Raw genomic sequence first — 57671 nt, forward strand, 5'->3', positions numbered from 1 at the left:
AAGGTATCAACCAGTATCTGATGGACAACTTTAAAAGTAACCCTGAAAAAACGATGGATGCCGTTGTCAAAGGGATAGGCCACTATTTCTTTACTGATGGCGGGCTGTCTTTTGGGCGTATCTCAGAGCAGAATATTAAAACCCATTCTAATAAGTACGTATGGGATAAAATTCTGGATACGCTTGATAATGGTTCTTTGGACCAGAAGATCTCAATTCACGATGCTGTAGGCCGAAAAGTGCTGCCTAAACTCGGTGGCGAGCAACTCACAAAGTATGAGGCTCTTGGTCAGACAGTAAGACAAGATTGGTTTGATTCAAAAAATATCCGCGGAAGAGTTAACCGGGCAGAAAAACCAAAAGCATCACACACTATAGGTATCGCTAGCGATAAAAATGCGAACATTGTGGGAAGCTTTGAGCAACCGAGAAACCGTGGTGTCGATATGTTTGAGCGTGACGTTAACCGAACCAACCACCCAGAAGCCAATAAATTTTTTGATGATATTGACTCAAGAAACCTTCTTTTTGGTGCGGGAATATCAGGAACAACGGGCACTTTACTGCAAGCTGCTGAGGCTTTTGGTCCTCTCACTGAAATGGAAGATAAAAAGCAGTATATGATGGCTATCGTTGGTTATCTGGTTGGTGGCGGTATGCACTCCTATCATGAATGTATGACCATTGGTGAGAAAGTCGGTATTCCCTATCGCCCGGGCTCTTATGTAGAATCGCTACCTGAATCATTCACAAGCAGTGAGGATTTTCAGCGATGGAATCATGACTATTACGACATCAGTGTTCTAGGTGCTACCCACTGGCAATTTAATGAAGGAAAGCTTCCTGCTCACCTAGAACTACAAAAGAAAATGGAAAAATTAGACGAGGATGACTCGATTAAAAACTCATTAATTGTAGGTTAATTAGCTATGCCTTGATGTTTAACGATTTCAAAGAATCTACACTAAAGAACTGAAGAGGAACAGATCAGCTACGCTGCAATTGGGCACGTGATGGGTTTAGGCGTATAATCAGGTTCTCCATTCGCTTCGATGATGCTCTGTTTCCGTACTCGACCCCACGTACTGGGGAAGACAAACCAATGTTTATACTTGAGTTATAGCGTAGAAGCCATCAGCGATGATCTTTTTGCCATTTGCATTGGGGCTTGTTGCAAACCCCTCACAACCCGCCGATTTTTAACTATGATTCAACACTGAATAATGTTTTATGGCCAAATCTGGATTAAAATAGCTATATTTCCCCCCGAACTTATTTAATGGTGCGCCCTTTGGTATGACTCTAAAGTTCATATCCTAGGCATAAAATGAGGTACTCAGGTAAGCACCTCAGAAAATCTTTAGTTTTCTCAACAAGACCTTTAATTAGACCATCTTTAATTTATTTTTTAAAACTGGGGTCAAAGGGTACTCATGCTCTTTAGGGAGCAACCTATTTACAACATCCATCTGATTATCATCAACTTTATATTTAATTTCTCGTGCTAAGTCTGTAACATCGGAAATGTTTTCAATCCATTCATTTACATAAAGATCCACGGCTTCATCAGTGAGCCCTATTTGAATCGCACGATGAGCCAGAGGCTCTGAATACAAATCTCGCTCAGGATCCCATTGAATCCTTACCGGGGTCGCATTTTTTATTTTTAGCCACTCTTCTTTTTCTGCATAATTTTGAGCATCATGGCTCAGCAAGCTATGTTCTAATGCCCATTCAAAACCTTCTCTGGTGATATCTATAGCTAAGATACGGTTCTGTCCTTTATCTTTTTCTCCCCAACCTGAGCGATACATCATCCATAGAAAAGAGGGTTTAATCCAAGTCATGCGTTTCATCTTAAAAGGCGGAGAAACGAACGTACCATGCTCCAATGCTGAATTAGCGATTGCATGATTATATGCTTGATAGACACGAATAGTTCTATCGTCATAAACTGCTCTAATCTGTCGAATCGGAATATCCATATTGCTTAAATCTTTAGTCACTCTAAGCTCCTATTGTTGCTTGCTATTTCTAGTTAAAATAAGATGACCGAACGACTGCTCTAGTATTTTTTGCAACAAGCTCGGGTTTAACGTATGGTTTCGAGAATAACTTCTGAGGGAAAGTGACAGCCTCTAAACATGAGAGTTAGTCTTTAGTATTGATTTTACGATTAATTATGCCCGAGTATCCAAAAGTTTGCGACAAAGCCGTTTTTTTCAATAAGTACCTTGTCGTTAAGAAAGTGAAAGAAAGCGTGAGGGTTAATTATAAATAATTCTTGGACAAAAGTTTGTAGAAATTAGTTCCTTAAACTACACGCTTCGCATAAGCTGAGTTGGCATTTAAGCATGCAAATTTAATTAGTTTTTTACAACAGCCCCGAGGGAGTAGCACAGATTTCTTATCGGGTAAAGAATTCCCAGGACGATCGTTATGAATATCTCTGAATTAAATGTATCTGATGGGCAGATTACTGAATTTACGGTTCAAAAAAGTGTTGTGACAATATAGCAATTCCCATTTATTGCTGCATATTGCTTTGGGATAACTCAGTGCTACATATTGGGTTACCAAGATTCGGTACTGATGCTGATGATCCAGTTTGGGTAGATCATCTGATTGCTCCGATACTGTTCTTTATGGGCCTCCCTTTAAGCGTTATTATTGGCGCTACATATACCGCATGTGCAAGGCTATGGTGGTGGTTTAGTGCATATATGGTTCTTGGATTTGGTTTTATCTTGGTTATTAAGTGGAACACGAAGCCCCAGAAGCTGTTCTGAAATTCATACACCATCACCTAGGATATTGGCCAGACGTCACTTGGGTATATACCAACCGTCAGAAAGCAAAGAGCTATTTGACCATTTTTTAAGAAAATCAGGAAAAACAAGAAATACCTCTGTGACTTATATGAAAAATGGCGATAACGTCCGAAATCTTCCCTTCAGTTGAATGTCACCATTTGTTAGTGAAGAACTTGCGATTGAACTCATCAGGTTGAAGAAAAAGCATGATGCTATTAGCTCTGTTCAAGATGAACCTGAGTTGCACCCCAACGCTTTCAAATGGCCGACTACTTTTGCAAATCATGGTACCAAGACCACTGGAAGTGGCCGAAAATATAAAACTCAAGCGAGTTGCCACTCGCTATTGTCCAAAAGCGAATTACATTTTTGCAACAAGCACATATTTCCGACACTTAATTGAATTATTTTCGAAGTGATATTATTGTATATAGACAATACTCCCCACTAATAATTCTTGAGCTATTGATAATAAATCTGACTGAAGTTAGAATAAAAGGAGAAGTGAATTTACACGTAGCAGTTAAGGTTGAGATTATACTCATCTTGAGGTTACTTGGGTATAAGTAGTTAAAAGGAAGCATTTAGAGTAATAAATGAAACGGAGTGAGCTAAATATTATCATAATGTCATTGTTTTTTTGCCTATCAATAACATCCCATATAATTGCATACAAAATCATAGACATCTTCGGCATACACATAATTCCCTCATCCTTAACCTATATGTTCTGTTTTGTCCTTATTGATATTTTTGCATTAATTAATGACAAAAGGACAGTGTTGCTCATCATCGTAATGGAGTCATTTGTTAATATAATAATGATAATAATAACATATATTGTTTCATTACTTCCTTCTCCAGACTATGTAATTCATGCAAATTCATATAAGGACGTTTTTAGCCCTATCTTTACATTATACTTCGCTAATATACTGGGTTCAATAATTGCTTTTGTTTTGGATTATGCACTATTCAAAAGACTGTATTTTCAATATGGGTATCTAACAGCATCCCTAGTTTCATCAACGGCTATAATCATATTTTACACAGTAATTACTGACATGTTAGCATTTTCAGGTGTATATGGTGATAACTATATAGATCTTACTGTGACAAACATAATTACAAATATAACCTTCCTATTTATAATAACAATCATGTTATTACCAATGGTGAAGAAAATAAAGGATGTAAAAATATGATATCAGGTTTAGGACATATAAATATTGTTGTTGATAATATTGATTTAGCATCTGATTATTATGCTGATCTACTTTCAGCTGTACCTGTTCAAAGGTTTAATAACTTTAAAAACGAAGGGTTTTCTAAGTCTGCTGGATTTATTGATAATTGCAATGAAGTTGATGTTTCAATAGAATTCTTGAAAATAGGAAATACCAACATCTATCTTGAATTGATGGAGTATCATAGTCCGGTATCGGAAGAAGTACATTTCCATAAAACCCCCAATATGATAGGGACTTTGGGTCATATATGTCTAAGTGTGTCTGACATTGATTCTGAATTTGAAAGAATTAAGGCACACAAAGACGTCAGGATGATTTCTGAAAACTCGGCATATAGACCTTTTAAAATATCGCAAATTAAGACTGATGAATTTTTCTTCCATGATGAAGTTAATGAGAAAAATGTAGAAGAAAAGAAAAAGGTAGCGAATATTGTGAGCAATACTAGATACTTCTATTTTGTCGATAAATACAATATTCAGTGGGAGTTTGAAGAAGGTCATATTGATATCGGCGATTAATCTGTTTTTATCAAGAGCTATGTCATCTCAAGATGTTCTATTCAAAGCGGCGGCTATACGGTCGCCTCTTTGATAGCCAATTAACCTTAACTAAGAAAATTTTAACTGTAAACGCCCCATGAACCCACGGGGTTATGTTGTTAATGTTTTAAGTTCCAAGGTAGGAGTATTCTGCTCAAGTTTTTCAGGACACTTTTCTAGGGCTTGGTTGCAAAAACCTCACAGAAAGCCAGACTTTAACTATGATTCACCACTTATACCCTAGTGACCTCAAGATGCTTGATTCAGAGCGAGGTCACTGAGTCGAATTCAAGGAAGACAACGAAGCGGGATAGTATTCTATCTCCAAGTTGTCTGACGCAAGAAGTCGGCTCAGTGACACGCTCCCAAAGGGCGAGTGACCTTAACTCTCAGACTTTGTTAACGATTCTCAATGTAGGCTACTAAATCTTCGAATCGTTGCCGTGCCTGAGAGCTAAGGTCATCTCGCTGAACGCAGCATCTTGAGGTTACTTGGGTATAGCAATGCGTTATGGCCAAGTCTGAATTCAAATGGCGGCATTTCACCCCTGAACTTATCTTATAGTGTGTGCGGTGGTATGGCACTACCGCAATGAGCTACGCTGTTATTAATTCACCCGTATTGATTCTTTTTGGCAGCTTGATGAAACTTAAGTCGCGACAAAACCTCCTTTCATCCCAACGCATTGAATACTGAAAAATATTCGTCTTATGGTAATACCATTGCTCGTCTCAAGCTTGAAGGCAGCCTACGCCAAGATGTTTAACATCGACAAGTGAAATATCTCAACAATGGCATTGAATCTGACCACGCTCCTATCAAAAGCTTATCGAAGCCACCAGTGGCTTCAGAGTGCGAAAGCGGGCTGGTCAAACATTCAAGGGTTTGAGGGGATAAGGATGTTGAATAAAGGTAAGCGTCTTTCTATCGACTCATTGACTTTCCAGTATCAGCACAGAGACCGCCAACTAAGGCAGCTGCTATAGGAATTAAATAACAATAATAACAGAAGATAAAAAGTCCCCATGGACAAGGAACATGGGGAAACCTGAATTAGCTATATTAAGCAAAGCTATATTTTATAAAGGCTCTGTATATATGCTTTTTTCATTCATAAAAATAGGGAGTCTTAAAAATAAAGATAACCAGACGTTGATTATCGTTATTTTTTTAAGTTTGTATAGGGACAGAATGACCCTATACAAACTTAAAAATAAAATATATCATATAAGGTTTTAAATTAATAAATAGGAAGATTTAAATGCATTATAATCAATTAGATACACCATGCTTAATTATCGACATGGATAATATGGATTTCAACATCAAGACAATGATGAAAAAAACACATGATCTTGGTTTAAATTTAAGACCTCATACCAAGGCACATAAGAACCCCGATATAGCCAAAGCTCAAATCCTAGGCGGTGCAAAAGGGATCTGTGTTGCAAAGTTGGGAGAAGCTGAAGTCATGGCTGACGCTGGAATCGATGATATTTTGATTACCACTCCGATTGCTGGAGAAGTGAAAACAAAACGTCTAATTTCACTTTATAAAAAACATCCAAATGCTCGGTTTATCCAGGTTATCGATAATAAAGCTCATGCGATAGAAATAAACAAAGAAGCTGAACAGGAAAATGTCTGCGTTCAGTTATTAATTGAAGTAGAAAGCGGACAAAAGCGCTGTGGAGTTGAAGTTGGTGATGAACTACTCGATCTTATTAAGTTAATTAATTCCCTTAGTAACGTTAGTTATGTCGGTTTGCAAGCTTACAGCGGCCATTTGCAGCACATCAAAGGATTTGAGAGTAGAAACAAGCAAGCAAGAGAAGCCGTTCTACCTTTATTTAATTATCTAAAAGAAAAGTTAATTCCAAACGGTTTTAAACCTGAGATTATAAGTGGTGGCGGTACTGGTACTTATCAGGCTTATTCAGATTTGGAATATACAGAAATACAAGCAGGCTCATATGTTTTCATGGATTCGTCATACCTATCTATTGGAGATGAGACCAATCAAGATTCAAACAATGAATTCAAAAGCGCGTTAAGTGTCATCGCAACGGTGATCAGCACTCCTACACGAGAGCGCGCAGTCATTGATGCTGGAATGAAATCCTTATCTATTGACTCAGGGATGGCAACGGTGCTTGACAACACCAATCTAATTTATCAAACAGGCGGAGACGAGCACGGCATCATTCACGCAAAGAACAAAGAGCACAATTTAACTATTGGTGATCGAATTGTGTTAGTTCCGAGTCACTGCGATACAACATTAAACAATTTTGATTTCGCATACTGTGTTAGGGACAATAAAGTTATTAATAAAATTTGCATTGAAGGCAGAGGACGCTCTGATTAACCAACTAACTGATGCCTAATGATATATTTCGAAGGAATGTATGTAGAAATATTGTACGCTATACAATAATCGATTAACGATTTTCTTGTATTTGTACATGATTTATACATCATTCTTTCTATTGTTTTTCTGACTGATAAAACCGTCACACCCATACGAAGACTTATTTCTTTTGTACTGTGAAACTGCATTAAAAGATACAAAACTTCCCATTCCATTTCAGTAAAAATGTCACTAGGTGGTGAAAGTGCAATAGATGAAGATTCTTTTTCTTTTTGGATCACAAGACTATCGATGTTTTTCGCAGGTTCTGCCCAAAAATACACCCCAACGCACTCATTACCCACATAGAATGGCCTTTTATGAAAAATCCACGCTTCCAGTTTTTTCTCTTTCCAAAACGGATGAATTTCAATTGATGATTTTGTTTTTAATGTTTTGGCTACCAACTGATCGTGAGCTTGAAACTCTTTTTCGAATTCATAGGTGGGGCAAGGCAGTTCGCCATCAAGCCGTCCTTCGATATTAAAACTCTCAGGTAAACACTGCATCATTTTATACGCTCGATTTACAAACACAAATCGAGATTGCAAATCTTTCACACCACACGGCCACTCATCAGCCTCCCAGTGATCAATCAAAATTCGAGAGATGTCCATATAAACTCTTATTCGAAGTAAAATTAGGTTTTATTATTATGTATTAGCTGTAAAAATGCACTTTCTATTTCTAAAAATTTTGGAAAAGCTTAATTAGATCTCAATTTAAAATTAAATCATTCCTTCTAAGAGCTCTAAAGTCTCACTATACAATCGATTACATTAATATTAATGGTATTGTATAAAATATACAGAATACTGCTTTATAGCCACAGCCAAGAGTAGAATTTTGTAGACTGGCTGGATGATTTTTATATTCCAACTCTCTCAACTAGTCTCTCGAAACTAAATCTTATAAGCCCATTTTGATTAAACGTTTGTTTTATCCAGTTTTCCATTATTTGACCTCCACAGGGATACACATCAAGCCGGTAACTTGGTTTGCATCCAGTATATCTTTAACTTTTTGGTTGATTACAATGCCTCTAGGAAATTCTTTTACCCGAAATACATCATGACGAATAATCAATTTTGATAGTTTATCTTTACAGAATGTCAATTTACTAATGGAGCTATAGGCATTACGAAAATCATCAAAATAAGATGCTCCCGATGCCTTTTCGTTTAGTAATGAGTAAGTCGTAAACACATTCATGAAGCTATACTCATCATATTGAACGCCATCAACATCCACGGTAACTGGAATAAATTGAATTCCAGAGATATATTGCTTCAAAAACTCATCGACAACTCTGCGGTGTGGAATAAAACCTATCGCTTTAAGTACATCTGACATCGCTCGCTGTTTATACACTTGGTCAACTCTGACCATAGGCGGAATGTCGTAATATTTAATCCCTAGTTCAATTGTACTAACAATTTTCTTCACATCTTGATCAAATGAAAATGAAGCTTCATCGTCGATAAATGCGCATTTTAATTGGTAATAATTCACTTAACCTCCTAGTTTTGCAGTACTAGTTTGAAATGTTTATTATTGAATCATTAATGTGTTTTATTGGCGTCGAACCAATAAACTTCCACGGGGAGTTTTTTGCTCACTATCAACGCCATCACCTGAGAAAGTGCCAAAATCATTAAAAAAGCCACCATGAAACAAAGTGGCTTGTAGTCTCGTATAGTACTATAACTGTCGGTGTAGGCGTGGTAGAGGCTCGCTGCTGGTGATCTTCTCTGCTAAGAGAGGGTGGAAATAAAGCCCTGTTTTATCATACGCCAGCATGATTTGTTCACCTTGCCCAAGACATGACTCAACTTGGTGAACTGCAACAGCATGTAAAAATTCATACTCCCATTCATCCTCTCCGTTAAGCCAAACCATTGCTGGTGTTGTCTGTAGGTCATCGGAAATGTCTAGATCATCATGAATATACAGCCCAGGAAACAAAGTAAAATCAAGAATAAGTCCTGGCAAAATACCAAAGCGACTCTTATCATCAGTCGCTTCAAAAGGCCCATTTTGATTAAACGCTTGTTTTATCCAGTTTTCCATTATTTGACCTCCACAGGGATACATATCAAGCCAGTAACTTGGTTTGCATCCAGTATATCTTTAACTTTTTGAGTAATTACAATTTCTCTAGGGAATTCTTTTACCCGGAATGCATCATGACGAATAGTCACTTTTGATAGTTTATCTTTACAGAAAGCCATCTTTCTAATGGAGTTATAGGCATTACGAAAAACATTAAAATCAGATGCTCCCGATGCCTTTTCGTTTAGTAATGAGTAAGTATTAAACACATTCATGAAGCTATACTCATCATATTGAACGCCATCAACATCCACGGTAACTGGAATAAACTGAATTCCAGAGATATATTGCTTCAAAAACTCATCGACAACTCTGCGGTGTGGAATAAAACCTATCGCTTTAAGTACATCTGACATCGCTCGCTGTTTATACACTTGGTCAACTCTGACAATAGGCGGAATGTCGTAATATTTAATCCCTAGTTCAATTGTACTAACAATTTTCTTCACATCTTGATCAAATGAAAACGAAGCCTCATCATCGATAAATGCGCATTCTAAATGATAATAGTTCACTTAACCTCCTAGTTTTGCAGTGCTAGTTTGAAATGTTTATTATTGAATCATTAATGTGTTTTATTGGCGTCGAACCAATAAACTTCCACGGGGAGTTTTTTGCTCACTATCAACGCCATCACCTGAGAAAGTGCCAAAATCATTAAAAAAGCCACCATGAAACAAAGTGGCTTGTAGTCTCGTATAGTACTATAACTGTCGGTGTAGGCGTGGTAGAGGCTCGCTGTTGGTAATCTTCTCTGCTAAGAGAGGGTGGAAATAAAGCCCTGTTTTATCATACGCCAGCATGATTTGTTCACCTTGCCCAAGACATGACTCAACTTGGTGAACAGCAACAGCATGTAAAAATTCAAACTCCCATTCATCCTCTCCGTTAAGCCGAACCATTGCTGGTGTTGTCTGTAGGTCATCGGAAATGTCTAGATCATCATGAATATACAGCCCAGGAAACAAAGTAAAATCAAGAATAAGTCCTGGCAAAATACCAAAGCGACTCTTATCATCAGTCGCTTCAAAAGGCCCATTTTGATTAAACGCTTGTTTTATCCAGTTTTCCATTACTTGACCTCCACAGGGATACATATCAAGCCAGTAACTTGGTTTGCATCCAGTATATCTTTAACTTTTTGGTTGATTACAATGCCTCTAGGAAATTCTTTTACCCGAAATACATCATGACGAATAGTCACTTTTGATAGTTTATCTTTACAGAATGTCAATTTACTAATGGAGCTATAGGCATTACGAAAATCATCAAAATAAGATGCTCCCGATGCTTTTTCGTTTAGTAATGAGTAAGCAGTAAACACATTCATGAAGTTATACTCATCATATTGAACACCATCAACATCCACGGTAACCGGAATAAACTGAACTCCAGTGATATATTGCTTCAAAAACTCATCGACAACTCTGCGGTGTGGAATAAAACCTATCGCTTTAAGTACATCTGACATCGCTCGCTGTTTATACACTTGTTTCACTCTAACCATAGGCGGAATGTCGTAATAATTAATCCCTAGTTCAATTGTACTAACAATTTTCTTCACATCTTTATCAAATAAAAATGAAGCTTCATCGTCGATAAATGCGCATTTTAATTGGTAATAATTCACTTAACCTCCTAGTATTGCAGTGCTAGCTTTAAATACTTTTTGTTAGCCATTGCCATATGAGTACCATCGATTGAACGACATAATCTGAAGTTATCCATACAGGATTACTGAGAGGTTTATTTTCGAATTCAACTTTCACTAGTGGCTCTTCTTAACCTAACAGTAAAATTCTATACCCATGATTTTACTGTTTTTTCAACAATAAAAATAATGTCACAATAACCAAGAAATCAGCCATTTTTACTTAAAAAAACACCTAAAAATTGTCTTTTTTATCCTTAACCTGACCTAAAAAAAGGAATAACCTTCATTTATAACTTCTTAATCCGTTAAGATAATTCAATAAATGTGATTTAGATCAAGTATTAAGATCTAGATGTGAAGGCTATTCTCCAAAAAATCGACACTACATAATGAGGGCTCAATATACAAACAAGGAGCGCAAAAAGTTGAAAGGCTTGATTCAATATCTGATAGATGGAAATCAGCAAACGCTGTCGCTGAAACCATAAGATGTCCAATCACATCTAAGAATTTCATCATTTTGGATTACGACTGTAGGCATAAGATGTCCCAAAGTAAAACCATAAAGTGTCCTTTTTCAGTATATTAAGAAAAAAACAAAAATTATTTGTAGTAAAATTACGTAATTGATGAAGTACTCTTTGTACTCTCAAAGAAATGATTAACACCCAAACCTAGAGTATCAATAAGCCCATTCATGCAACTTCATATCGCACGGACAATTATTCATTAGAATACGAATTCTAACGTTTGATGTTTGGATTAGAAATAGTATCTATGTTATGTGCGAGTCTAAAGATGATCTTTTAAAGCCTCGGTATCGTCAATTCTTTTCAGACAGATTAAAATGAAGCAACACAATGGTCGCTTCATTTGCAATATCACAATAAATAGAGGAGCAATCTCACTTCTTGAAATTGAAGTCTCCAAAACCCCAGATAATGTGGCTTTGATATTTGTCCAAAAATTCTTCCCCACCTTTTAGAGCGGCTTCAATACGCGCCTCTAAGTCTTCGGGCTTTTTACTGTCACGGAGGAAAAACTTTGTCTGAGGCCTTTCAAATGAATCTGCAGCAATCAACGCTTCCTTACCATTATCCATAAAAGCAAGGATCTGACCCAACGTGTAGATATAATCACTGGAGACATGGCCAACAAACTTATCTATATCAATCGCTGGCATTGCTTTGACCACATAACCATCACGCTTTTTCGTTTCAAAATTTAAAACGATACACAATCCCGTGTTGTTGGTCATCAAACCCACTTTATCAAAAGCAGCTGCACCTACTCTACCAGCTCGCCACGAATAGACAATTTGCTTCCGTCGATCAAAGTATACTTCTGCATCACGAGGTTTTAGTAGAAAGAAGGCCCAAAAAAAGAGAGTGACTCCATAGAGCCCTCCGAATACAGCTATATATAATATAAACTCCTTAAGTTTACCGTTGCCAAAAGTGGCTAACGCCTTCATATGAGTGAAAATTGTTATCGAGCCTTCTTTATCTGTATAAACTTTATATCCTTGAATTTTTTTTAAGTTCCTCTGAATAAAACTTTGATAATAATTGTACTCTTTAATATTCCCATTTTGCTGGGCTTCCTTTGCGTATTTGGTATAAGTAGCGACTCTTTCTTTATGATATTCTACCATATCAGCAGCATGCTCCTTACTGTAAGAGAAGCGGGGTGGAGCATTCACCATCATAATAGCCGAAAAAACGGTGAACATTATTAGTAAAGGAATAAGAACAAAGTTTCGACGCAAGTGAGAGCCCGTGCGTAGAGTAAGTACATCATCACTTACAGACGAAATCGGTTCCTTAGGGTCTTCTTTTTCGATAGCAATTTTTACTTCTTTTCGAAGAGCTGGCCAATAGTACGCAAAAGGGGTTCCTCGGAACATGGATAATTGCATTGAAAATATACTCATTTACAAGAACACCTCTAATGGATTCTCAAGTATTTCATATTTGTTATCATTCATTCCTATCGTACCATGACTTTTTATTTCAAAGAATTCCGTCAGAAAACGTTTAGGGACAGTTATATCGGGTGATGGTTGGTAACACCATTTCAAAAAGAATCCATGCTCAGCTTTGAGGCGAACCTTAAGTTCAAATCGCGATATATTACTTTCTTTTGATTGCTCCATACTCTCTTTCTTAGCTAGATTTAATGCAGTTATATGCTTTTCGATTTCCTGTTCAAGCTGTCGAGCTAACTCATTTGTGAGTACCTCATCGACTTCGGGCTCTGGTATTTCAGGGTTTATCCTTATTAATTCAGAAGGCATAGAATTTCTCATCATATTTTTAATCGAAAGTTTCTCTTTATTTGGGACGGTCATTATCTCGCCTTGCAACTGTGATATTCCCAACTTAAATGCTGCTAGACTAAAAGCATACTCTTTAATATACATTCTCCTGCCAGTTTGCTCATCATAAAAATCTTCTGCTACAACCTTAACATATGGGCGGTAAAAGTAGTTATGGAACTCCTGAGTTTCTATTTCCATAGCTCTTTTAAGGTATTCATTTTTTGTTTTCTTCAATACTGGGAGGAGTTTCAGCCTTTCTTCAGGATTTATTATTTTTTTAAGTTGATCTTCACTTGAGATAAAATCTTGCCAGAAAGGATAACGTTCAGACTTACCCCAGAATGAATTGAAAAGAAAGTTTTCAAAAGGACTTTTATCCAATCTATCTATATTTTTGCCGTTAATATAGAGGCCGGCAAAGCCTATAAAAAAGCACGCCAGACCTATTGCAGGAGCCATCCAAACCGTTGCAGCAAGAAATACCAAAAGCCCCGCTTGTACAATACGTGCTGTGAGCAGCCCATTCCTACCAGCTCTAAATGCAATGAAACCATTTCTTAATTCGAGACCAGCCATCGCAATATTTGCCGCAAAGAGTAATGGTTTGGTAATCACAAGATTACTAAGACTACTCTCTAGTCTGCTACTGTATGCTACAAGGCTGGTTACCCCCAACCTCTGTGCTGCTTGAACACTTATACTTGGCAGCATCCTAGCTAAGACGGCCTCAGTGCCATTCATAACTGCTTGTGCACCTCTAGCGAATATATTGACCGAATATGAACCAAAGTGTGCGATCGCTATGGTATCGGCAGTAATCGCCGTAAGAGCAGAGATTAACTCCGTAACTCTATACAACGCAGGTTCCTCTAAAGTCTCAAAGTCCGTTTGGGCAAGTACAGACTGTATAGTAGAGAGATTGAGGCTAAACGACCACTTAGCCATATATACCCCGAAACCTCTTGCAAGAGGTGCTGTCACCATATCTAATAAAGTAAGCCTCTTACTTTCAGGGTATTTACCTGCGTTCTTTTCAGGAGCATATTTAGGTTTTTCCTTATCATGAACTGGTTGAACAGGTTTAATTTCCATCAGCTTGATCATCATTGGGTCAACCTTCATTTGGGCCCTTATTTCTGTAAGCTTTAAAAGTCCTTTCGCCACCTTTTCAATGCCAGCATTTATTCCCCTGGAAGCAAAGTTTTTTCCGGGGTTGACGACTTTAGCCTCGATTTCACTGATAGGCACATCAATGGTTGAACCTGTGAACCTAATGCCCAGCATGTTCTCAAATACATAAGGTAAATACTCTCGATAGAAAAGCTCCACTCCTTTCGCTTTTGCTAATTTTTTTTGCCACGCTTTATTTTCTTTTTTATATGTATAGTTTACTTGAATTTTAATAAATAAATTCGCAAAATAGTAAAAGAAGGCGTTACTTAAAGTTGTGTAAGATGCATCCCATGGACTTGCGTCCTGAGGGTGAGTAAAGAGCTTTTTACATAAATCTGCTAAAGCCTCCCAAAACAAGGCAACAACACCAACGCTTTCTTCTCCTTTGAAAGCCTCGTTAATCCACATCATCTTAGCCTGCATCCCTTCTTCACAAGCTGTTATATTTCCCATTATCCCCAAGTAAAAATTCAATAATTTAGTAAATTCTGGCATTGATAGATAATCATCGTCTGGGTAACGCTCAATAAAATACTTACCATATCCATGTAGCGTACCTAATGAAACATCCCCTTTACCTGATCCCAAACCGTTAATGAAGTAATCCATATGCTTAATAAGATACTCTCGGCGGGCTTTATAGTTATTTACTTCTTTGTAAAAAACATTTTTAAAATCGTCATAGGTTTTTAAGTCTAAGTTTTCTTCCGCGATCTTCTTTAATCCCTCATCATTACTCTCAACAATACCATCCACAAATATGCCCATTTTGGCAGGATAATCATTCAAATATGCATATGCATGACTGTCGGTAATCGTAAGGGTAAGGGCATGCGTGATGTCGCGCTGGCGTCCAACAGGATCAAAGAGAGCTATAATCGTACCAGGTTTTGTCTGGCAAGTACTTTTCCTCATTTCTTCAATAAGCTCATCTGCACGAAGATGATAACTTAATGTGGACGTACTCAAATCCCAACCGTGCTTCTCTGGTTGACCATCTTCGAAGGCTGTCAACCAACGATGATCGCCTAGCCGATAATCTTCTACTAAACTCTCTAAATTTTCTTGAGTTACTCCAACGCTGTAATCGGTACTTTCACTGGTCAAATCTATCCGTTGCATGGCCTTTTCGCGAAAAGTTTCATCCTCGTTCATTTTATCAATGATACTGGCCGCCCACTCGTGTTCACAGTACGCAATCGAAATTGATTCTGTATTGGGGGTCACAAAAGCAAAGGGGTAAAAAGTCTGCCCTGATGATGTATCTAATTTCAAACCATCTTGTGCATTTTCTTCATTTAAAAATAAGTATCTTTCAAATTTTTCGAGCACCCCTGTGGGTGTCTCCACTTGTACATATTTAAAGATTTGAAATGGCCGTTTGCCTTCATCACCCTCTTCTTTAATGTATATCCAACCTTCGCGTAGAATACGTAAAATATATCCGCCTGTTTCTTTAAAACCCGATGCGGCTTGCATCTCTGGAAGTGTTGGGGGCAAACTTGGTTCTCTTTCCTCATCAAAAAGATCTGCATAAGCAAACCGAACCGGGTAAATGGGAATAACATGTTCTATAAGACCAGGGAATTCCTTCAAATACGGTTCAACGGTATCTAGGGTTGATGTTGTATCAACTACCGCAGTTATTGTATTACCCAATGTCGAAAAAGAGTACTCTTGGTCTCGAATGATATTATTATCTTCTAACTGAGCCAGCAGTTGTTTCACTTTGACGGACATTTTTTTAAACACGTCGAATATCAGGCTTCTCAAGACCTCGACATAGTCAACCATGACATCGATATGTTTTTGAAAAACCTCTTCAGATAAATAGGAATACTTCAAGCTAGCTGCTTGGTCACGAAGGAAGACTAAACGCCTGGTGAGTTTCTTAAATAACGGCTGCATAACGTCTTGTATCATCGTGCGTGACGCATTATTCCAGTCAAACCCTTTTAAATAAGCGACGGGATTACCTAAACCTAGATGGCGGAGATAACTGAGTAGTCGGTTTATTGTTTCATGGGGTGCTAAACGGAGTATCACAGAAAGGATTTGACCTTCCTCAAGGGCAGCAGGCATCACATAAGCAAGAAGGATTTCGGTGGTATGCGGCAAAGGTTCATCTAAACTACCGAGGATAACTTGACAGATTTTATCAAAATTGTATTCACTGTCTGGATGCAAGTAGGGAAAGTGCGTTTTTACCTCCGCTTCTAAGATATCATGGAAATATTTATCTTCGATGAGAGAGTGCCCCATACACCCCCATAAAAGGCCTGAATCCACACGAGTATGTTGCCAAAACCCTTGCTGCCCTTTTATTGCAATATCAAAGAATTCATAATCAGGTACGTCGTCATAGAGCGGGTCATCGCGAAAGTGGGGATTTTCTCGGCGGATAGGATTAAGTACATATTCATCGAAACTCTCTCTCACAATTAGTTGGGCCTCTCTGGTAGGCTCTAACTCTTTAACAGCACTTTTACCAGCACTATCGAGCATTCCAGAGTCAACGTATGCTCCGGATTCATCCACTAATTCAAAAGGAGCATTGGCAAGACGTTTACCGTTAGGGTAACGAACGATAATTTCTATTTCCTGCAATTCTTCAACCGTTTCATCTACACTAACCGATTCGCTTTGGACGCCTCCAAGGCACATGGTATTGCCCTTGTTCATCGTCATTTGGTCTGTCATCCGAGCGACGCCTTTCCCTTCAATTAAAACATTAGGGGAAGCCGAAATAAATTTAGCTTCTGCTTCAATGGTCCCTGAAGAAACACCTTTTTTATCCCCTCCAGCGTCTCCTGTACTTTTTGAAAAGGTACTGTCTTTTAATGCGATGCTGTTACCGCCATCTGCGGTAACCGTTGTGGTTCCCCCTGCTAAATCCGATGATTTCGCATTATTTCCATAAGGAATGGGAACAACAGGCTTACCAACTTTTGTTAAACAAACGTCAGGAAGTGTCGCATTCGCCTCTGCTCCTGAGCCTTTATGAACAATACTTAGCCCGTTTGCTGCAATCGTTATGGCCATACCTATTCTCTCTTCTTAATTAATTTAAACTGATTTTCTTGGCTTGAATCTTTTGAGTTCTTTCAGCCATGCTGTTGATGTGTTTTGCTTCGGTTTTAATTGATCCGGTTTTAGCCGTCATCGTGACATTGGCATCACCAGAGCGAAGCGTCAGTTTCTCATCACCTTGAATAACCATCTTTTTAGCACGCAGCACCAACACATCGCGTTCGAGTAAAGAGGTATAAATATCAACCACAATCGGTAAGTTGACGTCCCCCCCGAAAAAATCAATTTGGCAGTCCAATTTATTATCAATGGCTAATTCGATGTCTGATTGAGAGAAGGCTCTGCCTAATACTGCCCATGTTTGATGGCGTTTAGTATTGCCATGGAAGTCAACCTTTACCCGAGAGCCGTCCATTTCTTTTATCCATCCAATTCGAGGATGATTCACTGGAGATAACACCTGTTCTTCTGACATTTTACTGTTTCACAATCCAAATAAAAGTTATATATAATAACAACTTAAATGGGTTTTATCTTGTAGCACTACGAAGGGTAATAAGATGAAGTTGATAGTTAAAAAATCTATTTAGGTATTCATTTCATAAGTTATGAAAAGAAATAAGATGGGTAACTACGATAAAACGACGGCTCCTGATATTAAAGAATTCATTGTTTTTGTGATTAATACAGCAATTTACATTCAAATCATCATTTTGCTAATTTCATATAATCATTCTTAGATGCACCTGACGAAGAATTAGTTTTAATATGGGAAAAGCATATTAACAGAGTATTAATGAGTAAAAATCCAAACCATTTTGGGGTACTTCTGCGTTACGAAGTGCTACCTTGTGAAGCCTCTGGGCATAAATTATCTAACTAAGCTAAGCTGACAAAGTATGACTAAACCTTACCTTGTTGATTAGTATATACACGGCTCTGAGTTCGCACCAAAGCCTTATAATACATATCACAATGCCTCGAATTCTCAATTAAGGTTTAAAATACAATCAGTTGTACTCTCTAGCTAATGGATTGTTTTGCTAGCAGATTTAAAGAGAATTACATTCCTCACCGCCACAAGGTATTGTTATAAAAATAAAACCCCAAGAAATCCCAGGGTTTTTATATCGTATAAACTACCTTTTCGGCAGTCTTTTCTGGTGTTATTCCTGAGTGGTTTTTTAACATACTCTTAACTACCTATGCGGCAGTACAGTTCAATGTGACTATCATTATCAGCATCGTCATTTTCTTAGCTACCTATGCGGCAGTACAGGAAACTGCATATGATAGTGCCAATCGATCACTTTTCTTAGCTACCTATGCGGCAGTACAGTGATAACTGTAGTATCTAACTCTATGATTTCGTGTGTATAACATCACAAAACGCCAAAATACCCTTTTATTTAGTTCAAACATAACTCATTGATTTTATGATTATTAAAATACTCTTCAAAAAAGGGTTATAAATCTAGGTCTGGCACGGTACCCCTTCTCTCCTGTGCAGTTGCTAGTCCATAACTACTAAAGTTCGCCTCAGAACGTTCATTAACCACTTGTTTTTGAGTAAATAAAAAATAGGTTTGCCCTGATGAACCACTAGAAATGGGAACGCGGTGAAAATGTTCAATAGATCGCTCTTCTCTTGCCTGAGGTATTTTTAATGCATGCCCTAACGCTGAAGCTCTAGCAATACTTCGTTTCATTCGTCGCAGCTTTGAACCTCGAAAGCTTTTGCCAATACTTTGGTTACGGACAAACCTCAGTTCACGCACTGTTTTAGGAACTTCTAGTACACCAGACAATTCAAACAGCCCGTCACTTACCATTAAAGAAAAATAGTTCTGAAAAGATAGAGCGGTAAGCATTTCTTTGCTTTCCGCTACAAAAGCTATTCTTTGTCCCACAGATGTAAATCCCCAATCTGGGAAAGTTACTCCTATTTTGTTCATAGCTTGAGGGTTATTGATCATAAACAAGTGCATTTCGTGGATACAACGGCCAGCCAAGAGGTCATGGTCGGCACCTGCTGGCAAATATTTAACAGAGAAATAATATCTCTTTGTCATCATTTATCCTTCTTTGGAGACGAGCCATTAAACAAGCCACCTTTAACTAAGATCGACATAATGAAATGCACCTCATTAGGGATAGTTTGAGAAACCACCATATCTTCAACCCAAGCTTCTGTATTTTGTATTAAATGATAAAAATCGTTTTTAAACTTAGGATGTCGCCTAGCAATTACATACTCTCTATCTGCTCCATATTCATTAACCCTTAATGGTTTGTCTGCTTCTTCATGCCACCAATCATCGATTAGTTGTAATGCTGCTCCAACTTTTTGTCCATGTAGTGCAACTGTTTGTTGCCCACTTTCAAGTTCAATTGTTGCGAACTGCTTAGTAGGCATATCATGTTCTTTGGTGTCTAAAAACTTTTGACTTGGGTAGATCTCATCCCCCCAACCAACCGTTATTTCTGCTTTCACATCGAGATAAAAATACTCAGTCGGTTCAGAGAGTGCTCTGGCAAAATAATCTGTGAGCTTTTTCAAACATTCAGACGATTTATTGTCCCATTGACCATACCAAGAAAGTCTAAGAGCATTATCAATGACGAATAAATCTGAGTCGCTAGTCCTCACTTCGATCTTTATATTTCTGGGGCCTCGATTTCGCCAAAGCCATGTACCTAGCAGAATATTTTTCGCGTAACGATTTGCCAATTCAGAGTACCCACCGAGTTCCTTGTACACACGAGCAAGCTGAGATAACTGAGTACGAACGTCATCATCATTGCAAATTTGAGGAGTAAGTGAATTAGCACTGATTCTCAGAGAGAAGGCACAATAGATTTCATCGACACCTGGCCTCACGTAACACTCTTCGATAAATTGAGGGTTGGCATACGCCAAATCTTGAGGCGCAACGTTTTTGGGTGAAAAATTATTGCCTTGATAAGCTTCGGAATACCCTCCCTTGGGAGCACGTAATCGGGTTCTATCTAATCCTATTGGGTTTATAGTTCCATCCGAAGATAAGGAATAGAAATAAGCTTTGCCAGTAGAAAGTGAACGCAAATAATTGAGTTGATTACAAAGCCTCATAAGCCACTAGTCCCTCAGATTTTTTATAAGAATAGTTTCGTCGGTGAGTTCTAGCGACCAAAAGGCATGATTAAAAAAGTGATCACGGCCAGCAAAACGCACATCAATTGGACTCAAACGTTTTGCGATACCGAGAGCGTTTTCTGCATAAGCATGAAACTCGGTTAATGCGTTCTCACGTGCCTTTGGGGGCTCTAGTAAATGAAAACCAATCGAAATTGGCATATTATCCATATCTTGGTTTAAAAGTTGTTCAAGATCATCAAAACAATTTGGCTGCTCATCGCTTGGCAAAACCCACCGTCCATTTGCTGGCAAACCTTTTATCCGATTAAAAAAACTGCTCTTACTACTAAAAACCTTCAGCCATTCTATCTGTAACGACATCAGTGGTTGGTAGACTGCACCACCGGCAAAAACGAGAGGAAACGTAGCTTTTAGCTCTGACAAATAATCAGATAGTCTATTTTTGCTATCAACTCGTATCACCAAATCCATTTCTAAATCGGACTGTCGCTGTCCAAGTGTCGTAGGACGCTTAACGTTAGAAATCGTTCTCTTTGTAGCAACAGAGTTAGGCTCAGAAAGTTTTGCTGATGATTGAATATATTCACTACGAACAAACAGCGAAAAACCCGAAAATTCAACATGATTTTCACTGTCAATTCGTTTATTAAATTCTCTTTGGTATTGATGCACGAAGCCCCAGATAGCGGTCAGAGATGGAAAGCCAGATAAATATGGACAACTCATCGCTACCACGTCTTGCACTCTTAATGAGGAGAGGTAAATATATTGTTCAGTATGACTTGTGTCTTCCTGCTGCTCTGTTTTACTAAGCTGAGTAAGCACCCATTTAATCTGTGCTTTAGCTGCTTGCATAAGCTTAGGGTGATAAGCAAACTGAGTGGTGAATTTGTTTTCCTGAAAAGCCAAATGCAAGCGTTGATTAAAATCGTTGACTAGTGAGGTAAACTCTAATTCAGGCTTTGCTAGAAAAGCCTGTGCCAATGAATCTTGATACTCCATTTTTTGTTGATTGGGTTCTGCATCTTGAAGATCTCTCAACTCGATAAGAGGTAACATCCATAACGCAATTTGTTTGCGCAATAGCTTAGTTTGGATACGACGAGAGGCATTTCTTTGCTTGTGCGTTTTAAGTGGCTCAAATCCAATAAGACGATTAAGAGTCTGGCATATTTTGTTATTCGTCAGCTGATAGTCGTCAAAAAATCTCGATCTCTTCTGGTGATACCTTATTAGCGTTTGCTTTGAATCAGCTTTTATACCTAGGGAGTAATCCAATATTTTTATATACCCACCCAAGCTGCCACATAAGCCACCAATACTTGCTGGATTGGGCAAATATGAAGAAATAAAACGTAATTGGCTCTCTTTGTTGCGTGACCTGATTTCGAGCTCTCTTTGGATGGAATGACTCACCACAGGGGTAATAGTCAAATAATGCCCTTTCCGTGGGAGTCTAATTTGCTTGCTGTATTCGCTGACCCTGTTAGGAAACGATTCTTCAGGCATCTCAATATAAGATAGTTCCTTTATATCAGCAAGTTGCTCCACACCCAAACCAAAATCTTGGAGCAAAACCATCCAAGTATGGTTACTGCTCTTAATCATCGACAAGAGATTCACCGACTGTGACTGCCAACGAAAAGGGGTTAATAGCCAAAGAGTAAAGCGATAAACCGCAGAGTTATGTGACCAACCCCAGCTCTCCTCTAATGCTGCACTTGATATGAATGATTCTGACGTGATAAGAGGTTTGGCTATTATTCTTGAATCTTTAACACGACAATCTGGAAACTTAAGGTTATGAGTATGAAACCATTGAATTTCATCTAGAGAGGATTTGAGATTTTTAGAATCATTCAGATAATTCTTAGCACGTGCATCATCCAACCAATCCGCACATTTATCAGCTTGATGGTTTGAACTGAGATTAAGTAAGATCGTTAACGCTTCTTTTTCAAACCCTTCAACACAGACATCTTCCGTATAGGGCATGAACATCTTCTTTAACGTAGCCTGTTTTAATACTTCGTCTTCGATTGCCAATAAGTCACTTAACTTCGTCATAATTACCACTCTGGTAGATACACATTTAAGCCATCACTTTCAGAACTCATTCGGGTTAACTTTGTCTCAATAACACTTCTTAAAGTAAAGGCCGACTCGTGATTCGCTATTTTTGTATGGATTCGCGGCCTGATAGCGGCTTTAATTTCACCAAACTCATACAACCGATAGACCTCATCCGTTGTACAAGAAAGCAATGTAGAAGCTTCTAAGGGACTAAGCAGCAAATCACCGATATTTCCTTTCGCGCTTGAAGGTACTGTTGCTATAAGCCGAGTAAAGTAAGCTAACACCTGCTTAAGTACGATATTGTGGTTTAATTGACGACTGGGTAACTGGCGACAATCTTTAAGCAGAGAACCAAAAGCTTCATTGAAAAACATTTTCTTCCAATTCTTTACTCGAACAACTTCAGCCTTTTCTTTCAATCCATCAAGTTCTTGCCACAATACTGTTGGCCAATCACTACAGTATTCGATGAATGACTCAAAACTGAGTTCATCAAACTCACCATAACGATTTACATACCAAAGTAAAAAACCATAGCGCTCAGATATCGTCATTTCTGCCTTCAGTAACCACAAGGGTTTTGAATTATTGCCTGACAACCATTGAGCGACCAATAACTCGGCTTCTGGCGCATCCTCTATAGGCGAATTTCGGAGTTCATAACCACATTCACATTGGTTAATACTCTCGGCACTTTGGTATTCAAGTCTCGACTTACACTCTGGGCAGCGATGAATCAGCTTACAGCCATGGTATTGACAAACTTGGTCAGAGATAAATTGCCACTGCTGGCGAATGTAGGGTGCTTCGTCAATACACAGAGGGCAAATAGGCGTGAAGCGTTTACGAAGAAAAGCATAAGGGTAATCAACCCCGAATCTATGTACCGCTTTGTATTGCGGAGAGAATTGAGCTTTTGAATGTGATAACGCTAAGCGCAGTACGCCAAAGTTATTGAGCTTAAATTGGTTCTCAAGATGGATAAGAACCCGCACCCGCATTTGGCTTGTCGTCTGCGCGTGATAGATATTGACTCGGTTAAGCTCTAGAGGGAAAGCACCGGCAATCGCTTCATGCTGATCCATGGTGTCAAACCAGATATCTTCGGCGAAATGAGAGAATCGCTCGTAACCTTGCTCTTGCGATAAGCGCAGTAAGAAGCTTTCGAGCGATTCATCAGAGTAGAGTTGAATGTCCGTATTCACATGTCACCACACTAAAACTTAGGATTTCTAAGCTTTATTATGGTTTATTTTCAGAATATTACCAAAAAATCGTCAATTCATATCAGATAACGAAAAGGTCGATATAACTCTATCAAACATGATTCTTTAACCACACCAGATAAGTGGAGGTTATGGCTGCATAGAGAAGTGCTTAAAGCTCCATACGTGTGCCGATTTCATAGCGTTTTAACTCAATCACCACCAAGTTGCCCTTATGAGTAATTGCCAGTGAATCAATACGTCTCCAGCTATCTTCCAGTCGAAAGATTCTTTCGATAGCATCAAACAGTAAGGACAATGGAGTCAACTCAACCTTTAAGCGCTACTTATAGATCTTGCCCACTCTTACAGCCTTTCGGCTTCAAAAGTGGTATATTTTAAAAAAGTTATGTTCTTGTTTGAAATGTTACAGAGAGACTCAAAGGTTTACTATCCTGAGCTATTCGTTTGTTGAACCAATAAGCTTTTCAATCTCACGAACGTAAGACTCCCAATGCTCGACAAGATCACGGGTTACTTCAAATTCAGAGCGATTATAATCGTTAGACTTAAACCAAGCTCTTGTGTGCTCAGCAATGCGATCCTTATAGCCAGGTCCCTTTCCCCACTCGTTGTATGCTTTGCCCCAGAAATGACTATCAGCTTTAATTTTATCTTCGTAGATTGAGCGCCCTTTGTTTAATGCAAGTTGAGAGATATTATTAAGGCGGACATCAGTTGTATTCTTAAGCTGCTTTAACAGTGAAGCGCTTGGCTTCAACTCTTCTTGAGACAACATATTGTTAATCAATATGGTCAACTCGTCGCGTAACGGGGCAATTTTAGCCATACACTGAGCACGTGATGCAACTGCGAGCTCCTGATAGTAGTTCAGATTGTGCCAGTTACCATCACGATTCACGCTAGCACGCACACTCGCAGCATAGGTGCCTTTGGAACAGATAGAGGTAATTAATGGCACAAAATACTCACTCAACGTTGGCGTACATGCTTTCGACTTTTTTAGCCATGGCTCCAGAGTCAGCTTTACTTGATTAATTGCAAGAGAAGCTGACTGAGATTTGATTTCATCTTCCATCTCGCAGATTGATTGTTCGATCTCTAACAAACGCTGTTCATGTGCTTTTCGCAAAGAACGTACCTTGCCCACAAGCATCTCAAAAAGCTCTGCAGAGTCATCTTGCTTTGCATCAAAAAATTCCACATCGAGACCACGCACTGCGTACTTTTGACACAACTCGCTGTTCACTTGCTCTGCTTTAATATCACGACCATCTTCTTTATCTCCCACTGCTTCATCATAATCCATCACATCTTCCGCTTCACCAGCTCGATCAAGGATCAGAAGAACCGACTCATCTTTCAAGCGAGGCTTCAATCCGGCCTGAATAGCACTATCAATCATTTTTGAGCAGGTTTGATCGGGCGCATCATTGAAACGTGAGCAGAAAACACTGATAGTTTTATCACTTGTTAGACACTGGTCGAGATCCACACGATTGACTGTTTGATCGACACCTTTCGTATCTACAAAAGTGATTGAAAAAGAGTCTTCCTTGTGACGAAGTGAAGGTACATATAGTGTAATACGTTTAGCTAAGCCCACGTTAGGGTGCGTGGCACTGTTGATCAGCTTGAATGTCTCATGAAGCCAGGCCATGTGAGCTTGACCATCAACATTTTCAAACACAGTTTTAGTGCGTTGAGCAAGGTTTGCACGTTGGATAAACTCTTCACACAGCATATCCACCGACGACAGTTGCTCGGCAAACACTTTAGCATAATCAGTAGCTGTACGTTTTCCATCCACTTTTTTACGAACGACTTTCAGTTCGAGCATATTGCGAAGTGCTCGTTCAACTTCAGCACTCAACTTAAAACCTTCTTGGTCGTTATCAACATCATCTGATTTCAGATAGAGTGCAAAGTCTGTCAGATAACTACGCACTTCTTCTTCTGTATATGGAAGCACCTCGATCTTAGCCTCTGTCGCCTTTTTGATGTGTACTTCGCAAAGTGTAGTTCGTCCTGAACCAGTGCTAAGAACAGAATTTTGCTCGTTTACCAACCCTAATAAATGACAGATAGATGTCGTTTTACCAGCTCCTACATTTCCGATAAAGGCAATATGATGCTCTTTATCCGCAAGGTATGATTCACTGAGCTTGTACATTTCTTTGTGGTTTTCTAGTTGGGAGCGCAAAGGGCTTTGAGTTGACATACATGCCAGCAAATCTTCGATCGTCTTTGAGAATTCAGTTTTCATTTTCAGTTACTTACTCTAAGTCATGGGTTTAAAATAAGCACCACAATGCTAGATGTTCCTTTGAAAAAGGTGCTTAATTTCTACAAAAATCGGGGGACTGTATTTCAGCAAGTAAAACTGGACAATGATGTTGATCAACATTTGTTTTTATACGAAAAAAATATGCACGCGCACACACTGAGATCAATCACTCAAACAGCATCGGCCCCAACTTTGTCACACTGGCGACTCGCAACTTGGGCACTTAATGTTAATCGAACACATCGGCATCAAAGATAAATCGGTCCAATGCTCGCCATTCTTAATCAATCGTGTATTGCAGGAACCACAGTGGTTATAAACATTAAACTGAGTACAGTCATTGCACCGATACCAACTCTTTTGATAATTTGATTTCATCTTGATGCAGTACCACCGTACCAAGCCGATAACACGGCTTAGTACGGTAATGAATAATGTCATCAATCAGCTGATTAACGTGCTTGGGTTGCCATTTATATGGGCGCTGATACTCAGGAATTATGAGTGATTTATCCAACAACTGCGCAATGGTTTGAGGCTGATTGAAGACAATGGCCATGGTTATACTGCCTGTTCAATAATAGCGTCAGTGAGGTGTAATTGTGTTGTGTGAGAGTCTAATAACCTTATTTTTAACTGCTCACAAATGGTTTCTAGTTCCTCAACTTTTGCTACGATTAAATCCTGTTCTTTTATTGGAGGGAGAGGTATTAGAAGTAATCTTGCTTTCTTAATACCAAAAACACCATGAGTACTATTCGTTTTTTGTTCACCAAGAACCTCATTAAGGGTTGGGCTATTAAGGTATAACGCTAAGAATTTAGGCTCTACATATTTATTTCTTGGTTGAATCAGTATTAAGTTTGCCGACAAACAATAATCAAACGGCTTAGTCAGAAAGAAAGGCTTTCCTAATGTTCCAATCTTTCCAAATACGAAATCACCTACTCTTAGCTCATATCGTTCACGATGTTCTTCTAAGACATTCCTACTAACTTTGCGAGCATTATTAAAGTTGATACCACTGTTATGGTCGATATCTGTATAGCCAATATACGGAACTCCTCCCTCTACTTTTGGAGGGGTTCTATGGCTAGGTTGAGGATCTATGAAGTCAGCAACCTCCTCTCCTCGACACCACTCCCACCCATTCGGCAGGTCAAACGGCTTTTCATCCTCAGCAATTGGCGGCAGGGCTTTTTGCTTTTTGATTTTCTTCTCTTTGATGAGCTGCGCTTTTTCTTCTGCAATACGCTCTAGCAGCACCGATGCAGGTTCATCGTTTGTATCTTGTGGGACAAGTTTACCCATCACCGCCAGTTGCAAGATGGTTTGTTTCAGTTGGTCGATGCTCTCTTCTGTGGTGAACAAAGTATCAAAATACTCGCTAATGCGTGCCCAGTTTTCCATTAACTCATCGGCATCTGCTGAGTTGGTTAATGTGTTGAGTAACGTGCTCACTAATAACTGATGCGCTTCAATACTGGCTTCGGTTTGTTGCTCTAGTTGGTCGCAAAGTGCCATTAATTCATCGACTTTGTCGACAATACGGTGTTGTTCGGCTAAAGGGGCTACGGGAACAACTAATGAAATAACAGAACTTGTATTTAATTCAACCTGTTTAGTTGAACCTGAAACCAATGCATTTTCATTATCAGGGGAAATTCTCGATTGAACTCCAGGAGCCATAATAAAACACCACAGAAATCGACTATAAACGTTCGTTAATCGAATAACTGTTACGTGTGAATCAGCTACAATTTTCTGATATGGAATATCATTAATTACATTTGCTCGTCCTACTGTACCTGTGCCTGTAGAGTTCCACAAAATATCATTATCTCGTAGAAATCTTTCTTCCTGATATGCATCTAAACTTTCATCAGTTACATAACGGGCAGGTGCTAAATCAAACCCTGAGTTTTGCACGCATTTTTGAGATACAACTTTAACACTCCCTGATTCAGCATATTTAGGACCTTTTCCTCGCTGAATATATGTCGTTAAATCTTGTAAATGAGCCCATTCCCAACCAACTGGTAATGCAAAACATTTTTCTTCTTCTGATATCTCAAGTAATTTTTTCGGTTTCTTAATTTTCTTCTCTTTCACCAGCTGTGCTTTTTCTGCCGCAATGCGCTCAAGCAACACAGACGCTGGTTCATCATTCGGATCTTGCGGCACTAACTTACCACGCACCGCCAATTCTAAAATCAACTCACGCAGTTTCTTCACGCCATACAGCTCTAGCTTTTTGCTACTGCCACGCCCTGAAGTGGATTTGGTTTTTACCGTTGATGTCCACGTATCAATGTGTTGGGTAATTAACGATTCAACGGTCATGATCACGCCTCACTGCCAGCTGATGATTTCAGCGCATCACCCAAGATGCTCTTTAACTGGTTGCGTAATTCTGCGATCTCTTGTTGCTGCTGTTGGAAGCTTGCCAATAGCTCTTGGGGATCATGGCTTATAACTTCATCTTGGTGCGGATTTTTAATGTCTAAGTTGAAGTTACGCTCGATGATCTCTTCAATCGAGACTTTCCACGCATGTTCATTTTCAACGCGTGAAGCAAAACCGTCTGCTTCATTGCCCCACCAATCAATTTCTTGCTGGAACTCTTCAAACTTCATCGGCTTGGTCTTGCTGTAGTTCTTCACGCCCTCTGGGTATGGGTGCTCATAGAACCACACATCTCTAGTTGGCTTGCCTTTGGTGAAGAACAGAATATTGGTTTTAATGCCTGTGTATGGGTTAAATACCCCATTTGGCAAACGCACGATGGTATGTAGGTTACATTCTTCTGTCAGCATTTTTTTGATTTTGGTTTTAACGCCTTCACCAAACAATGTACCATCTGGCAATACTACGCCTGCTCGACCGTTGTTTTCATCAAGCACTTCAATAATAAGCTGTAAGAACAGATCGGCCGTTTCACGAGTTTGCATCTCGGCAGGGAAGTTTTTCTCAATGCCATCTTCTTCCGTACCACCAAATGGCGGGTTGGTCGCAATCACCTTGATGTTGGTGTCCCAACTTGAAAGCGGCTTGTTGAGCGTATTGCCGTGTTTAATTTGTACTGGCACTTCAATACCGTGCAGCATCATATTGGTGATACACAATAGATGCGGAAGCTGCTTTTTCTCAACACCGTGAATTTGTTTCTGTAGTGTTTGGTGGTCCGCCGCTGTCTGCACGTAATTGTTTTTGACGTGCTCGAATGAACAAGCAAGGAAACCGCCTGTCCCTGTAGCAGGGTCCATGATAGATTCGCCAAGCTTTGGATCGAGTCGGTCAACGATAAAACGTGTTACGGCACGAGGCGTGTAGAACTCGCCTGCGTTACCAGCACTTTGCAAGTCTTTCAAAATTTGCTCGTAGATATCACCAAACAAATGACGTTCGTTAGAGTCGGTAAAGTCAATCTCATTAAGTTTGTTGATGACTTGACGTAACAACGTACCGTTCTTCATGTAGTTGAACGCATCACTAAAAGCTTCTTTGACCAAAAAACCACGCGGGTTTTTATCCACTGGCGCTATCATATTCTTTAAACGAAAGAAGAGATCATCGTTGATAAATTCAAGCAGTTTGTCACCCGTGATGCCTTCAGCATCTGCAGCCCAATTGCGCCATAAATATTTTTCATCAATCGGCGTTGTATAGTCGTCCATTTCCAGTTCTAACTCTTCTTCCTGAGCATCGAATACTTTCAAGAATAACAACCATGACATTTGGCCAAGGCGCTGAGCATCACCATCGACACCTGCATCTTTACGCATGATGTCTTGAATAGATTTAATTACGGAACTGATAGACATATTGAACTACTTTAGCTAACTGAAATTGTGGGGGATTATAGCAGAGTAGATGTTGAAATAACTGAGAGATACCAGTCTAAATTGATAGGTATTTGGTCAGTTACGACAAATCACAAGTTACTCGACTAGTTTTAAAACAACCCTCTCATACAAGTGTGTGATGAAAGGGTCATCGTTTATGCGGATTGATCTAATTGAGGCTGATAAATAGCGGCTTCTAACTCATTAACGGCCTCTAAATATTGCGGTTTCCCACCAAAGCCTTTTTTGATGATTTCTATCGGTCGGCCCATTGCATCGAATGGCTTTACTTTTAGAACGTGAATGTTTTCAATCTCTTGAACGCCTTCGTCAGCATATTTTTCAAGTAGATTATTCAATACCTGCTGTGCTGTTTCACCATACTTAGTAAAGTAATTACGCTTTTTAACGTTATCAGCGCGCTCTTTTCGAGTTAATGGCGGTTGGTCATATACAACGTGACATATCATATCAAATGGGTCCATCTCTTTGCCCACTTCATGTTCCAGTGCTTCCCAAATAACACCCAGTTCAGCAAGTTCATCAATGATGGCTTGCTTACGATCTGCATCATTCCAACGCTTAGTAAAATCGTCTAACGAGGAAAATTGCGTTGCCATGGCCTTTCGTGTGTAGTCTCTAAATGATTCTGTCACCAGTTTGCCGTCACTGTCATAATACTGCACACGCTCGGCAACTTTGGTTACAGGCACTCCCGACACATAGAACTTTCTTATTTCTTCTTGAATCGGCTCCTCTACTCCTTCAGGGGAATCACCTCCATTCGTTGGTGTATAAGGAGGTGTCGTTGGTTCTGAGATTGTGGTCGGGTCGATGTCATCATCAAACGGACAACCATCAATGCCTTCACCCTCCATTCCATCAACGATATCATCAAGCTCACCTTGATCTTCAAAGTCAGAAGGTTTGGTGACTTTCACTCGCTCTGGCATGCCATCAAAACGTTCATCGGCAAAAAGCTCCGTTGCTTTTTTAAAGTCGAGAATAGAAAACCACAATTTATCAAATCGTTCGTCAATGCGCGTACCTCGTCCAATGATCTGCTTAAATTTAGTCATGGATTTAATCGATGAATCAAGCACAACTAATTTGCAGGTCTTAGCATCCACTCCGGTCGTCATCAGTTCAGATGTCGTCGCAATCACGGGGTACGGTTTTTTAGGGTTAATGAAGTTATCAAGCTGAGCCTTACCGATTTCATCATCTCCGGTAATTTTCATTACGTACTTTTCATTTTTCGCCATTTGATCGGGGTTGCAATTAGCGATAGCTCGACGCATACGCTCCGCATGATCAATATCGTTACAAAAGACGATGGTTTTTGCCATTGGATCAGTGCGCTTTAAATAGTTCGTGATGGTTTGAGCAACTAATTCGGTGCGCTCATCAATCACCATTGTGCGATCGAAGTCTTTCTGGTTGTAGATTCGGTCTGTAATCGTTTCACCGTGTTTATCTTTCTGCCCTTTGGTTGGCCGCCATCCCTGTAAATCAACGTCTAAATCGACACGAATCACTTTATAAGGCGCAAGGAAGCCATCTTCAATACCTTGCTTTAATGAATAGGTATAGACAGGCTCACCAAAATATTCGATGTTAGAAACTTCATCGGTTTCTTTTGGTGTTGCGGTCAAGCCGATTTGAGTTGCAGAACTGAAATACTCTAAAATTTCACGCCATGCACTATCTTCCGAAGCACTTCCCCGGTGGCACTCATCGACGACAATTAAATCAAAGAAATCTGGGCTTACGTTTTTAAAAATTTTCTTGTGTTCTTCCTGACCTGTTATAGCTTGATATAAACCAAGGTGGATTTCAAAAGCCGGGTCAATATTACGTTTCCCGATCTTAGTCATTGCCGTCTCGAAAGGCTGAAAATCATTATTCTTCGTTTGATCCACTAAGATATTACGGTCAGCCAAAAACAAAATGCGTTTTTTAGCACCTGATTTCCATAAACGCCAAATGATTTGAAATGCCGTATAGGTTTTTCCTGTTCCTGTCGCCATCACTAATAAGACTCGGTTTTGCCCTTCAGATACCGCTTCAATCGTTTTATTTATGGCATTAAGTTGATAATAACGCGGTGACTTACCACTCCCATCATCATAATAATCTTGATTGATCAGAGGGATCTGCTCATCGGAATACCCCTTCCATTGACAGTACTTTTCCCAAAGAGCTTGGGGAGATGGAAAGTCTTCGAGTCTGATCTCAGTTTCCAGCTGACTGGAGTTGGTCTTATCATGAAATATAAATCCATCCCCATTACTGGCAAAAACAAACGGAACATCTAGAAGAGACGCATAATCCAAGCCTTGCTGCATTCCTTTGCCAATTTCATGCTTATTCGCTTTTGCCTCGACAACGGCAAGTGGCATGCTGGGCTTGTGATATAGGACAATATCAGCAGATTTTACTTTTTTACGGGCAGCAACTTGGCCTCGAACAACCACTTTACCGTCACGTAATTTAACTTCTTGACGAATCTGCTCCATTTCATTCCAACCATTGCTTTTGATAGCAGGCAGAATAAATTTTGAAATGATATCGGCTTCAGAAAGATGAGACTTAGAGAACTTTTCAACCATACGGCTATGATTCCAATACTTAATTGTGGCAGATTATACAACAAAGTTTATATGGGTAAAGAATAAGTGAGTGACGAGATTACAAACGTCGGAAGGGTTGAATAGATTGCTTTGAATCTGCTTACCTCGTATAACTAACCCAAGCAGAAAACTTAGGATTGCTAAGTATACAAAAATCAGTAAAACTTAGACAATCTAAGTCAACCAAAGGCTGAATAGAAATGTATCAGTGCAAAAAGACAACCCCATCCCAGCGAGGCTCAAAGCTGCGCGTAAAAAAGCAAAGATCACCCAAAGAGATTTGGGGGTGAAGATAGGCATGGAACCAAGTTCAGCCAGTGGGCGTATGAATCATTACGAGAAAGGTCGGCATGTACCTGATATTGGTACACTTGAACGTATGGCTGAAGAATTAGGTGTACCGCTAAACTACTTTTTCTGTAGGAGCGAATTAAGCGCTGAGTTAGCGTGTGTAATTGATAAGTTGAGTGATGAAGAGAAGGCGGCATTGTTGGAAAAGCTGTGCAAGCAAATCTAGCCTAGTAACTGCTCGATGGTTAGTTCATTAAAAATTTGCTGGACGAATTTTAGTTCACCATTGGCGGCATCAACAACGTATTCCTCATAAGATTCTATTTGTTTTATTACCAGCTCATCGGCGTTAATAGAAAAAGGATTAGCCTCATCAACACCATAAATCGCCTCGTATCCAAGTCTAAAATCATCGAGTCGAATTGTCTGCCTCCCCAAGTGTAGAGAAGACTCTATTGCTGAAGCAATGAGTTCTTTCATATTGCTAAGAATTCCACGACTTGCTGCTAATAATCTAACAGCTGAATCAACGTCTGTTAGGTCGACTTCAAAAGGAATTGGGACTGAGGCCTGCATCGCTTCTAACAAATCTAGATAGCGGTCTATCGAGCTATCATCTGTAATTTTAACGTAGGGCAATTCTCTCTTTACCATAATCCTACGTTGCCATTGAGAGTCTTCTAGGATCAACTTTGCACTGGGTATTCCTACAAAAACAATAGGCAGTTTACAGTCATCGCTAATCATTTTCAGGCGGTCTCTGATATCTTGCCTTTCTTTGTGAGATGTGCACTCAAACAACTCTTGGCATTCTTCAATAATAAGAAGTTTTAAGTTTGCCTTTTTAAGACAACCAATAACCCTGTCCATCAAGCCGATATCAGATGGTTTAGCTCTACTATTACGATAAGCATTGAGGTTTTTAGCCATCCAAAGTAAGGTTTCATGAAGTGTTGGTCTAACTCTAGTAAGTAGAACTTCGCTATCGGATAAATTGTTGTCTATGTAGTGTTTAATTGAGGCTGATTTACCCGATCCTGTCCCACCAGTTAGCAGCATAGATGGGACAAAAGACCCAAAATTTCGACGCCTAACTAACCAATCAAGCCCCGCAAATACTTTTTCTACTTCTGGATAAATTGTAAAAGAGTCATGATAATCAGACAAAATTAAATCAATAGGATAATTAAGCGCTGAATTAGGCATTAACTGCTCCTCTCTTTTCTTCGTTGATTCCACTTAGAGCGAAAATCATCAATCGGTTCCACTTTCGTTAAACTTGATTCTTGTTCGTTGACCATTGAAATATCATTCACTGATGTTCTGCTAGAGCTATCACTGTTCAAACCTGTTAACTTTGCAGCTTTTTTAGTCCCCTTTGCTTTTCGTTTTCTCTCTGGCAATGACATGGCTTTTAGGTTCGCTTGTTCGCTCTGAATGCGCTCATGTAAAGCTATTCTCGCCTTTGCAAGAGATAAAGCATTGATCTCACCTTTTATATACTCTCGATGTATTTTAACTAATCGTTGGTGTACACAAAGGCTCAATTTATCCGTATAGCCATCAGCGTTTTTACTTGGCACTTCAATGTAAATTGACAGTTCTTCAAGAAAAACAAAGATCGTAGAGAGATCATCAGGGTCAATTTTAATTTTCTTTTTTTTAGATTCTTTGGTCTGGGGGTATTGCTTCCTGTATTGTTCCAAAGCTACTGAATCATACTCTAAATGCTTGTACTTTATACCTTTACTCGTTAAAGTCCCAATATGAAGGAGTCCCATAGTAATACTAAAAGACTTTTCCTGATCCGCTGATAGCTGTTTTGTTGGTAGACATTCAAAACTGTTCTTCCAAGACAGGTTTGGAATACGAGTGTGTCTAGAATCTGCTTTAGCATTGTGAACATCTACAATCCATCGGTGCAATTCTTCTACAAATACACTGAAGCGCATCACTGCATCTTTATCTGGTTTATAATCTTCTTTTTCGAGAACGTTAGAAAATGTCTTACCAGGAACCCAGCCAACAATACCTTGAATAATTTCTCCAAATTTACGCTCAATAAAAGGTTTTAACCAAGGTTTTTTTACTCTATTAAAAGTAATATTGATACCACATTCAGTGCAAGCATCATCTAAGCTTTTAGACCAAAACTCAGGGCCGTTATCTACAACTAAATTTTCTATCTTCCCATTACATAACCATTCATTTTCAAATTTGATAGGCAAGTTAGATATATAATCTTTATTCTTTATAGAGTGAATAATAGCTTTTGAGACAGATACATAACTTGGAGCATTAAAGCCTAAATGAAAGCCTATGATACATCCGCTAAAAACATCAACTAATAGTGTTAAATAAGCTCTGCCTAAGGGGATGAGTAGATCATCATGGAGTAATATTAAATCTAATGGAGTATGGTCAATTTCGACTCGCTCAAGGATTCGAGTGGGCATTTTAACGGATTGATAATAGTGATAAAGCTTATCAGCATAATATTTGCCATGCCTAGCAAGTACGATGTTATAAGGTTGTTCTTTCTTTATTCTTTTCTTAAATGTTTGGTATGAGACGATAGGAACTTGCCCAGAAATCACTTGCTCATTTGCTATCGTTATCTCGTCACAATAAAATTGATATGCAGCGCTTATTGATGGTCTAACACTATCAAGAAATCTTTCTAACGCTCTTTCATAAAAGGCTTCATCGCCAGTCTTTCTGGCAACACGATTACCTTTTAAATAATTCTTATCAACCAAACTTATGAGATTTCCATCACTTTTAGTAAAATTTTTTTGCCACCTGATCAATGTTTTATAACTAGGTTTAGGTATAGAAACATTGGAACTATATTTATCAATCAAAGGGTCGAGATTTCTGGGAGTCCAGCCGCCTCTAAGTTCATTTTCAATTAAACAAAGTAATTTGTACCGTTCTAGCGCCTTTTCTTTTTGCTCAGGCGGGAAGGAAGCTAAATCTCGTTCATATGTCTGAGTCTTAGCTAATGAATTGTATTGGAGTTGAGTTCTTATAGTTTCTGGATGAGAAAGAAACTCTTGCTCAATGGCTTCAGAGTAGGCAGGGTCGAATTCATCTTTTATTCGTCGACTCATTTAGTATACCGAAACTGTACTATTTTCGTTTAACAATTCTAGATCAAGGTCTATTTTAGCTCTTCCTACAGCAATCAAACGAAGAACTGATGCAAAAACTTCTCCTAAAGTAAAACCACTAATTCTTCGTGCCAACACAGAAATTTTAACAACTTCTGATAAAAGCAACTCTGCAAAAACGATATCGATCAAAGAATCATCTGCAATGCACCCACTGTAACGATGCACCATTTGACTATTTTTTAAGAAGTAACCCGCTCGGATCTGTCTATCTGTCACTAATATCAAGTTAAAGCCAAGCAGTTCTGCTGCTCGCTTTCTAGACTGAAACTTTAGTTTAAATTCTTTACTCAATGTTTTTGAATAGGGTTTGATCTCCATGAAGCTGTGGCAACCATCATCATATACAACAAAGAAATCAGGGGTGTAAGGCAGCTGCTTTCCATCAAAGTCATAGAAAAAGCCTCTAGGCTGCGATTCAAAACTCACCACATTAGGGTCGTACTCAAAGTGATAGCAACAGTCTCTTTCAAGGCTTCCCTCACACATAATCGAGCCTTGGTTCTTTGCACTAGCAAACTTAAAGATATTTTTGTTCGGCGAAGGTTTTCGAAGATTACGAATATACATAAGAGTCCTATTGTTGTAATAAAACAACCAAATCAAGCTTAGGACATTTTAAGGGTTTTAAAAGGACACTTTATGGTTTTTTTTGGACACTTTATGGTTTCAGCGACAAACGCAGAGCACCCCACCATACAACCCTAAAGTAGACGGTTCTTATACTGTTCAGGTGTCATTCCTGAGTATTTCTTAAACATGGCAATAAATGGGCTTGCTTGGTTATAACCTAATGTTAATGCGACTTCTTTTACTGGTCGCCCTTTGCGTAATAACTCCATGGAATGTAAATAGCGCACGCGCAGTCGCCATTCTGTGAAGCTCATCCCGAGCTCACTTTGACAATGTCGTGCAAGGGTTCGCTCTGTGGTGTGCACCTTTTCTGCCCACACCGCCAGACTGATCTCATCGGTAGGCGACTCCTCGACGGCTTTGAGAATCGGTTTCAAGTATTTATTGTCTGTTGTCGGCAAAAAGTGATGTTCAACATCTTGAGTAGCCAGTTGGTCGAGCAAGACCTGTACCAAGCGCTTGTCTTCTCGGCTGGTAGCAATGTTTATGTCGCGTTGACGAAAGTCTTCCACAATCGCAGACACAATCGGGGTAACTTTGATCAAACTGGTCTGGCTGGGGAAGGATTCTGTCAACTTAGGGGCAATATTGAGCGAACAATATTCGAGGGGTTTGCGATTATAGCTGGTATGGCGAACCCCAGCAGGTACCCAAATCGCCAAGTGAGGTGGTGCTAAAAATCGTGTATCTTCGGCTTCCATTTCCAAGATTCCGCCACTGATTAATTGCAATTGCCCCCAAGTATGGCTGTGGATACGCGTTTCCGTATTCGATAGGAAGGCCTCAAAATTCATAAATACATCCGATGGAGCCTGCTCGATCGATAAAGAAGGATGAAGATTCCGCTGATTCTTTTTCAAACTTGTCTTCCTATCACTTACTATGTCTGATTATAGATACTTATAATTATAAAGACCTGACAGACTATCGTCACTATGATTCTTTGTGAGGTTCCTGTGGTCTACTTGCTTCCGTTGTTTACCGTTATTATCTGGGGTGGAAATGCCATCATAAATAAGATGGCCGCAGAGGCGATTGAGCCAAGTGCGATGAGCTTTTATCGCTGGTTTGTTGCCATGCTTATACTGACCCCATTTTGTTTACCTCGTATCATCAAAGAGTACACCATCATCCGCCCTTATCTGACTAAATTAGCTTTTCTCGCATTATTGGGCATGGTGCTGAACCAATCTTTAGGGTACTACGCGGGGCTGACGACCACAGCCTCTAATATGGTACTCATTACTTCTCTGGTCCCACTGATTAGCGTGTTTCTCAGTTTGCCTTTATTGGGTAAATCGGTTTCGGCATTGAGTGTGACTGGGGGCATTATCTCTTTGTTAGGTTTGGCGTTTATGCTTGGTCAGGGAGACATCACTTATTTTGTGCATCAAGAGATGGTGCAAGGTGACACTCTGATGCTGTTGGCTGCACTGAGTTACGCCTTGTATTGTGTGTTGCTTAAACGCTGGAAAATGCCATTTAGCAGCATGACTCTGGTCTACATGCAAGGTGGATTTACACTGATGATGCTTTTACCACTTTGGCTAACCAGTGATGAGCTACTCCCAAGCCAGAGTGCTCTCCCACTGATCGCTTATGCTGGTATCGCAGCCTCTATTTTTGCCCCTTTAATGTGGGTCAAATCGATCGATTTAATCGGAGCGGATTCTAGTGCCATGTTCATGAATCTTATGCCTGTGATTTCGATAACACTCGCGGCAACGATTTTAGGTGAAAAAGTGCACACCTATCATCTCATTGGTGGGCTGTTGGTCATCGCGGGAGTTTTACTCGCACAAGTCAAAACCGACAAAAAGTCTCCCATGGCCAAAGCCGCTGCAGCCCCTTAATGACTTTTAATGAATGAGTGACCTTTGATGAATGATTGAGGGAATCATCCTATCTGAACCACCAGCTACAGATGAATGCACTCCCTCTCAATGATAAAAAAAGATCAATGCCAAGTTGTCATCAATCTTTCACGATAGTTTGCTTAAATCGAACTATGATTTTCTGACGTTACCCATTTATCCTTGATCGAGTGTCAATTTTTAAGCAAATTCTGAAGAATACATCGCTCTGAATCAAGCATCTTGAAATCACTTGGATGCAGTATTGGAATAATACAGTTTTGGAATAAATGGGTGTTGAAAATAGCAAAGGTCCCGCAGTGAAAGAAACCACTCTTAATGAAAATACGCTCATGGATTTACAATCCGTGGAATACCAATGGGTACGCGCCATGTACGCAGAAGGCTATGACAACCATGAAATGAATCATTACATCCAAGCTTGCTTTGGTGGTGATTCCACCTTCGCAGAGTTATTTCGACGAGTCGCTCTTCAACAAGAAAGCCTGTATACCCTTTTGCAATATCTCGGCTGCGCACCTTCAAGCAGAGAGTTCTAGCTAAGCTTTGAGCGAAAACACTCTGTTTACATTGATTACTCTTAATTTTGCTTACTTCTTCTCATGTGTCTCTGATTTTATCTTCTAAGCTCTAACCCAAGTCAGCTCAAGATGCTGGGTATATCACATCTATCACACACTTAGGAGAAGTCACATGCAAAGTCACGGTATCACGTTTGGCATTGAGCGAATAGATTCGCAGGTTGTTCTCGTTTTCAAAGCAAAAGGAAAACTGACCCACCAAGATTACGAAACCATTGGTCCAATTCTTGAAGCCAGTTTAAAAGGGGTGCATTCGAATAATATAAGAATGCTAGCAGATATCACCGAGCTTGAAGGATGGGAACCAAGAGCAGCATGGGACGATTTTAAATTAGGCATGAAGACCGATTTCAAAGTTCATCGTTTGGCTATTTATGGCCATAAAAATTGGCAGGAATTGGCAGCAAAAGTGAGTCGCTGGTTTATAGCTGGGGATGCCCAATCTTTTGATGATTACCATGCTGCAATGGAATGGCTTGCAATCCGCTCGAACCTCGATTAACAGCTGTAATTGCCGATTATTTTTTGACTCTCACGTCTCACGAAAGACTCGTTATCGCTTGGTTGGAAGTATGTTGTCAATCAGGCGTTTTATGAGTAATACGGTCTGAATTACCCTCTATAAATTTTCACCTTTTCTTCTATACCCAAGTAACCTCAAGATGCTTGAGTATAAACATTAATGATTTGAAACACTTTTGATTGCATTAGCTCTTGTATATCCCTAAAAAGTGCATGGTATAATCGCCGCGTTACTTGAACAAAGAGATGGCTATTAAGTTTCAAGACAAACCTGATTTTATTGCTACCCAGATTAGACACCGTGAGAGCCTGAACGCTCTTATAGATAGAAAAAAACCTGAGAGAAGTCTCAGGTTATGGTTACAAAAACTGCCAGTAATAAAGGACGTAAGGAACAAAACTAACAGCCAGCTACTCGTAACACCAATGAGCCTCAATATTACTGATCGGCGGCCAAACCAGAAGTGTAATATTTCAGCTTTTATCGAGGGGCAATCCACATGCCCCTTCTTCTAATTTTATACTTATTCCGCTCTATGTGCCTCTTCTCGCTAACTCACTCGTCTACTAGGGTGGATTCAAGCGTCCGAGGTGACGACAGAAGCAGTCAAACAATTCTTTTAAATCAGAGGTTTAGATTAGAGTAAGATTACAGTGACTTACCCTGAAGTAAACACCTAATACCTTGTCCATAAAGAAAAAGTCGTCTATCTCTTACAAAGTTTAATATCTTTTAATCATGTAGATATGCATCAATTCTACACCATTAAAACGCAGAATTTCCACTATTTGAGCTTAATTTAATCAATATCTCGGTATATCGTTTTACCGAAATAATGATGTATACCCAAGTAAAAGAGTAAAACAGAATGAAGATGGAGAAGGTAAAGAGAGCACGGCTATGCTCTCTTTGATCAAAGGAAATGGGGTCAGTCCGCGATAACAGCTTTAGGGCGACGTTGAAACAGTGTTTTGGGTGCTTTAGTAAGCAATATACCGAACATCAATGGCAACATCAGTAAGATTGATTGAGTCGACAGAACTTCATCATTGACGTAAGCACACAGCATCAATGCCACTAGCGGGAAAATTAAGAAACAAATGGACGCTTGGAAAGGTGTCGACACTTGACCCAATTTGAAGTAAGCAACAATACCACCCACACTCGCAACCAAACCAAGGTAGATAACAGCATACATAGATTCAGAAGTAAACGTTGTAATATCAACCTGCTCTACAAGTCCAGATAAGGCAAAAAGAAGTAGAGAAGCAATAAAACAGGGCACAGCATTGTAAGTTAACACCGGTACATCTTTGCAGAATTTTTGCACAAATACATACATCACAGAATGCATTAATACCGCCAAGCCGAGTGACAACGTACCGAGCAAATAGTCTTCGCCACCTAGCTGCATTTCATTACCTAAAATTAGGCATAAGCTGACCACTGCGGTCACTAACCCAAAGGTTTGGTGCTTGGCTAAACGTAACCCAAGAAATAGGCCAGACATAAGCATAACAGCAACAGGCATGTTAGCGAAAATAATCGATGCCAAGCCAGAAGAGATATATTGCTCACCATAAATCATGAGTGTAAACGGAAGCGCGAAGTACATCACAGCGACGATAATAATCCAGCGACGTTTGCCTTTTGGGAAAAGGAGTGGCTGCTTAAATAGCTTTGCCATTACAAACAGAAGAGGAGCAGCAAGTAAAAAGCGCATTCCTGTTGCAAAAACAGGTGGAATTGAGTGTAGTGCTATTTCCATCGCGAACCAAGTGGTTCCCCAGATAAGGCAAACGGATAAAAACAGCAGTATCGTAAAGGATTTAGAATTCATGGCAGCCACTATTATTTATAGTTAACAGGACTCTGGCTTGTACTACCAGATTAATGTGCCACATTTTAGAAGCTTGCCTTTAGAAAAACTTTATCATTTAAATTTAATTCGCATTCATTTTGGTATATTTTTCTACAAAATAGTTACATTATAGAAATTAATACTAAAATAAAAACAATAAGAAACCAATTACCTATATATTAATAAAGGATTGTAGCAAAAGTCGTTTGTTTTGATACGAATAAAACTTAAAGACTGTTTTATAGCCAACCAAATCACTTCGCTCTGAAAGCACCTTGAAATCGCTTGGGTGTAGAACGTCGCGCAAACAAGGATGTGATACCCGAATCACATCAGTCACCCGAGTATCATGACAAAAGCAGGTTTATTTACGAGTGAACTCAATATATCTTTCACTGTAGGTTTGTTGATCTTTAGTGAAATCGATTTCAACAATCAATTGCCCAACTAAAGACTCCCCAGCTTGAGAAACATTACAAATAGCCATGTGAGATAGGTAGGTATTCTCTGTAGGCATGCTGCTGTAGTAGATCTGCTGGATATTACACTCTCCAACACTCATCCCCAAAGACTGTAGCTCATTACGTTTGCTGATGTAATGCGGTCCGACTTCTAAAAGATGATTTGGCTCAAGCGTATAGACTCGCGTGTGATAATTGTTCGTGTATTCGCTTTCTGCTTTAAATAGCTGCGTTTCAGGATCATAGGAAATGTCGAGATACCATTGAGCAATTTCAGAATCCTCGGTCGGTCGCTCTCCAGGCTGAGAGTAAAAACATTGCGCCTGACTATGAATACCATCAAGATCTTGTTGGACATATATTCTTGGAACAATATTACAGTAATGAAGATTAAAACCAGACTCTTCCATTCCTCTCTGTACTTCAAACGTTGCTTCATACTCATTCTTCACTGCTTGGGGTGAAGAGCCAGTAATATCGACAACAGTAACATTTGCTTCAACTTGCAAACACATTAATGCAGAAAAAGCTGCAAAAAGTTTTAATCCTTTCATTTTCAACCTCTTATTTATAATTCAAACTAAAGTTAACTTAGTTAAAATAAGAGCACCACCAAAAACATTCACCAAAGTGATAAATATCAAACAAAGAATAAAAAAAGAAAATAATAATTAATAAATACAATGATTAAGCCGCCTTTTACTGCACGGCTTCGACAATTGGACGCTCACCAGCAAGTATCCGTAAGGTCCGCTAGCCCACTAGTTGACGACTCTTGTTACTTCATAACCACCATTACGATAAATAACCGCAAATTGGCTAAATGCCGTACCAGAAGAAGTATACGGCTTCGCTACAACGTTGCCATTATCCGTTGCAACCGTTGCAGTAACTTCCTTCACAAGACACACTCCTCGATCATCGTCTTCCCACTTGTGACCTGAGTTCACCACGAACGCGCTTTGTAGACAAACCACAAAATCCACTTGCCCAGAAATATGATAAGGCGTCGAGTTATCGATGGTCACATGAGGGTACCCCCATGAGTCCGAGTTTGCATCATAGGTTAAGTGTCCCTCTTCAGAGGCCAGACTTGAATAAGAACATATAATACTTAATAGTCCGAGTGATGATGCCTTTTGCCAACTTTTAATCATTTTTCACCTCATTTGAACTCGACATTATAAAATGCCATTAATGGATTATACCCAAGTGACCTCAATGAGCTTGATTCAGAGCAAGGTCACTTGGGTGTGGCTTAATTGGGTGTAGCTTAATTGGCGTTGCATCCATATGCGGTGTCATTGTTGACCGCCAACTGAATATCATCGTATTCGTTCTATAAAATTTTTACCGTTAAGCAGATTACGAGATTTTATCGAATTATTGATGGTTTGATTTTTGGCAAAATCAATTCGATGGCGTGTGGGTTAATGGCACCTTTTTAAGAGGTCGAGACTGATCACACTATCCCTGTTTGTATTTCACCATATCTGCTTGCACTTCATCACCATAATGCCAAACTGGTCATAATCTTTATAATAAGAAGTGATAAATTAATGAGTTGGTCAAACCACTATGTTCTCCCTGTTGTTCTATCAAGCTTACTCACAATAACAACAGCCAATGCCTCTCTCGGAGAGACACCAGTCATCGGTACAGTCTTTAATTCCAGTGAGATCTTAAAAAACCAAGTCGCCTCTAGTCTCACTTACTCAACAACTTTTGCTCGGGATCTATCATTGTTTACGATTGGAGGGATGACTTTTGAAGCTTACCTAGCGACATTACCTCTTGAAAAAGAGACTAAGCTCAGAGTGATGTCTCAAATTGCTGATCCAACCTACTCGATCCCCCTTGGGTATTTTCTCTATCATTTTTATGACCGTTACACAGGGCTCGATGATAAAGATCAGTTTAAAGCTTACCTTCTGGAAACATACGATAAAAAGGCGCTGACTCAATTTGAACATGCGTTATTTAGCCTAAATGAAGATCATCAACTTGAAGAAAAAAAACACGCTAAAGACCAAGCTCATCAAGAAGGTCTGGTGATTGATAATGAATTTATCGCAGCAATGGTGACAGTCTATGATGCATTATTTCAAATAGGCCAATGGCAAGATACACAACAACTGCCCGATCACTACACTTATTTGAGCCAATCCCAAGAGGATCTTGAGCTTGTTGCAAAAATTCAGCCCATTGTGATCAACATAATGCAACAAGCTGCCTCAGGAATGGCTGACGGTGATATGAAGCATGCCGTAGAGGCTATCATCGAAGATAATCAACCGAAGAACCTTTCCAAGCCTAACAATAAAGCGCAAGCTCTGACGATAACACTGATTGATTTTGTGCGCTTAAATGTCTTAAAAGGATATCGTCAATTTGTGTATCAAGATGAAAAACAGCAAAAGCTGAATCAGTGGTTGCAAACAACATTCGATGAACAACCAGAAAAAGTGCTCGCTTTTTTGCAGTCACAGCAAAATCGTCGATTTGGAGTGCAAATTGTTGTGGATGGCCTGCAACAAGGATTACTCGAAGGTCTCGTTGACCCAAGTACACCTTTTTTGGATCAGGTGAATCAACGACATGAGCATTTCACTCACCTCTACCCACCCAAATCAAGTACCACTCCAGAGCAGCAACAATCTGTTGATTTTCTGAAAACGTTAGTCTCTCAAAATTATGATGACCCGCTTTATCTGCCCTTTTTTAAGCAGTTGTACCAAGACTACAAACCCTCTATTACTCGAGTTGGTATCTCTTCAACTCCAACAATAAGCGTGAGGAATCTGCCTATAGTAAAAACAGGGGCAAAGGTTTCTGGTCACAAAGGGACTGGCGTTCCTAACTTTCATTTCATCGACCGTAACACTGACCGAGCCTATTACTTTTTCGGCAATGACGCTTTACAGCTCGACAAACTTCTTCAAGAAAATCAAGTTGAGACTATGTTTGATAGGCTTGTTCACTTAAAAACACTCAACTGTAATGCCCAATATGACTGGAATGCACACACTAGCTACGACGGATTAGTGAACTTGGGAGTGGGAGAAAGCTTAAGAGACTTTGGTGAAAAACGCTGCCTCAGAGAACTGACGCAACGCGCTGAAACCGAACAAAAGCTGAGCAAAATACGTCAACAGCTGATTCAAGATATTCAAGGCTACCAAGCTCTATCCGGATGGCAGTTTTTAACTAAATTAAGCCGCAAATGGGTGATCCAACAAGATCTAGAAAAACTGGCTCAGTTAGATGGTCAAGGAATGCCTGACTACACACTGATTTATAACCCATGGCCCGATCACTTCGCCCACTTTTATGGGCCGTTCAGTGACGAAGTGATCATGCCAAGCGGTGAACTCAACAGGCTCGATTATTGGCTCCGACAAATCGAAGGGGCTTACAAAAAAGCTGGCGTTTATCAGCAAACATTGTGGGGAATGGCAGGAGATCATGGTTTAACGCCTGTTTATCACACACTTAATCCTGAAAAAGTGATTTTCAAACCACTGGCTGAAAAGCTGGGTTATGCACTTAATATTAAGAAGATTTCTTCCGATGAAGGCGAAGGCCCAAAAATAACTAATGCTCTAAATTACCCCAGCAATAATGATGTGGATGTCATCGTCGCCTCCACTGCTGGAGGGAACTTTATGATGGATCTGTTTAATTCTCGCCATGGGTGGGAAGTGCAACCTATCTACAGTGAGCTGATTAACTGGCAGCCAATTAATCACACAGGTAAAGCATCGGTCGACATTATTTCTGAAACCATCAACGATCTTGATGGTACACTCGATTACTTGGTTGTGCGAGAAACAGCTTGCGACATTAATCAATGTTCTGTTCGTCTGAGTGCTAAACGAAATGGAAAACGTCATGACGAGATCATTAGCCATAAGCAAGGGCGTTACTTCTACGGGAATGCGAACAAAGACTCTGGTGAAACTCATTTACTAGAAGTTCAGCAACTCAATCCATACTTACCTCAACCTAACCCACGTGAACTCGACCGTTTTGCTGCCTTGCTACAAAAATGTCTTCATCAAGCTAAACGAGAAGATACTTCAACATGGTGTAATGGTAATGAGTGGAGAGAGCTCACTCACTTTACACCACGACCTGATTCTGTCATTCAGCTCGCCAAACTCTATGAGGAGGACCGCGCAGGTACCATTAACTTATTCCCAGTCGAAGGCATTGGGTTTAATACCATGGTTCCTGGTCGTCATGCTGGAGAAAGCTACCTTGAAAAAGATGCTTTCTTAGGGTTCTGGGGCGCTCCAATTGGTGATAATGTGACTCCACTAACTTCTGTTGCCAATGGTTCGCTGGCGCCGACAATCTTTGAATACCTTACGGGCGAAAGCGTCAAAGAGGGCCAAAATGGCTGGGGTTTCCCATCCGTCCTAGATCAATTTGACGTTTCTGTTCAGTAACGATGAAACGCAGCGTCCCAAGTGACCCGCTTCTAAAGGGTGAGGTCACTTGGGGATGTCTTGCAATACAATTAAGTCTCAGCTCAAGATTTATTAATTTGTGGTTAGAACAACTTGTTTGCAAAATTGCGATTGACGATTTTGGCACAGATTACTCTAGTTAGTTAATCTACAAAACACTATCGAACTAGCACGATTCTTGGCCAATCTCCACCGCCAATCATTCGAACTTTCCAAGTCAGATTAAGGTGCGTAGTTTAGGGCAATAATACTGGATATTAATTTAGGCCCGGGAAAATCAGCAGCAACGATACCTGCAAACGTGATGTTATTTCCCTCAATATAATTTGCAGCCAATGTGTTAGTTCCTTCAAAGCCAATAACGCAAAATATACCCATACACCACAATCTTGGAAAATCTGTAAATATTGTGTCGTCCGACGTGAGAACCCCGGTAAATAAACGATCGCCATCAGTATCCGGCGTACTATGCCCACTAGCAACAAAATATGGGAAACTACCAACAGAAGCACTTAAATAATTGATAGAACCTTTGTTTTTACCCTGTGTTAATTGCTCCTGCGCCCAGTCAAAGTGAAATTTTATCTTTTCCCATTTTGAGTAAAGAGCCCAATTAGAATCAATCTTCCAAGCATCTTGTATTTTAAACGAGTTGTACAATAACCCCGTACGATGCTCAGGCAGACTAGCAAAGTTTTGCAGTATCACTAACTTTCCTCTTACTTCACCCAAGCTTGGAGACTCATTATCACCAGCCCAAAATAATGCGCGGTATCGATTTACGTATCTTAAAAAGGTTTCGTCAAATCGTTCATTATTATTATCACCCCTATATTCATTACGAACTCTCATTAAAACCGTTTCAGTGGGATGCTCAATCAGAAAGTCGCGTACATGGTTTAAAACATTTCCAAACATTCTTTGCTGAAAAACACTGCCATGGTGAACAGCCAGTACGTTTTCAACTTGCCTTAATCGAATATCCAGAAAACGTATTCCAGAACGTAACTGTTCATCGATAGGAAGCGTCTGCGTAATAACGATATCTCCTCCCAAAAATGAAGCTGAATTGTGTGTACCAGGAATACTCATTTCACGAATAAGCACTCTGTCATCAATGCTTTGCATCCAGTCGCTATACCAAATTGGGTTTTGCGTATCATGTAGATAGCTACCATCATCATGCGCTTGGCTGAAAACAGAGAATAAACACAGAGTGATGAGCTTTATGGAAGTAATAATCGAAGATCGCATAGTTTGTCCTGCTTCTTTATTAGCTAAGGTCGTCTCGCTGAATACGGCCTCTTGAAATGGCATTTTTGAAGTGACTTGGGTATTTTTTTAACTCTAGTCGTGAACGAAATAAATGATAACTTTGAATAACATTTATGTGACGTTGAGCTATCTCATGAAAATAATAAAATCCACAATAAAAACTTTAGCGTGAAAATAAAAAAGCAGCGAAATCGCTGCTTTTTACTTTTAATATGGATTTTTTGACAACACTAACTTTTATTATTAGCTAAAGCCTTAATTTTAAGTCGCCACCCTTTAAGTAGTATCCGCTTAAATACATGTTTAACCCCTGAAAGAGCCGATTTGATGTCATCAAGCATTAGGTACAAACAAGGTACCAATACCAATGTCAGCAAAGTCGCAAATAATACTGCAAACCCTAGCGCAACGGCCATTGGAACAACAAACTTAGCCTGTAAGCTGGTTTCAAACATAATAGGCAACACACCTGCAAACGTCGTTATTGATGTCAGGGTTATCGCTCTAAAACGAGCACATCCGGCTTCAACAACCGCTTGCTTAATATTCATGCCTTTTGCCCGAACTTGATTCACATAATCCGTAAGTACCAAAGAATCATTGATCACAACCCCAGCGGCTGCAATCAGGCCGAATGTCGACATTAAACTAATATCTAACCCCAACCAAAAGTGCCCCCATATTGCCCCCGTCAAACTAAACGGAATAACGGACATGACAATTAATGGTTGAGTGTAACTCTTTAGAGGTACCGCCAATAAGATATAAACAATAATCATCCCTGCCAAAAAGAATAATATTTGTTCATTGCGCTGAGCGGCTTGTTCCTCGATATCTCCCCCAAGTTGGGTTTTTACATCTGGAAAACGTTTTTTAAGTTCGGGGATGATTTCTTCATCAACCGTGCTGACCACTTTCTGAGGTTCAATGACTTCTTCATCAATGGAGCCATAAATATAAACGGTTTGGTAACCACTTTCCCGCCGGATCGAGCTCACTCCAGATTGCTGATTAATGTCGACAACATCACCTAACATTACTTTCTGACCTGTCGGAGTCGTGATCACGGTATAGCGAAGTGACGACAAGGCCTCACGGGTCAACTTGGGGTATCTCACCATCACCTTCACTTCTTCACCATTTCTCAGTAGTCTCTGTGCTTCTCCGCCATAGAAACTGCCTCCGACCTGCATTGCGAGCATATTTAAATCGAGCCCAAGATCATAAGCAATAGGTTTGAGTGAGAGTAAGACTTCTTGGCTACCAGAATCAATAGATGAAGAGATATCGTAAAGCCCATCCTGCTGCTGTAACTGGTGAATCAGTTCACGTCCTGCTTGATTGAGTTGACTGATATCAGAGCCAAATAACAGATAGCCGAATTCATCACCATCACCGCCACCTGCAGTTTGATCATTAATCTTTAAGCTTTTCACACCAGGAATAGCTGGCATTGCTTCCCGCCAGCGGCGAGTCAGTTCAAAAGCATCAAATAAACGTTGCTCTTCATCGACCAATGGTGCCAAAACAAAACCTTTGACGCGCGTCTGATTCAAAGACAAGACATCACGAACCATACCTTGGCCATATTCTTCGATCAGTTGGTCTTCGACTTTTTGTACAACACCTTCGATGATTTTCAGCGCCTCTATGGTTTGCGCACTAGAAGCCGTATCATTCATTTCTATCTTAATGCTTGGAAAGTCCGTCGGCACTTTCGGACTAGGCACCACTCTAACGTAACCGGCTACAACCAAGGCGATACTGATCAACAAAAGCCCGCTGAAAAGAGAAAATACCGTCCAGCGCCAATGCGTGCATAATTCAACACAACGTCGATAGGGTCCTTGAACAAAGGCAAAAAAGCGTTGATTGAAACGATCACGTCGTCCACCCACTTTGATCGGTTGAAAATTGGTGTGTGCCAAATGAGCAGGTAAGATCAGTTTGGATTCAATCAAACTAAATACTAAGCACAAGATCACTACACCCGCAATGCTGTAAAAAAGAGCCCCATCCATACCGCTAGAAAATAAAAAAGGAGCAAATACCGCAATCGTGGTCAGTACACCGAAAGTAGCAGGAGTCGCAACCCGTTTTACTCCTCTGATGATGTTATTCACGCCACCACCATGTTGCTCAATTTCACTGTAAGCACTCTCGCCCATTACAATGGCATCATCAACAACAATCCCGAGTACCATAATAAAAGCAAATAGAGACACAATATTGATAGTAATGCCCAGTATTGGCATCATCATTATCGCACCTAAAAAGCAGACTGGTAGGCCAAGCATGACCCACATCGCTAAACGAAAACGCAGAAAAATAGACAGCATGATGGCAACTAAGATCGCCCCTTGCATCAAGTTTTTCCACATCATTTCCAGCCGACCATTGAGATAATAAGTCACATCAATAAGGACACTCAGCTTAATATCATCGGGTAACTGCTTATTTTTCTTTTCAATATAACGATGGACGGACTCTGCTACTGCAATAATATTTTGCTCTTTGGTTGCATTAACAGTAAGGAACAACATATTTTGACCAGAGTATTTGTTGTACCGTTCGCCTTCAGTAAAACCGTCTTTGATGATCGCAATATCTTGTAGTAATACCTTGGAACCATTCGCACCAAGCTTTACCGGAATATCACGGAATGCTTGTCCATTATAATGCTGGTCTTCTATTCGTACCGATATGATTCCAGAATGAGTTTTCACCTCACCTGCAGAAAAGTTTGCTGAGTAGCGCTTAATGGCCTGACTGACATCATTTAAAGTTAAATCATATTTACGTAATATTAGCGGATCAACTTCAATTGCGATTTCTTCTTCAGGGGCCTCCAGTTCCACCAGCATCACATTGTTCAACTGAAGTAATTCTTCTTCGACTTGTTTTGCTATCGGCTTAAGCTCTTCAAGAGAACGATCGCTGACTAACCCCATTTGGATAACATCTTGTCGCCATTCCACTTGATAAACACTAATAGGGTCCATACCAACTGGCATATTAGATAACGTATCAACTCGCTGTTTGACATCATCTAACACCCTTTTTATATCGGCATGAGTATCAACCTCGATTTCAATATGAGCACTGCCTCGATTGGCATTAGAGACCGTTTTCTTTATCCCAGTCACATCTTTGAGTGACTCTTCCACTTTGATCAGAATACTTTCTTCAATTTCTTGTGGGGATGCTCCGGGATAGTTAGCGCTAATATTAATGTAGTTGACTTCGATATTAGGAAATATTTGTCGCTGCATAAGCTGATAGCTGACAATTCCCATAACGATAATGAACATCATCATTAAGTTAGCAGCCACAGAATTGTTAGCAAAATAAGCAATAATGCCCTTTTGTTGATTTTCTTCCACGTTTTACTCCTAGTTACTGCACAAGGCTCGAAGAATCATCATCACTTTGCACAACTTTTACCGTCATGCCTTGTTGTGGATATTCAGGCAACGTTAATACCACCTTATCGGATTCATTTAAGCCTTTACCAATAACCAAATACTCCCCTTCTTCACGTAAAACGTTCACTACTCTTTCTTCCAGCTGATCTTGCTCATTCACCACCCAGACCGTACGATTTCTGACTAATTCTTGTGGGAGACGGTAAATATGTTTGAGCTCTTTACCTGTGAAGTTCACCTCAACAAATGATCCAAATTTAAGCGGAAGTTGATGATTATTTAAACCATATGGATCCTCAACTTGAATCACAACGTTACTCATTCGCGTTGCACTATCGACGATACCTAAATCACGAACCACCTTCCCTTGTCGCTGATTTTTAGCTATATCTTGTTGTGTGACTACCGCGTCAAGATCAGCCAAAGAGTCGGGTAAGAAAACACTATCAAACCCAGCGACGGGAATATGTACTTCCGCAAATTCAACATTGTTCAGTACTGCAACACGTGCTCCTGCAGAAACAAACTGACCAACACCGATATCACGAGCAACCACTAACGCATCATAGGGAGCGATAATATTGCAATTTTCCAAGTCTCTTTGCGCACGTTTAATTGCAGCTTGAGCAGATTTCACTTGAGCCTGAGCACTCAATAACTGGGGCTTGCGAAGATAAAGGTCACTGACTTGTCTAGCGCTCAATGTTTTTGCCTGCCTTTTGGCAACTTCTGCCTTGGCTTGCTCTTCAATTAACATTGCACGCGCATTAGCTAATTCCGCTTCTGCTTGTAATAACGCGGCTTCATAATTGTCTTTGGCTATCGTCAATAAGACTTCTCCACGCTTTACAAACCCACCTTGCACAAAATTGGGATGCCAGCTTATAACCTCCCCACTGACTTGAGCTGCCAACAGAGTTTGCTCAAAAGGTACAATCTCACCGTACCCAGTAATCACGACTTTATGATCCGTCGGGAAGAGAGCAGAAGCCTGCACAGTAGGCTCTTCTCTGACTTCTTTTACGGTTTCATTTGCTGGTGAAGTTTGTGCAATAGCTTGATATGTGAAATATGCTCCCCCAGCTACAGCGAAAGGCAATAGCCAGCGTAGTCTCAATTTTGTTAGCATGAAAATCCTCATTTATTGTTATTTTTCCCAAGTCACCTTTGGCAACTTAGGTTTCGATATATTAAAATTTGCGGAAGGCATATTCTTGAGTGCTATTTGATAAAATAAATATACCTAAGTGACCTCAAGATGCTTGATTCAGAGTGATATAACGGAGAGTATGGAACCACTATGCTGTTTACCTTCAATATCATCTGGATTTCTTAAGCGGCAGTTATCTAGAGATAAGCAGCCACATCCGATACACTCATTGAGATCCCTTTGTAATTTTTGCATCTGTTGGATTTTCTGCTCAAGTTGTGCAAACCAACCTCTTGAGAGCGCTTCCCATTGAGATTTACTGGGTGCTTGATGTTTGGGTAAGGACTCAAATGCTTTATAAATCTCTTCCAAAGATAATCCCACTTGCTGAGCGGCTTTAATTATCGCGACCCGGCGCAGAACACTACGATGATATCGACGCTGATTTCCTTGGTTTCTCCAACTAAAAATCAAACCTTTTTTTTCATAAAAATGTAATGCGGATACTTTCACACCCGAACGCTGAGCAACTTCTCCGACACTGAGTTCCATCTTTCTTCCCCGTAGTTAAACAACATCAAACTCTAAGAGTTCATTTTTATAATACCAATGACACCAAAGTTTAACATTAGTTATACCCAACACACATTAGTTATACCCAACACAATAGTTATACTCAGTAACACCATTAAATAAATATCAGAGATACAAGTTTAATCTGGTACATATTTTATGTACCACCATTTTTTCACTTATAAAGCAACAAAAAATAAGTCCTCAACTTAAGTTTGCAAAAAACATGATTTAGTAAAGTCTGATTTATGTTATAAATGTGTCAGAGGTCTGTCATCAGACCAGTTTACATTTTTGTAAATACAATTTACTACCTTTTGAGTAACACATGATAAATTCCTTAAAAAACTTATCTTTAAAAACAAAGATATCTTTAGCTTCCTTTACTGCGATTACTATTATGGGAGCGGCGCTCACTTACCTTTCCGCCAACAAATTATTTGAAGAAACACGTAGCGGTATTTATTCAAGAGCGCAAAGTTCAAGCAATATCGCCACAGAAGCGCTTACAGATTGGATGTCTGTACGCAAAGATATTATTGCTTCTATTGATATTAACAAGCCGAAAACAGAACTCATTCATTCACTTTCACAAGGTAAAAATGCTGGCCGTTTTTTCGATCTATATCTAGGCAGTAGTGATGGGCAATTTCTCAGTGCAATTGATAGTGAAATATTAGATGTTGATCCTCGTACAAGGCCTTGGTATTTAGAAACTGAACAAGATAATAAATCAACAGTTACCTCGGCTTATAAAGATGTAAGTACGAATACGCTGTTAATTACGCTTACTAAGCCAGTTCAAAAAAATGGTAAGTTTGTTGGTGTAATAGCGGCAGATGTATCAATTGAGCAGCTTATCTCTGATATCGCAGGGTTTAATGTTGGTGAAAACGCCCATGCAATGCTCATAGACATGAGTAATGATACTATCTTGGCACATCATAACAGGGACCTTATACTCAAACCGACAACCGAGCTTTCCCCTGAGTTTTCTTCGGCTTTCATCAAAGAGTCTGCCAAAACGAAAAATATTGAAATAGCTTCGACAGATAATGGTGAAGAGAAACTGTATTTCTTCCGCCAGATTGAAGGTACACATTGGATGTTTGCAATTGAGATGGATCGTGCAACTGAAGAAGCAAATCATGCCGTCTTATTACAGCAATTAATTTTTATTGCCGTGCTCATCGTGATTGCAGCTGTTGCTGCCCTCTCTTTACTGGTTAAAACGCTATTAAAAGATTTGAATCTTGTTTCCAAAGCTTTAGAAGAGATCGCCTCTGGTAACGGCGACTTGACCATGCGTTTAACACCGCGTTGTGACGACGAAGTGGGCAAATTAGCAAAAAACTTTAATCGCTTCGTTGATAATATGCATGCCATGATCACCAAGTTAGGGAGCGTCTCTAACGCACTTTCTGAACAAGCACATACCATGGCTCAACAGTCTGATATTAATAATCAACAAATTAATAGTCAGCAAGACGAAATCAACATGGTGGCGACTGCGATTAACGAAATGGCGGTGGCTACACAAGAAATTGCAAATAACGCAGAAAAAAGTGCGGGTAATTCTGAAAATGCAGTCCAAGCCTGCTCGGCGAGCTCTAATCAGGTAGTCGCAACTCAAGAGTCCATTAACAACCTTGCGCAAGAAGTCCAAGTTGCCACAAACATTATTCAAGAACTGGAACTTCACAGCCAAAGCATCAATACCATACTGTCGACGATTCAAGGTATTGCAGAACAAACCAACTTATTGGCCCTCAATGCTGCCATTGAAGCGGCACGAGCTGGCGAGCAAGGCAGAGGTTTTGCCGTTGTTGCCGATGAGGTCAGGGTTTTAAGTCAACGAACTCATGCTTCGACAACAGAAATACAAGAAACCATAGAATTACTGCAAGATACAACCAAGAAAGCGGTGTCGATAATGAATGACAGCCAACAGCTTGCTAATTCGAGCGTAAACGACGCCAATGAAGCTGCTTTAAGCTTAACGGAAATTCACACGGCAATTGAAAAGATCAACGATATGGCGACACAGATTGCCTCTGCTGCGGAAGAACAAGCTTCCGTGACTCAAGAAATCACGCGTAATACTGAAGGCATCAGCGAAGTCTCTCATAAATTGTCTTCTGGAGCACAACAAGCCTCAGAACAAGCATCAAAACTATCGGATCTCTCACGTGAGTTAGAACAAGAAGTCAGCCGCTTCAAGCTGTAGATTGGAATGACATAAATAATAAACTGCCCAAGTGTTCACAAAACACTTGGGTAGAGTCTGCCAATCTAAGAGAAATGTCTCGATAACACATTTATGAAATCGATACTTTATCCCCTCAGAAACCTGCCTAAATACATGACCCCACATTGATTTAACATAGATAAAGAATAATAACAGTTTCATAGCAATCAATTGCATTTTAATGACTCGTTTATCCATCTAGCCACATTAAGATTATATCGCTTAAGCCCCTTAAATGTACTCAGCATACTAATGTGTACATTATGGGAACTTTATCCAAGCTTTTTGCTCAAATAAAAGTGTTTTAAAATATACAATCTGGTATAGGTTTACCACAATCAAGGAATAGAATGAAAAAAACATATTTAGCATTGGTTTTTGCCTTTTTTACGCTCGCAGGCTGCCAAAATGAACAAGATAAAAAAGCAGAAGTAAATCAATTGCCTAGTAATACTCTAGGAAGTGCAGAGCCCGCAACACCTATCAAGCATTTACAAGTGATCACCACAGATACTTTTGCAGACCCTGCTCACAGTGCCCGACATTCTCTAGATTGGAGTGGTATATACATAGGAGCACTTCCTTGTGCAGATTGCTCAGCTATCCAGACATCGTTAGCCATTGATAAAGATGGCTACTATCTGCTTAAACAAGTCTATGAAGGTAAAGACGTGGGTACTCTCAGTTCTCATGGAAGATTTACTTGGAATAAATTAGGTAACACCATAACATTGGATAATGAACCAGCTCCAAATCAATACTTTGTAGCTGAGAATCGCTTAATTAAGCTCGATAGAAATGGCGCAAAAATAACCGGTGCGCTTGCTTCATTTTACAACTTAAAAAAAGTGACCGATGAGTAAAGGCTTCTCATGACCCTTTATTTTGACCTGCACTACTGATGCCATAAACTGACACCAATCTGGGTTCACACGCCCAGATTGATTTCCAGCATTTTCTTATGCTAAGTTCAAAAATAGTTCATCATCCGTCATATATTTATGCCGACAACTCAGATTACGTAAATGCATAAACATAAAGTCCGGAAAACCCGGTGCAATGAGGTTGTTAGGCTCCCATTTAACACCACCAACAAATACATAGCGACCTTGTTTCTCATCATCATGCAATGGGTTATTCAACGAGGTCGATAATTCTGCGCGACAGCCCTCCACAATACTGACAATCTGTCCTTTAAATACACCAATGACACGCTTGATAAGGTTCGCTTTTATGCCACATTTCCATGCTTGGCGAGTCGCCCATTCGTAGCCATGCTTTTTGACAATTTGCTTTTTTAAATGTACAACCAAGTTCATTTTATTTTCCCTATGACATTTTGCTTCTACTATAGCTAAATCCTCAATGGGCTTTGATGATATTAATTTGTCGACACAATAAAAAATAGTAATCGCGGCATTTATACCCAAGTGACCTCAAGATGCTTGATTCAGAGCGAGGTCACTGAGTCGAATTCAAGGAAGACAACGAAGCGGAATAGCCGACTCTTTCCAAGTTGTCTGACGCAAGAAGTCGGCTCAGTGACACGCTCCCAAAGGGCGAGCGGCCTTAACTCTCAGACTTTGTTAACGATTCTCAATGTAGAGCCACTATATCTTCGAATCGTTGCCGCGCCTGAGAGCTAAGGTCATCTCGCTGAACGCAGCATCTTGAGGTTACTTGGGTATACACAAGTGACCTCAAGATGCTTGATTCAGAGCGAGGTCACTGAGTCGAATTCAAGACGGGCAGAGAGGTGGAGTAACTCGCTCAGGGAGCTGATAGGAAAGAACGATTTACAATGTAAAACCGTTCTGATTGAGTAAGGTTTTGATGCTCTATACTATGAAGATACTCTATAACATCAAGGGCTCTATACCAAAAATGGCACAGAGTATCCAAAGCACGTCATTGATATCGAAACTAGGACTCCTTTTGATAAGTCAGCGAGTGATCATCAATCTCTACCGTCAATAGTTCTGAAGCTTCATCAAATTCGATTCGTGCTTTTGTCACCAAAGTATCTAAGACATTGCTCTCCTGCATTTGAAGGTCAGAACCCATACAGCCTTTTCTCGTAGTGAGCACTGAAGAAATTTCCCAAAAACCTTGGTCTAACCAACCAATAGAAGAAAAGAAATTATTACAACCTGTATTACCAAAGATATTATCTTGAGTAATATGAAGGCTAGATTGATACATTGGCGGTTGATCATTGATCAGTACTAAATTCCAGGCTCCTAAGAGCTGTTGATGCAAAAGAGGCAGCTCTGAGTCTTCGAACGCCTGTGCTACTGGTAATACAAGGAATGATAAAAATAGTATGTTTAGCGATAAAAATAATCTTTTCATTTCGGTTCTCTTAATTAGTGTTTACCAACGTGTGAATTTTATTGAGACAGCTTCACCAAACCCCATCCCAACGCCACCTGCTTTAAGATCAAAGATTTCACCTTTATCTCGATCCCATACTTTCACTTCATGGTAGAAAATACCACTGAAGTATTGACCTTTATTATCAAGTAATTCAACTTGTTTACCTTTTTCTAGTTGGTCAAAAAAGGTTTCATTTATGTAAGAGGAGCCCGCGAATACCGGAGTGGTAGTCAGCCCTGCAAAT

Annotated in this window: 44 protein-coding genes and 1 pseudogene (2 of these 45 running past the window's edge); 12 read left to right on the forward strand and 33 right to left on the reverse strand. The window is 39.7% G+C overall.

Translation table 11 applies throughout. The features are described from left to right. Positions 1 to 923: the 3' portion of a hypothetical protein gene (locus BS333_RS19705; protein WP_021711874.1), read on the forward strand. Its footprint begins 559 nt before the window's first position; the window shows 923 of its 1482 coding nt (coding positions 560-1482); its start codon lies beyond the left edge, outside the window; its stop codon occupies positions 921 to 923. 462 nt (positions 924 to 1385) lie between these two features. On the opposite strand, the gene BS333_RS19710 is transcribed toward BS333_RS19705, so the two are convergent. Beyond that, positions 1386 to 2006: a DUF4291 domain-containing protein gene (locus BS333_RS19710; RefSeq protein WP_021711875.1), complete on the reverse strand. Its 621-nt coding sequence runs from the start codon at positions 2004 to 2006 to the stop codon at positions 1386 to 1388. Between the two features lie 1532 nt (positions 2007 to 3538). Here BS333_RS19710 and BS333_RS22680 point away from each other — a divergent pair. From BS333_RS22680 to BS333_RS19750, 4 genes and pseudogenes are all read left to right on the forward strand, one after another. Then, positions 3539 to 4018, forward strand: coding sequence for a VUT family protein (locus tag BS333_RS22680; protein ID WP_227739120.1), 480 nt, complete (start codon positions 3539 to 3541; stop codon positions 4016 to 4018). Next, on the forward strand, positions 4015 to 4584 hold the full coding sequence (locus BS333_RS19730; RefSeq protein WP_021711877.1) for a VOC family protein: 570 nt from the start codon (positions 4015 to 4017) through the stop codon (positions 4582 to 4584). The genes BS333_RS22680 and BS333_RS19730 overlap by 4 nt, the downstream gene beginning before the upstream one ends. Positions 4585 to 5173: 589 nt before the next feature. Next, positions 5174 to 5592: pseudogene (locus tag BS333_RS22380) on the forward strand (DDE-type integrase/transposase/recombinase). Positions 5593 to 5867: 275 nt separating this feature from the next. After that, positions 5868 to 6974: a DSD1 family PLP-dependent enzyme gene (locus BS333_RS19750; RefSeq protein ID WP_021710792.1), complete on the forward strand. Its 1107-nt coding sequence runs from the start codon at positions 5868 to 5870 to the stop codon at positions 6972 to 6974. On the opposite strand, the gene BS333_RS19755 is transcribed toward BS333_RS19750, so the two are convergent. From BS333_RS19755 to hsdR, 18 genes are all read right to left on the reverse strand, one after another. Beyond that, complete coding sequence (locus BS333_RS19755; protein ID WP_021710791.1) at positions 6971 to 7633, reverse strand: helix-turn-helix transcriptional regulator; 663 nt, start codon at positions 7631 to 7633, stop codon at positions 6971 to 6973. The genes BS333_RS19750 and BS333_RS19755 overlap by 4 nt on opposite strands. Positions 7634 to 7970: 337 nt before the next feature. Next, positions 7971 to 8528: an imm11 family protein gene (locus BS333_RS19760; protein ID WP_021710790.1), complete on the reverse strand. Its 558-nt coding sequence runs from the start codon at positions 8526 to 8528 to the stop codon at positions 7971 to 7973. A 189-nt stretch (positions 8529 to 8717) separates the two neighbouring features. Continuing rightward, positions 8718 to 9086 (reverse strand): hypothetical protein, encoded by a 369-nt coding sequence (locus tag BS333_RS19765; RefSeq protein WP_021710789.1) that lies wholly within the window; start codon positions 9084 to 9086, stop codon positions 8718 to 8720. Beyond that, a complete protein-coding gene (locus tag BS333_RS19770; protein ID WP_021710788.1) occupies positions 9086 to 9643 on the reverse strand; it encodes a hypothetical protein in 558 nt (185 codons plus the stop codon). Before BS333_RS19770 ends, BS333_RS19765 begins: the two co-directional genes overlap by 1 nt. 189 nt (positions 9644 to 9832) lie before the next feature. Continuing rightward, entirely contained in the window at positions 9833 to 10201 is a 369-nt protein-coding gene (locus tag BS333_RS19775) for a hypothetical protein (protein WP_021710787.1), read from the reverse strand. Continuing rightward, entirely contained in the window at positions 10201 to 10758 is a 558-nt protein-coding gene (locus tag BS333_RS19780) for an imm11 family protein (protein WP_021710786.1), read from the reverse strand. The genes BS333_RS19775 and BS333_RS19780 overlap by 1 nt, the downstream gene beginning before the upstream one ends. A 928-nt stretch (positions 10759 to 11686) precedes the next feature. Beyond that, on the reverse strand, positions 11687 to 12715 hold the full coding sequence (locus tag BS333_RS19785; RefSeq protein WP_158297092.1) for a hypothetical protein: 1029 nt from the start codon (positions 12713 to 12715) through the stop codon (positions 11687 to 11689). After that, positions 12716 to 17317, reverse strand: coding sequence for a PAAR-like domain-containing protein (locus tag BS333_RS19790; protein WP_021710784.1), 4602 nt, complete (start codon positions 17315 to 17317; stop codon positions 12716 to 12718). A 19-nt stretch (positions 17318 to 17336) separates the two neighbouring features. Continuing rightward, the gene (locus BS333_RS19795; protein ID WP_021710783.1) at positions 17337 to 17780 is read right to left on the reverse strand and encodes a hypothetical protein; all 444 of its coding nucleotides are present in this window, start codon (positions 17778 to 17780) and stop codon (positions 17337 to 17339) included. Between the two features lie 991 nt (positions 17781 to 18771). Beyond that, positions 18772 to 19377 (reverse strand): type I-F CRISPR-associated endoribonuclease Cas6/Csy4, encoded by a 606-nt coding sequence (cas6f, locus tag BS333_RS19800; RefSeq protein WP_033004182.1) that lies wholly within the window; start codon positions 19375 to 19377, stop codon positions 18772 to 18774. After that, positions 19377 to 20417: a type I-F CRISPR-associated protein Csy3 gene (gene csy3, locus BS333_RS19805; RefSeq protein ID WP_021710781.1), complete on the reverse strand. Its 1041-nt coding sequence runs from the start codon at positions 20415 to 20417 to the stop codon at positions 19377 to 19379. The genes cas6f and csy3 overlap by 1 nt, the downstream gene beginning before the upstream one ends. Before the next feature lie 6 nt (positions 20418 to 20423). Continuing rightward, entirely contained in the window at positions 20424 to 22511 is a 2088-nt protein-coding gene (locus BS333_RS19810) for a type I-F CRISPR-associated protein Csy2 (RefSeq protein WP_021710780.1), read from the reverse strand. A 2-nt stretch (positions 22512 to 22513) separates the two neighbouring features. Then, entirely contained in the window at positions 22514 to 23725 is a 1212-nt protein-coding gene (locus tag BS333_RS19815) for a TniQ family protein (RefSeq protein WP_021710779.1), read from the reverse strand. Between the two features lie 460 nt (positions 23726 to 24185). Then, positions 24186 to 26012, reverse strand: a complete 1827-nt coding sequence (locus tag BS333_RS19820) for a P-loop NTPase family protein (protein WP_021710778.1) — start codon at positions 26010 to 26012, stop codon at positions 24186 to 24188. A 358-nt stretch (positions 26013 to 26370) separates the two neighbouring features. Beyond that, complete coding sequence (locus tag BS333_RS19830; RefSeq protein WP_021710776.1) at positions 26371 to 26592, reverse strand: GmrSD restriction endonuclease domain-containing protein; 222 nt, start codon at positions 26590 to 26592, stop codon at positions 26371 to 26373. A gap of 2 nt (positions 26593 to 26594) precedes the next feature. After that, positions 26595 to 28376, reverse strand: coding sequence for a restriction endonuclease subunit S (locus BS333_RS19835; protein WP_021710775.1), 1782 nt, complete (start codon positions 28374 to 28376; stop codon positions 26595 to 26597). Between the two features lie 2 nt (positions 28377 to 28378). Further along, complete coding sequence (locus BS333_RS19840; protein ID WP_021710774.1) at positions 28379 to 29857, reverse strand: N-6 DNA methylase; 1479 nt, start codon at positions 29855 to 29857, stop codon at positions 28379 to 28381. Between the two features lie 176 nt (positions 29858 to 30033). Further along, the gene (gene hsdR, locus BS333_RS19845) at positions 30034 to 32490 is read right to left on the reverse strand and encodes an EcoAI/FtnUII family type I restriction enzme subunit R (protein ID WP_021710773.1); all 2457 of its coding nucleotides are present in this window, start codon (positions 32488 to 32490) and stop codon (positions 30034 to 30036) included. A 229-nt stretch (positions 32491 to 32719) separates the two neighbouring features. Between hsdR and BS333_RS19850 the strand changes: the two genes are divergently transcribed. Further along, positions 32720 to 33028 (forward strand): helix-turn-helix domain-containing protein, encoded by a 309-nt coding sequence (locus BS333_RS19850; RefSeq protein ID WP_033004180.1) that lies wholly within the window; start codon positions 32720 to 32722, stop codon positions 33026 to 33028. Here BS333_RS19850 and BS333_RS19855 read toward each other — a convergent pair. The 4 genes from BS333_RS19855 to BS333_RS19870 all read right to left on the reverse strand — a co-directional run bounded on the left by BS333_RS19855 (position 33025) and on the right by BS333_RS19870 (position 37468). Then, complete coding sequence (locus tag BS333_RS19855; protein WP_021710771.1) at positions 33025 to 34008, reverse strand: TniB family NTP-binding protein; 984 nt, start codon at positions 34006 to 34008, stop codon at positions 33025 to 33027. The genes BS333_RS19850 and BS333_RS19855 overlap by 4 nt on opposite strands. Continuing rightward, positions 34008 to 35915 carry a DDE-type integrase/transposase/recombinase gene (locus BS333_RS19860; protein ID WP_021710770.1) on the reverse strand — a complete coding sequence of 636 codons (1908 nt, stop codon included), beginning with the start codon at positions 35913 to 35915 and terminating at the stop codon, positions 34008 to 34010. The genes BS333_RS19855 and BS333_RS19860 overlap by 1 nt, the downstream gene beginning before the upstream one ends. Further along, entirely contained in the window at positions 35916 to 36545 is a 630-nt protein-coding gene (locus tag BS333_RS19865; RefSeq protein WP_021710769.1) for a TnsA endonuclease N-terminal domain-containing protein, read from the reverse strand. A 134-nt stretch (positions 36546 to 36679) separates the two neighbouring features. After that, positions 36680 to 37468 (reverse strand): AraC family transcriptional regulator, encoded by a 789-nt coding sequence (locus tag BS333_RS19870; RefSeq protein ID WP_021710768.1) that lies wholly within the window; start codon positions 37466 to 37468, stop codon positions 36680 to 36682. Positions 37469 to 37564: 96 nt separating this feature from the next. Between BS333_RS19870 and BS333_RS19875 the strand changes: the two genes are divergently transcribed. The 3 genes from BS333_RS19875 (at position 37565) to BS333_RS19885 (ending at position 39565) form a co-directional block, all read left to right on the forward strand. Continuing rightward, a complete protein-coding gene (locus BS333_RS19875; RefSeq protein ID WP_033004186.1) occupies positions 37565 to 38461 on the forward strand; it encodes a DMT family transporter in 897 nt (298 codons plus the stop codon). 290 nt (positions 38462 to 38751) lie between these two features. After that, positions 38752 to 39021: a hypothetical protein gene (locus BS333_RS19880; RefSeq protein ID WP_021710766.1), complete on the forward strand. Its 270-nt coding sequence runs from the start codon at positions 38752 to 38754 to the stop codon at positions 39019 to 39021. Between the two features lie 154 nt (positions 39022 to 39175). Further along, positions 39176 to 39565: a SpoIIAA family protein gene (locus tag BS333_RS19885; protein ID WP_021710765.1), complete on the forward strand. Its 390-nt coding sequence runs from the start codon at positions 39176 to 39178 to the stop codon at positions 39563 to 39565. A gap of 949 nt (positions 39566 to 40514) precedes the next feature. Here the strand turns inward: BS333_RS19885 and BS333_RS19895 are convergent. From BS333_RS19895 to BS333_RS19905, 3 genes are all read right to left on the reverse strand, one after another. Then, on the reverse strand, positions 40515 to 41426 hold the full coding sequence (locus tag BS333_RS19895) for a DMT family transporter (RefSeq protein WP_033004178.1): 912 nt from the start codon (positions 41424 to 41426) through the stop codon (positions 40515 to 40517). Between the two features lie 385 nt (positions 41427 to 41811). Then, the gene (locus tag BS333_RS19900) at positions 41812 to 42462 is read right to left on the reverse strand and encodes a hypothetical protein (protein WP_021710763.1); all 651 of its coding nucleotides are present in this window, start codon (positions 42460 to 42462) and stop codon (positions 41812 to 41814) included. A 207-nt stretch (positions 42463 to 42669) separates the two neighbouring features. Beyond that, entirely contained in the window at positions 42670 to 43065 is a 396-nt protein-coding gene (locus BS333_RS19905; protein ID WP_021710762.1) for a hypothetical protein, read from the reverse strand. 402 nt (positions 43066 to 43467) lie between these two features. Here BS333_RS19905 and BS333_RS19910 point away from each other — a divergent pair, with 402 nt between their 5' ends. After that, on the forward strand, positions 43468 to 46359 hold the full coding sequence (locus BS333_RS19910; protein ID WP_021710761.1) for an alkaline phosphatase family protein: 2892 nt from the start codon (positions 43468 to 43470) through the stop codon (positions 46357 to 46359). 243 nt (positions 46360 to 46602) lie between these two features. Here the strand turns inward: BS333_RS19910 and BS333_RS19915 are convergent, their stop codons facing one another. From BS333_RS19915 to soxR, 4 genes are all read right to left on the reverse strand, one after another. Then, entirely contained in the window at positions 46603 to 47697 is a 1095-nt protein-coding gene (locus tag BS333_RS19915) for a phosphatidylinositol-specific phospholipase C (protein ID WP_050567957.1), read from the reverse strand. Positions 47698 to 47885: 188 nt separating this feature from the next. Continuing rightward, positions 47886 to 51038 carry an efflux RND transporter permease subunit gene (locus tag BS333_RS19920; RefSeq protein ID WP_021710759.1) on the reverse strand — a complete coding sequence of 1051 codons (3153 nt, stop codon included), beginning with the start codon at positions 51036 to 51038 and terminating at the stop codon, positions 47886 to 47888. A gap of 13 nt (positions 51039 to 51051) precedes the next feature. Next, positions 51052 to 52209 carry an efflux RND transporter periplasmic adaptor subunit gene (locus tag BS333_RS19925; protein ID WP_021710758.1) on the reverse strand — a complete coding sequence of 386 codons (1158 nt, stop codon included), beginning with the start codon at positions 52207 to 52209 and terminating at the stop codon, positions 51052 to 51054. A 138-nt stretch (positions 52210 to 52347) separates the two neighbouring features. Beyond that, positions 52348 to 52782: a redox-sensitive transcriptional activator SoxR gene (soxR, locus tag BS333_RS19930; protein ID WP_021710757.1), complete on the reverse strand. Its 435-nt coding sequence runs from the start codon at positions 52780 to 52782 to the stop codon at positions 52348 to 52350. A gap of 349 nt (positions 52783 to 53131) precedes the next feature. Here soxR and BS333_RS19935 point away from each other — a divergent pair, with 349 nt between their 5' ends. Both BS333_RS19935 and BS333_RS19940 read left to right on the forward strand, forming a co-directional pair. After that, entirely contained in the window at positions 53132 to 55030 is a 1899-nt protein-coding gene (locus tag BS333_RS19935) for a methyl-accepting chemotaxis protein (RefSeq protein WP_021710756.1), read from the forward strand. Positions 55031 to 55401: 371 nt separating this feature from the next. Further along, the gene (locus tag BS333_RS19940; protein WP_021710755.1) at positions 55402 to 55914 is read left to right on the forward strand and encodes a copper resistance protein NlpE; all 513 of its coding nucleotides are present in this window, start codon (positions 55402 to 55404) and stop codon (positions 55912 to 55914) included. Between the two features lie 96 nt (positions 55915 to 56010). On the opposite strand, the gene BS333_RS19945 is transcribed toward BS333_RS19940, so the two are convergent. The 3 genes from BS333_RS19945 to BS333_RS19960 all read right to left on the reverse strand — a co-directional run. Then, positions 56011 to 56370, reverse strand: a complete 360-nt coding sequence (locus tag BS333_RS19945; protein ID WP_021710754.1) for a hypothetical protein — start codon at positions 56368 to 56370, stop codon at positions 56011 to 56013. Positions 56371 to 56974: 604 nt separating this feature from the next. After that, a complete protein-coding gene (locus BS333_RS19955) occupies positions 56975 to 57403 on the reverse strand; it encodes an META domain-containing protein (protein ID WP_021709808.1) in 429 nt (142 codons plus the stop codon). A 21-nt stretch (positions 57404 to 57424) separates the two neighbouring features. Beyond that, positions 57425 to 57671, reverse strand: partial view of a hypothetical protein gene (locus BS333_RS19960; RefSeq protein WP_021709807.1) — the 3' portion only. 497 nt of this gene lie beyond the right edge of the window; 247 of the gene's 744 nt are visible here — the last part of the coding sequence; its start codon lies beyond the right edge, outside the window — the gene reads right to left on this strand; it ends in the stop codon at positions 57425 to 57427.

Origin of the sequence: Vibrio azureus, assembly GCF_002849855.1 — a bacterium.
Classification (GTDB): domain Bacteria; phylum Pseudomonadota; class Gammaproteobacteria; order Enterobacterales; family Vibrionaceae; genus Vibrio; species Vibrio azureus.

Bases quoted from the DNA above. Each gene is read 5' to 3' on its own strand.
- BS333_RS19860 (WP_021710770.1), bottom strand. From the start codon at position 35,915: ATGAGTCGACGAATAAAAGATGAATTCGACCCTGCCTACTCTGAAGCC.
- BS333_RS19755 (WP_021710791.1), bottom strand. From the start codon at position 7,633: ATGGACATCTCTCGAATTTTGATTGATCACTGGGAGGCTGATGAGTGG.
- BS333_RS19830 (WP_021710776.1), bottom strand. From the start codon at position 26,592: ATGGCCATTGTCTTCAATCAGCCTCAAACCATTGCGCAGTTGTTGGAT.
- BS333_RS19835 (WP_021710775.1), bottom strand. From the start codon at position 28,376: ATGACCGTTGAATCGTTAATTACCCAACACATTGATACGTGGACATCA.
- BS333_RS19840 (WP_021710774.1), bottom strand. From the start codon at position 29,857: ATGTCTATCAGTTCCGTAATTAAATCTATTCAAGACATCATGCGTAAA.
- BS333_RS19750 (WP_021710792.1), top strand. From the start codon at position 5,868: ATGCATTATAATCAATTAGATACACCATGCTTAATTATCGACATGGAT.
- BS333_RS19785 (WP_158297092.1), bottom strand. From the start codon at position 12,715: ATGAGTATATTTTCAATGCAATTATCCATGTTCCGAGGAACCCCTTTT.
- BS333_RS19790 (WP_021710784.1), bottom strand. From the start codon at position 17,317: ATGGCCATAACGATTGCAGCAAACGGGCTAAGTATTGTTCATAAAGGC.
- BS333_RS19820 (WP_021710778.1), bottom strand. From the start codon at position 26,012: ATGAAAACTGAATTCTCAAAGACGATCGAAGATTTGCTGGCATGTATG.
- BS333_RS19855 (WP_021710771.1), bottom strand. From the start codon at position 34,008: ATGCCTAATTCAGCGCTTAATTATCCTATTGATTTAATTTTGTCTGAT.
- BS333_RS19880 (WP_021710766.1), top strand. From the start codon at position 38,752: ATGGGTGTTGAAAATAGCAAAGGTCCCGCAGTGAAAGAAACCACTCTT.
- hsdR (WP_021710773.1), bottom strand. From the start codon at position 32,490: ATGGTTGAAAAGTTCTCTAAGTCTCATCTTTCTGAAGCCGATATCATT.
- BS333_RS19910 (WP_021710761.1), top strand. From the start codon at position 43,468: ATGAGTTGGTCAAACCACTATGTTCTCCCTGTTGTTCTATCAAGCTTA.
- cas6f (WP_033004182.1), bottom strand. From the start codon at position 19,377: ATGACAAAGAGATATTATTTCTCTGTTAAATATTTGCCAGCAGGTGCC.
- BS333_RS19895 (WP_033004178.1), bottom strand. From the start codon at position 41,426: ATGAATTCTAAATCCTTTACGATACTGCTGTTTTTATCCGTTTGCCTT.
- BS333_RS19945 (WP_021710754.1), bottom strand. From the start codon at position 56,370: ATGAACTTGGTTGTACATTTAAAAAAGCAAATTGTCAAAAAGCATGGC.
- BS333_RS19885 (WP_021710765.1), top strand. From the start codon at position 39,176: ATGCAAAGTCACGGTATCACGTTTGGCATTGAGCGAATAGATTCGCAG.
- BS333_RS19795 (WP_021710783.1), bottom strand. From the start codon at position 17,780: ATGTCAGAAGAACAGGTGTTATCTCCAGTGAATCATCCTCGAATTGGA.
- BS333_RS19730 (WP_021711877.1), top strand. From the start codon at position 4,015: ATGATATCAGGTTTAGGACATATAAATATTGTTGTTGATAATATTGAT.
- BS333_RS19810 (WP_021710780.1), bottom strand. From the start codon at position 22,511: ATGACGAAGTTAAGTGACTTATTGGCAATCGAAGACGAAGTATTAAAA.
- soxR (WP_021710757.1), bottom strand. From the start codon at position 52,782: ATGGAACTCAGTGTCGGAGAAGTTGCTCAGCGTTCGGGTGTGAAAGTA.
- BS333_RS22680 (WP_227739120.1), top strand. From the start codon at position 3,539: ATGTTCTGTTTTGTCCTTATTGATATTTTTGCATTAATTAATGACAAA.
- BS333_RS19765 (WP_021710789.1), bottom strand. From the start codon at position 9,086: ATGGAAAACTGGATAAAACAAGCGTTTAATCAAAATGGGCCTTTTGAA.
- BS333_RS19935 (WP_021710756.1), top strand. From the start codon at position 53,132: ATGATAAATTCCTTAAAAAACTTATCTTTAAAAACAAAGATATCTTTA.
- BS333_RS19955 (WP_021709808.1), bottom strand. From the start codon at position 57,403: ATGAAAAGATTATTTTTATCGCTAAACATACTATTTTTATCATTCCTT.
- BS333_RS19925 (WP_021710758.1), bottom strand. From the start codon at position 52,209: ATGCTAACAAAATTGAGACTACGCTGGCTATTGCCTTTCGCTGTAGCT.
- BS333_RS19940 (WP_021710755.1), top strand. From the start codon at position 55,402: ATGAAAAAAACATATTTAGCATTGGTTTTTGCCTTTTTTACGCTCGCA.
- BS333_RS19900 (WP_021710763.1), bottom strand. From the start codon at position 42,462: ATGAAAGGATTAAAACTTTTTGCAGCTTTTTCTGCATTAATGTGTTTG.
- csy3 (WP_021710781.1), bottom strand. From the start codon at position 20,417: ATGAGGCTTTGTAATCAACTCAATTATTTGCGTTCACTTTCTACTGGC.
- BS333_RS19905 (WP_021710762.1), bottom strand. From the start codon at position 43,065: ATGATTAAAAGTTGGCAAAAGGCATCATCACTCGGACTATTAAGTATT.
- BS333_RS19915 (WP_050567957.1), bottom strand. From the start codon at position 47,697: ATGCCATTTCAAGAGGCCGTATTCAGCGAGACGACCTTAGCTAATAAA.
- BS333_RS19775 (WP_021710787.1), bottom strand. From the start codon at position 10,201: ATGGAAAACTGGATAAAACAAGCGTTTAATCAAAATGGGCCTTTTGAA.
- BS333_RS19865 (WP_021710769.1), bottom strand. From the start codon at position 36,545: ATGTATATTCGTAATCTTCGAAAACCTTCGCCGAACAAAAATATCTTT.